The 45,748-nt window shown below is 48.7% G+C and carries 44 protein-coding genes and 4 pseudogenes; 37 read left to right on the top strand and 11 right to left on the bottom strand.

What is annotated here, in order from left to right:
- Positions 1 to 84 precede the first annotated feature (84 nt).
- The 9 genes from DI44_RS00610 to DI44_RS00640 all read left to right on the top strand — a co-directional run bounded on the left by DI44_RS00610 (position 85) and on the right by DI44_RS00640 (position 8,458).
- Positions 85 to 705 (top strand): sugar transferase, encoded by a 621-nt coding sequence (locus DI44_RS00610; protein WP_050483861.1) that lies wholly within the window; start codon positions 85 to 87, stop codon positions 703 to 705.
- Positions 706 to 718: 13 nt separating this feature from the next.
- Complete coding sequence (locus DI44_RS00615) at positions 719 to 1,381, top strand: acetyltransferase (protein ID WP_033026552.1); 663 nt, start codon at positions 719 to 721, stop codon at positions 1,379 to 1,381.
- Positions 1,382 to 1,421: 40 nt separating this feature from the next.
- Positions 1,422 to 2,576 (top strand): aminotransferase class I/II-fold pyridoxal phosphate-dependent enzyme, encoded by a 1,155-nt coding sequence (locus DI44_RS00620; RefSeq protein WP_033026550.1) that lies wholly within the window; start codon positions 1,422 to 1,424, stop codon positions 2,574 to 2,576.
- A gap of 77 nt (positions 2,577 to 2,653) precedes the next feature.
- Positions 2,654 to 2,815, top strand: a complete 162-nt coding sequence (locus DI44_RS19265) for a hypothetical protein (protein ID WP_198527204.1) — start codon at positions 2,654 to 2,656, stop codon at positions 2,813 to 2,815.
- A gap of 101 nt (positions 2,816 to 2,916) precedes the next feature.
- The gene (locus tag DI44_RS18465; protein ID WP_241766404.1) at positions 2,917 to 3,249 is read left to right on the top strand and encodes a hypothetical protein; all 333 of its coding nucleotides are present in this window, start codon (positions 2,917 to 2,919) and stop codon (positions 3,247 to 3,249) included.
- Between the two features lie 172 nt (positions 3,250 to 3,421).
- The gene (locus DI44_RS00625; protein WP_033026547.1) at positions 3,422 to 5,044 is read left to right on the top strand and encodes a DUF262 domain-containing protein; all 1,623 of its coding nucleotides are present in this window, start codon (positions 3,422 to 3,424) and stop codon (positions 5,042 to 5,044) included.
- 211 nt (positions 5,045 to 5,255) lie between these two features.
- Positions 5,256 to 6,689: a caspase family protein gene (locus DI44_RS00630; RefSeq protein WP_011232763.1), complete on the top strand. Its 1,434-nt coding sequence runs from the start codon at positions 5,256 to 5,258 to the stop codon at positions 6,687 to 6,689.
- A 148-nt stretch (positions 6,690 to 6,837) separates the two neighbouring features.
- Positions 6,838 to 7,710, top strand: a complete 873-nt coding sequence (locus DI44_RS00635; RefSeq protein ID WP_014196909.1) for a HipA domain-containing protein — start codon at positions 6,838 to 6,840, stop codon at positions 7,708 to 7,710.
- Between the two features lies 1 nt (position 7,711).
- Positions 7,712 to 8,458, top strand: a complete 747-nt coding sequence (locus DI44_RS00640; RefSeq protein ID WP_011232761.1) for an HIRAN domain-containing protein — start codon at positions 7,712 to 7,714, stop codon at positions 8,456 to 8,458.
- A gap of 383 nt (positions 8,459 to 8,841) precedes the next feature.
- Here the strand turns inward: DI44_RS00640 and DI44_RS18460 are convergent, their stop codons facing one another.
- Positions 8,842 to 9,252 carry a nucleotide pyrophosphatase gene (locus tag DI44_RS18460; RefSeq protein WP_223812556.1) on the bottom strand — a complete coding sequence of 137 codons (411 nt, stop codon included), beginning with the start codon at positions 9,250 to 9,252 and terminating at the stop codon, positions 8,842 to 8,844.
- Positions 9,253 to 9,401: 149 nt separating this feature from the next.
- Here DI44_RS18460 and DI44_RS00645 point away from each other — a divergent pair, with 149 nt between their 5' ends.
- The 5 genes from DI44_RS00645 to DI44_RS00665 all read left to right on the top strand — a co-directional run bounded on the left by DI44_RS00645 (position 9,402) and on the right by DI44_RS00665 (position 12,592).
- Complete coding sequence (locus tag DI44_RS00645) at positions 9,402 to 10,928, top strand: YifB family Mg chelatase-like AAA ATPase (RefSeq protein ID WP_033026545.1); 1,527 nt, start codon at positions 9,402 to 9,404, stop codon at positions 10,926 to 10,928.
- Positions 10,929 to 10,933: 5 nt separating this feature from the next.
- Entirely contained in the window at positions 10,934 to 11,410 is a 477-nt protein-coding gene (locus tag DI44_RS00650) for a transposase (protein ID WP_033026542.1), read from the top strand.
- Positions 11,411 to 11,680: 270 nt separating this feature from the next.
- Complete coding sequence (locus DI44_RS00655; RefSeq protein ID WP_020755204.1) at positions 11,681 to 11,971, top strand: DUF3467 domain-containing protein; 291 nt, start codon at positions 11,681 to 11,683, stop codon at positions 11,969 to 11,971.
- Complete coding sequence (locus tag DI44_RS00660; protein WP_033026539.1) at positions 11,971 to 12,366, top strand: hypothetical protein; 396 nt, start codon at positions 11,971 to 11,973, stop codon at positions 12,364 to 12,366. The genes DI44_RS00655 and DI44_RS00660 overlap by 1 nt, the downstream gene beginning before the upstream one ends.
- A complete protein-coding gene (locus tag DI44_RS00665) occupies positions 12,335 to 12,592 on the top strand; it encodes a DUF2283 domain-containing protein (RefSeq protein ID WP_011232755.1) in 258 nt (85 codons plus the stop codon). Before DI44_RS00660 ends, DI44_RS00665 begins: the two co-directional genes overlap by 32 nt.
- Before the next feature lie 349 nt (positions 12,593 to 12,941).
- Here DI44_RS00665 and DI44_RS00670 read toward each other — a convergent pair whose 3' ends face one another.
- On the bottom strand, positions 12,942 to 13,394 hold the full coding sequence (locus tag DI44_RS00670) for an N-acetyltransferase (protein ID WP_023634264.1): 453 nt from the start codon (positions 13,392 to 13,394) through the stop codon (positions 12,942 to 12,944).
- A 253-nt stretch (positions 13,395 to 13,647) separates the two neighbouring features.
- On the opposite strand from DI44_RS00670, the gene DI44_RS00675 reads away from it, so the two are divergent.
- On the top strand, positions 13,648 to 15,414 hold the full coding sequence (locus DI44_RS00675) for a DUF262 domain-containing protein (protein ID WP_023634265.1): 1,767 nt from the start codon (positions 13,648 to 13,650) through the stop codon (positions 15,412 to 15,414).
- Positions 15,415 to 15,706: 292 nt separating this feature from the next.
- On the top strand, positions 15,707 to 16,087 hold the full coding sequence (locus DI44_RS19550; protein ID WP_225995682.1) for a hypothetical protein: 381 nt from the start codon (positions 15,707 to 15,709) through the stop codon (positions 16,085 to 16,087).
- A gap of 143 nt (positions 16,088 to 16,230) precedes the next feature.
- On the opposite strand, the gene DI44_RS00685 is transcribed toward DI44_RS19550, so the two are convergent.
- Together DI44_RS00685 and DI44_RS00690 are read right to left on the bottom strand one after the other, a co-directional pair.
- The gene (locus tag DI44_RS00685; RefSeq protein WP_033026536.1) at positions 16,231 to 17,202 is read right to left on the bottom strand and encodes a hypothetical protein; all 972 of its coding nucleotides are present in this window, start codon (positions 17,200 to 17,202) and stop codon (positions 16,231 to 16,233) included.
- 170 nt (positions 17,203 to 17,372) lie between these two features.
- Complete coding sequence (locus DI44_RS00690) at positions 17,373 to 17,870, bottom strand: L,D-transpeptidase family protein (protein WP_011232750.1); 498 nt, start codon at positions 17,868 to 17,870, stop codon at positions 17,373 to 17,375.
- Between the two features lie 233 nt (positions 17,871 to 18,103).
- Here DI44_RS00690 and DI44_RS00695 point away from each other — a divergent pair, with 233 nt between their 5' ends.
- Positions 18,104 to 18,304 (top strand): hypothetical protein, encoded by a 201-nt coding sequence (locus DI44_RS00695; RefSeq protein ID WP_011232749.1) that lies wholly within the window; start codon positions 18,104 to 18,106, stop codon positions 18,302 to 18,304.
- Between the two features lie 43 nt (positions 18,305 to 18,347).
- Here DI44_RS00695 and DI44_RS00700 read toward each other — a convergent pair whose 3' ends face one another.
- Positions 18,348 to 18,821: a hypothetical protein gene (locus DI44_RS00700; protein WP_011232748.1), complete on the bottom strand. Its 474-nt coding sequence runs from the start codon at positions 18,819 to 18,821 to the stop codon at positions 18,348 to 18,350.
- A 294-nt stretch (positions 18,822 to 19,115) separates the two neighbouring features.
- Between DI44_RS00700 and DI44_RS00705 the strand changes: the two genes are divergently transcribed.
- Both DI44_RS00705 and DI44_RS00710 read left to right on the top strand, forming a co-directional pair.
- Positions 19,116 to 20,048 carry a DMT family transporter gene (locus DI44_RS00705; protein WP_011232747.1) on the top strand — a complete coding sequence of 311 codons (933 nt, stop codon included), beginning with the start codon at positions 19,116 to 19,118 and terminating at the stop codon, positions 20,046 to 20,048.
- Between the two features lie 201 nt (positions 20,049 to 20,249).
- Complete coding sequence (locus tag DI44_RS00710) at positions 20,250 to 21,143, top strand: Rpn family recombination-promoting nuclease/putative transposase (RefSeq protein WP_033026534.1); 894 nt, start codon at positions 20,250 to 20,252, stop codon at positions 21,141 to 21,143.
- A 39-nt stretch (positions 21,144 to 21,182) separates the two neighbouring features.
- Here the strand turns inward: DI44_RS00710 and DI44_RS00715 are convergent.
- Positions 21,183 to 21,599, bottom strand: a pseudogene (locus DI44_RS00715) (substrate-binding domain-containing protein); the annotation flags it as partial.
- 153 nt (positions 21,600 to 21,752) lie between these two features.
- Here DI44_RS00715 and DI44_RS00720 point away from each other — a divergent pair.
- Positions 21,753 to 22,871 carry an RNA-guided endonuclease TnpB family protein gene (locus DI44_RS00720; RefSeq protein ID WP_033026532.1) on the top strand — a complete coding sequence of 373 codons (1,119 nt, stop codon included), beginning with the start codon at positions 21,753 to 21,755 and terminating at the stop codon, positions 22,869 to 22,871.
- 128 nt (positions 22,872 to 22,999) lie between these two features.
- On the opposite strand, the pseudogene DI44_RS19545 reads toward DI44_RS00720, so the two are convergent.
- A pseudogene (locus DI44_RS19545) lies at positions 23,000 to 23,128 on the bottom strand (LacI family transcriptional regulator); the annotation flags it as partial.
- 3 nt (positions 23,129 to 23,131) lie between these two features.
- Between DI44_RS19545 and DI44_RS00725 the strand changes: the two are divergent.
- The 11 genes and pseudogenes from DI44_RS00725 to DI44_RS00765 all read left to right on the top strand — a co-directional run.
- Positions 23,132 to 23,584, top strand: a pseudogene (locus DI44_RS00725) (sugar ABC transporter permease); the annotation flags it as partial.
- Positions 23,571 to 24,401, top strand: a complete 831-nt coding sequence (locus DI44_RS00730) for a carbohydrate ABC transporter permease (RefSeq protein ID WP_011232742.1) — start codon at positions 23,571 to 23,573, stop codon at positions 24,399 to 24,401. The pseudogene DI44_RS00725 and the gene DI44_RS00730, both read left to right, overlap by 14 nt.
- Positions 24,402 to 24,442: 41 nt before the next feature.
- Positions 24,443 to 25,390 (top strand): DUF1861 family protein, encoded by a 948-nt coding sequence (locus DI44_RS00735; protein WP_013146551.1) that lies wholly within the window; start codon positions 24,443 to 24,445, stop codon positions 25,388 to 25,390.
- A gap of 2 nt (positions 25,391 to 25,392) precedes the next feature.
- Positions 25,393 to 26,451 (top strand): glycoside hydrolase family 130 protein, encoded by a 1,059-nt coding sequence (locus DI44_RS00740; protein WP_011232740.1) that lies wholly within the window; start codon positions 25,393 to 25,395, stop codon positions 26,449 to 26,451.
- A 281-nt stretch (positions 26,452 to 26,732) separates the two neighbouring features.
- On the top strand, positions 26,733 to 27,620 hold the full coding sequence (gene galU / locus DI44_RS00745) for a UTP--glucose-1-phosphate uridylyltransferase GalU (protein ID WP_011232739.1): 888 nt from the start codon (positions 26,733 to 26,735) through the stop codon (positions 27,618 to 27,620).
- 42 nt (positions 27,621 to 27,662) lie between these two features.
- Positions 27,663 to 28,976, top strand: coding sequence for an AAA family ATPase (locus DI44_RS00750; RefSeq protein WP_011232738.1), 1,314 nt, complete (start codon positions 27,663 to 27,665; stop codon positions 28,974 to 28,976).
- 2 nt (positions 28,977 to 28,978) lie between these two features.
- A complete protein-coding gene (locus tag DI44_RS00755) occupies positions 28,979 to 29,410 on the top strand; it encodes a hypothetical protein (protein WP_033026530.1) in 432 nt (143 codons plus the stop codon).
- A 22-nt stretch (positions 29,411 to 29,432) separates the two neighbouring features.
- Entirely contained in the window at positions 29,433 to 29,618 is a 186-nt protein-coding gene (locus DI44_RS19765; RefSeq protein ID WP_347229981.1) for a DUF488 family protein, read from the top strand.
- The gene (locus tag DI44_RS19540; RefSeq protein WP_122983788.1) at positions 29,615 to 29,776 is read left to right on the top strand and encodes a DUF488 family protein; all 162 of its coding nucleotides are present in this window, start codon (positions 29,615 to 29,617) and stop codon (positions 29,774 to 29,776) included. Before DI44_RS19765 ends, DI44_RS19540 begins: the two co-directional genes overlap by 4 nt.
- Positions 29,773 to 30,258, top strand: coding sequence for a macro domain-containing protein (locus DI44_RS00760; protein WP_033026527.1), 486 nt, complete (start codon positions 29,773 to 29,775; stop codon positions 30,256 to 30,258). The genes DI44_RS19540 and DI44_RS00760 overlap by 4 nt, the downstream gene beginning before the upstream one ends.
- Before the next feature lie 280 nt (positions 30,259 to 30,538).
- The gene (locus tag DI44_RS00765) at positions 30,539 to 31,510 is read left to right on the top strand and encodes a DUF1861 family protein (protein WP_011232734.1); all 972 of its coding nucleotides are present in this window, start codon (positions 30,539 to 30,541) and stop codon (positions 31,508 to 31,510) included.
- A gap of 613 nt (positions 31,511 to 32,123) precedes the next feature.
- Here the strand turns inward: DI44_RS00765 and DI44_RS00770 are convergent.
- A complete protein-coding gene (locus tag DI44_RS00770) occupies positions 32,124 to 34,883 on the bottom strand; it encodes a DEAD/DEAH box helicase (protein WP_033026526.1) in 2,760 nt (919 codons plus the stop codon).
- A complete protein-coding gene (locus tag DI44_RS00775) occupies positions 34,880 to 36,523 on the bottom strand; it encodes a hypothetical protein (RefSeq protein WP_033012657.1) in 1,644 nt (547 codons plus the stop codon). Before DI44_RS00775 ends, DI44_RS00770 begins: the two co-directional genes overlap by 4 nt.
- Positions 36,524 to 36,739: 216 nt before the next feature.
- On the opposite strand from DI44_RS00775, the gene DI44_RS00780 reads away from it, so the two are divergent.
- From DI44_RS00780 to DI44_RS00790, 3 genes are all read left to right on the top strand, one after another.
- Positions 36,740 to 38,056, top strand: coding sequence for an SEC-C domain-containing protein (locus DI44_RS00780; protein ID WP_050483859.1), 1,317 nt, complete (start codon positions 36,740 to 36,742; stop codon positions 38,054 to 38,056).
- A 362-nt stretch (positions 38,057 to 38,418) separates the two neighbouring features.
- Positions 38,419 to 40,614: an SEC-C domain-containing protein gene (locus DI44_RS00785; protein ID WP_033026521.1), complete on the top strand. Its 2,196-nt coding sequence runs from the start codon at positions 38,419 to 38,421 to the stop codon at positions 40,612 to 40,614.
- Positions 40,615 to 41,139: 525 nt separating this feature from the next.
- A complete protein-coding gene (locus tag DI44_RS00790; RefSeq protein ID WP_031205715.1) occupies positions 41,140 to 42,474 on the top strand; it encodes an SEC-C domain-containing protein in 1,335 nt (444 codons plus the stop codon).
- A gap of 86 nt (positions 42,475 to 42,560) precedes the next feature.
- Here the strand turns inward: DI44_RS00790 and DI44_RS00795 are convergent, their stop codons facing one another.
- Positions 42,561 to 43,271 carry a plasmid pRiA4b ORF-3 family protein gene (locus DI44_RS00795; protein WP_021321451.1) on the bottom strand — a complete coding sequence of 237 codons (711 nt, stop codon included), beginning with the start codon at positions 43,269 to 43,271 and terminating at the stop codon, positions 42,561 to 42,563.
- A 120-nt stretch (positions 43,272 to 43,391) separates the two neighbouring features.
- Here DI44_RS00795 and DI44_RS19760 point away from each other — a divergent pair.
- The 3 genes and pseudogenes from DI44_RS19760 to DI44_RS00800 form a co-directional block, all read left to right on the top strand.
- Positions 43,392 to 43,436: pseudogene (locus DI44_RS19760) on the top strand (SEC-C metal-binding domain-containing protein); the annotation flags it as partial.
- 18 nt (positions 43,437 to 43,454) lie between these two features.
- Positions 43,455 to 43,631: a hypothetical protein gene (locus DI44_RS0117430; RefSeq protein ID WP_014195142.1), complete on the top strand. Its 177-nt coding sequence runs from the start codon at positions 43,455 to 43,457 to the stop codon at positions 43,629 to 43,631.
- Between the two features lie 409 nt (positions 43,632 to 44,040).
- Positions 44,041 to 45,381: an N-acetylmuramoyl-L-alanine amidase gene (locus DI44_RS00800; RefSeq protein WP_021321450.1), complete on the top strand. Its 1,341-nt coding sequence runs from the start codon at positions 44,041 to 44,043 to the stop codon at positions 45,379 to 45,381.
- A 134-nt stretch (positions 45,382 to 45,515) separates the two neighbouring features.
- On the opposite strand, the gene DI44_RS19320 is transcribed toward DI44_RS00800, so the two are convergent.
- The coding region (locus DI44_RS19320) for a hypothetical protein (RefSeq protein WP_206741754.1) at positions 45,516 to 45,748 on the bottom strand (233 nt) is incomplete at its 5' end.

Raw genomic sequence — 45,748 nt, 5'->3', positions numbered from 1 at the left:
TGTGGCTGAATAGTTACAGTGAAAGAGCTTTTATAGTTTGGCTTGTTTGTCAGGTTTAATTTTTAATTTCAAAGAAACGAGGTGATAACTATATTAAAACGGAGTTTTGATTTTGTCGTTTCTCTCATCGCTTTAATCATCTTATCGCCTGTCGTGTTGGTAACTGCAATACTTGTTCGCTATAAACTAGGATCTCCCGTTATCTTTAAACAACAACGTCCTGGGTTGCATGGCAAACCTTTTTACTTGTATAAATTTCGCACGATGACAGACGAACGAGATGAAAACGGAGAGCTATTACCTGATCATCTAAGACTGACACCGTTTGGGCAGTTTCTTAGGAAATTTAGTTTGGATGAGTTACCGCAGTTATTTAATGTGTTGAAAGGGGATATTAGTCTCGTAGGACCTAGACCGTTACTGATGGAATATTTAGAACTGTATACACCAGAGCAAGCTCGTCGTCATGAAGTAAAACCAGGCATTACTGGTTGGGCGCAAGTGAATGGACGTAATGCGATTTCATGGGAAGAAAAATTTAAACTGGATGTTTGGTATGTCGATAATCGCACTTTTTGGTTGGACATAAAAATATTGTTTCTTACCGTGATTAAAGTCTTAAAAAAGGAAGGTATTAATCAATCGGAATATGTTACAATGGAAAAGTTTGCAGGAAATGTATCTCAAAAACATCAAGTAAAGTGAGGTAGATTACTTTATGCAAGATATTGTTATCTATGGAGCAGGTGGTTTTGCTCGAGAGGTTGCATATTTAATTGAAATAATTAATGAGAAGAAAGTCACATGGAATTTAAAAGGATATATAGATGACAACCCTGAAAATACAGGCAAAATTCTAAACGGATATCCCGTATTAGGAACAATTGAATGGTTATTATCTCTTAATCAAGAAATTAATGTAGTTATTGGAATTGGTTCTCCTCGAGTAAAAAAATTAATTTATAATAAACTTAAAGATTATTCTCATATAAAATTTCCTAATATTATTCATCCTGGTGTTAGGATATCTAATACGAATAAGATAGGGATGGGGAATATTATATGTGAAGGAAACATATTAACTTGCAATATCGAAATTGGAAATTTTGTAATTGTTAACCTTAATTGTACTATTGGTCATGATACTGTTATTGAAGACTATACTACTATCCTTCCTAATTCATCTATTTCCGGTAATGTACGTCTTAAAGAAGGGGTCGACTTTGGTACGAACGCAACAATTATTCAAGGAGTCAGTGTGGGAGAGTACGCTATTATCGGTGCGGGAGCAGTCATTGTAAAGGACATTCCTCCACATTGTACAGCGGTTGGTGTACCTGCGAAACCTATTAAATTTCATGATGAAGCCAATCAGGCCTAAATCGTTTAGTAATTTTTAATAACTACCGAAGGTGTTTAATATGACAAACAAACAACAAAACAGAATTTACTTGTCCCCTCCCCACATGAGCGGGAATGAACAAAAGTATATTCAAGAAGCGTTTGAAACAAACTGGATTGCGCCGCTTGGCCCGAATGTCGATGCGTTTGAAAAAGAGTTGGCGGAATATGTAGGTTCGAAGGGTGCGGCCGCAGTTAGTTCGGGGACAGCGGCGATTCATCTTGCGTTGCGATTGTTGGATGTTCAACAAGGGGATAAAGTTTTTTGTTCCTCATTGACGTTTATCGCGAGTGCCAATCCGATTTTGTATCAAGGAGCAGAGCCTGTTTTTATCGATTCGGAGCCTGATACGTGGAATATGTCTCCGTTGGCGTTAGAAAGAGCGATGGAAGAGGCGAAGAAGGAAAGCAAGCTTCCGAAAGCGGTGGTTGTTGTTGATTTATACGGCCAAAGTGCGAAGATGGATGAAATTTTAGCGATTTGCAATCACTATCAAGTGCCAGTGGTCGAAGATGCGGCGGAGTCGCTTGGTTCTACATATAAAGGGAAGAAAAGTGGCACGTTTGGCAAGTTCGGCATTTATTCGTTTAACGGAAACAAAATTATTACCACATCTGGCGGAGGAATGTTGGTTTCCGATGATGTCGAAGCGTTGCAAAAAGCCCGCTTCTTGGCGACTCAGGCGCGCGATCCGGCTCCGCATTATCAACATAGCCAAGTAGGTTATAACTACCGCATGAGCAATATCGTCGCTGGAATCGGTCGGGCGCAGTTGGAAGTGTTGGACGAGCGAGTGAAGGCGAGACGGGCGATTTTTGATCGTTACGTGCAAGCGTTAGGGGATATCGAAGGCATTCACTTTATGCCTGAACTCGAAGGTACGATGTCCAACCGCTGGCTGACGACGTTGACGATCGACCAGCAAGCGCTTGGCGTGACGCCAATGGATATTATCAACGTGCTTGCGGAGGAAAATATTGAAGCACGTCCTGTATGGAAGCCGCTTCATCTGCAGCCTCTGTTTAACGGGGTAACGTATTACCCGCATCAGGAAGGTTGGAGCGTTTCGGATGAATTGTTTGCCAATGGCATTTGTTTGCCGTCTGGTTCCAGCATGACCATCGACGAACAAAAACGGGTTATTGATGTCTTTATCAAAGCGATTAAAAAATAACTGTTTGCGAGCCTCCTGTTGCAGCTGTTCGGCGGGAGGCTGCATTTATTTTTTTCGATTTGGAGGTGACTTTTGTCATGGAGAAAAAGCCGTTGCGGTTGGAAACCGAGCGTTTCAAACATATATTAATCGAAGCGTATCAACGCGGGGAATTGTCCGCCAATATTACCGCAAAAGACATGGTTCAGGAGCTTGCTCATCAGTTAAAACAAATTTTTAAAGGGGATAATTATAAGTAGTATTGGGAGGTATGTATGCTATCCTTTCAATAGTTGCCAAAGTCCGTGAAAAAGACGATTTGCTACATTCTTCAAGATGTCCAGTCGCTGGAGGAGTTGGAGTGGATGGAAAAATGATTTATATTCAAAAACGGAAGAAGGAACTGAATCGTTTCAACCGGGGAGGATGGCGCTTTTGGCGAATGTGGTTATTGACGCATGTGGGGGATTGCTTTATTCGTTTGTGCGAATTTATTTACGACGGATATGTTCTGAAATGTAAAATTACGAATTCCCTCTATGTTTTGCATCATGGTTATAGAGATCCTCTGCTTTCTCCTTCTAGCTATATCCGCTGCATCCATTTCATTGGTGAACTTCTCCATAACTACCCCATAGATGCTTCAAGATTGCTTTTTGTTATCTTCGCTTACGAGGAATCCTTTTTTACATAAAATTTCTTCCTCAATCATTACAAAACTATGATATGGATTGGTTTTTGAGAAGAAATCATTAATACGGTTGGGGTCAACATGTGTGAATAAGGGGAGAGTTGTAAAAACGTAAAATCTGTATTATAGATGTATGTGTAAAAGTAAATCTGGCTACTGGGGGAGATGATGCTAAATGGAGGCAAGTGAAAAAAAGATCAACGAGATACTGACGGAAAACAAAATTTATGAAATTCCTCCTTATCAACGGCCGTATTCTTGGGAGAAAAGCCATGCGCGCGAGTTGATAGAAGATATTTGCCAAGCTTATCAGCGTAATGACCCTGAATACTTTATCGGATCGATTATTACGATTGAAAAAGAACGCAACCGCCGTTATGAAGTCGTAGACGGCCAGCAGCGGTTAACGACTTTAAATATTATTTTTGCGGTTATGAAGCAGTTGATCACGCATCCTTCTAGTGTAGAGGATATTCAAAAACGAATTATGCCGGTAAACCCTTATACGGATGAACCGGAGCAGCCTCGCCTGATAGTCAGAAAGCAAGATCAAGCATTTTTTCAAAAGTATATCCTCATGGGGGAAGATATAAGCTCTGCACAAGAAATGAGTGAAACTCAAGCGAAGTTTTATGACAATATGCTTGAAATCAAACAAGTAGTTTCAGAATTCAGCGAAGTCGAGTTGCGGCGGTTGGTCAATTATATTTTAGAACATGTATATGTTGTCTTTGTGGTCACCGATAACTTTACCTCCGCCTACCGGCTTTTTAATGTCTTAAATGCGAGAGGAATGTCTCTTTCCAACGGGGATTTATTAAAAAACCGGCTGTTTGAATATTGTGAAAACAAGCCTCTTGAGAGAAGCCGAGTGGAAGAATGTTGGAATGAACTGGAGAATATCGTTGGCATTCGGCAGTTAGATAATTTCTTAAGCCATTTGCGGACTTCGATCAAAGGGAACAAGCAGCAGGAAATTCTTTATCAAGAGTTTGATGAGATCCTTGAAGAATATAAAGAAGCTCCCGCTCGTTTCGCTGAATTTCTCCTACGATCGGCTCATCATTATGAAAAAATTATGGAAAACGATTTCGATAATCATCTTAAGACGCAAAAACTCATCTCTTCCCTCCATCGGGTTGCTCATGATGAGTGGATACCTCCTGTGCTTGCGTTTCTAAATAAACCGGTGCCGGATATGGAATTCGCTGATTTTGTTGAATTAATGGAAAAAATCACGTACCAAAACTGGGTTCGCCGGCTTGGCAAAACAAAACGAAATACGGTTTATTATCAAGTGATTAATTTGATCAATAAAGGATGTTCAGCGGATGAACTGATTGAAACGGTTAAAAAATATGCGGATAATAAAGAATTTGAACAATTGATACGTGCGGATATTTACCATTCTCCTGCTGTAAAAGCAATACTCCTTCGCTTGGAACAAGAAAGCCAAGATCAGAGCGTGGTAAAACAATTCCATGGACGAATTACGGTGGAGCACATCCTTCCGCAAAAGCTAAAAGATGAATATTGGATCCAAGGTTTCACGCCTGATGTTCATCAAGAATTGGTTCATAAGCTTGGAAATTTGACTTTATTGAGCGGTGTGAAAAATTCTGCTGCACAATACTATTCATTTGACCGTAAAAAGGAAATTTACGAAAAACGAAACAAAAAAGTATCGTTTGATCTTACGAAAGAAATATTAGAGGAAAAGGAATGGACAAAGAATCAGATTCTCTCAAGACAAGAAAAACTGGTGAAAAAGGCGATGGAAATTTGGGGAATTCAATAGGGATTATGCCTGTTGTTTCTTGAATGTAGCTACTGTTGTCTATGAAGTTCCGACTGTTAATTGGTTGTCGTAAATACAAATTTTTATAATCGATTCTGAATATAAAGTGATGGTGTTGGGTTACAGTTCCAATTTGTAGATTGTTCGTAATCATATCTCTATTGCCATACAAAAATCAAATTCAGATGTTGATACGATAGGGTGATCAACAATGGTTTATAAAGCTTTGCTTATAGCAGTAGACCAATATTTAAATACTTCCCCTCTTCCTAATACAGTTAATGATGTTAGTGAAATAAAAAGATTGTTGTTAGAACCTCCGTCGTTTTTTAAAAAAGAAAATGTAGAGGTGTTTCAAGGGAACATTGCAAAGCGGAATATATTACACTCCGCTTTAACGTCCTTTTTTGAAGATGCTTCTCCAAATGATATATTATTTCTTTTTTGGGCAGGTCATGGCTTTTTGCATAATAATGAAGGTTATTTTGTTCCTTTCGATGGCGATGCTTATAATCCAGAAGATTCCATGATTAAAATGACAGATGTAAGAGATTTGATTGATCATACTATTGCTAGTACTGTACTGGCGTTTTTTGATACTTGTCATAGTGGTGCCATTGCAAGAAATATACAACATGAAATGGTAAGAGGCCTAGAGGTAAAAGGGTCGGGGAAAGTATTGATCGCTGCATGTACGTCAAATCAATGGGCGTGGGACAGAAATGGCCACGGTGCTTTTACGGATTATCTCATTAGAGGGTTGGAAGGCGAAGCTGCTGATGCAAACGGTGAGATTGATGTATATAATTTGTACTCCTATGTAAGCAAAAAAGTTGCTGAAGAGTTTAAGGATCAAACACCTGTAATGAAAAGCACCCTCACAGGGAAACCGTTATTATTAAAAAGAGTAGTGAAAAGAGAAGGTCAAAGTTTCGGAACGAGTCCAGCTATTGAAACGAAAATCGTAAATTCTTCAGGAGCGTATTTTTGGTTAGGTGATTTAACTTGCGAATATGACGAATACCGTGAACCAAAAGCAGGCACATATGAATTGGTATTGAAGAATCCTGATAGCAAAACGGAAAGAACGTTAAAATTGATGCAACAAAATAGCGGTCAATATGCTCTTTCAGTCCGAAATTTTGCTGATATGGTTACGATTGAAAATATTCGTGTTGAATCCCAAAAGGAGGATACAACAGTTACTATAACCCTAGTAAGTTTGGGGGACTATAGTTCATTTACCTTTCCTGAAATGTCTATCAATTTGATGGGAAAAAGATTATCAGCGGATGATATTGCTATGTTGCGAGTAAGGAGAATATTATTTGGTGAAGAATTACCTCGGTATGATCATTCTTCCGTATTGTTAGAAAGTATGATTATAAACCCCTCTAATGCAAAGATACAAGTGATTTCAAACCTTTTGCGTATCTTGAAAGAAAAAGGTTACACTATGGAACAGATCCGAGGAAAAGTGGTAGAACAACTCATTTTAACTGGGACACTACAGGAAATTGAGGATTTAACATTTGTTGTTGAGAATGGGGTAATCAAAAAAGTGTGCCTCCAAGGTTATCGTCCAAAATATTACGCAAATGTGGAACCAACAAAAATAGAAATCAATGAATCAGTAAATATTTAAAAAATAGTTTCCAATCATATTGTCCTTTTTTGGTTTTTGATGACCGAAATTTTAAATCGTTACGCCGTAATTTTATGATGAATGATAAATTTGCATCATTTAGTGTTAAAATACATAGTAAGATTGTACGAAAAAGGAACGATTAGCATTGTTGAGAGATGTCAGTAAGTGGGAACGAGTCGGGTATGGTAGAAAAAGTACACTGGAGAAAGAGGAATTGATATCTCCAGAGAAAATACATTATCTTATAAAATACCCGCGGCAGTTTAAAGAAGGAGTTTCTTGGGAGGATATTACAGAACTAATTGCCGCTGAAATTGGAGCTATATTTGGTTTAGAAATGATGAGTGTTGAGATTGTAACCAGAAACGGTAGAAGAGGATGTCTTCTACGAAATTTTGTAAAGGAATATGATGCAAAAATGACTGAAGAAGGTGGAGTTTTATTATCAGCGCTAGTCGACGATTATAAGGAGCTCCAAGAATCCTCGTTGAAGGACATGGAACTCATTGATGCTGGATTCAAAATAATGAAGAAATTTGTGTATTGGGAGACCATAAAATCAGAGTTTATAGATATGCAATTGTTTGATATTCTTATTGGCAATCAAGATAGGCACCCATTTAATTGGCAATTGCTATTTCTTGAAACAGGAGCAAAATTCTCTCCCATTTATGATAACGGTGCTTCTTTAGGGTTTCGATTTGAAGATGAAAAGCTGATACAAATGGTCTCGAATCCCCAAGAAATGAACAAATATACGGAAAAAACAAGGGTTAAGGCGGGTATATTTGAAAAGAAAAAGGTCAAAGCTAAAGACTTGTTAACATATATTAGTAAAAACTTTACAGATGAGTTTAATCAAAGTATCCAAAAGTTAGTTGAATTTGATTTAATAAGGTATTCTGATTTTATTCAATCATTAGATATTTTAAGCGAGGCACAAAAAGACTGGTTATTGAATATAGTGCCTTTTCGAAGAAAGAAAATATTGGAGTGGATTGGAAGGGATGATCAATAACATGAAAAAAGTTCATACACTTTTAGTGGTTTGGCAAAATCCTAAAACCCGTTCTTTTTATCATATAGGAACTCTTTCTCATTATGATGGCTATTATGAGTTCACTTACACCTATAATGCCTCTGGTCACGGAAAACTGAAAGATGCATTGAATAACGGGTATATGTTGCATCCGGCTTTCCCAGACCCAACTAAAATATATCGATCAAAGGAGCTGTTTCCGGCGTTTGAACGCCGATTGCCGTCACCAGATCGTGCGGATTTTAAAGCCATTTTGTCCGATTTAGGTCTGGATGAGAATTCCACTAAGATGGACTTGCTTCAACAAACACGTGGGCGGTTAGCCAGCGACACTTATTCTTTTGAGCAACCGCTGCGTCTTGAAGACGATGGAAAGCTGTGTGTCAGCTTTTTTGTTCATGGCATGCGCTATCAAAATCTTCCTCAAAATTGGGCAACATGGCTAGCCATTAACGAAACGTTGAAATTAGTACAAGAACCAACAAACACTTATGATCCCCATGCTGTTGCTATCTATACTCACGGAGGGAAGAAGCTTGGATATGTTCCAGCCTTTTATAGTAAGGCCGTCTTTTCCTTGTTAGAAAATGGAGCGAACCCTTCTGTTCGTGTTGTGTATATGAATGAAAAATCAACTCCTCATTGGTGGCTGAAAGTAGCCTTTGAGTGCGAGATTCCTTCTTTCCAAGGTGCAACATTGGATGAATTAGCCCCTGTTATGGGATAATACCTGCCGTGCTTCGAAGTTTGTCAAAGATTTAACATTAGCAGGGATGGCTTGATCCATTGCCATGGCTATTTATAACCCTCGGCAACGGCTTAGGCTATTCCGCCAACGAAGTCGTTGAAACAGATGAAAAAGGGACCAGTCGCAAAGCCGTCATGGAATCCAACGACTGACTGAGCGCTCCGACGTGCTTTGTCGCCTCATCGGAGAAGATGGATAAGGAAACTGGACTGAGAAGCGGAATATTCGCTTGAAGAAATTATTGCAAGCGCATAGAAATGGCATAGTGGAAAGGTGAAGGAAATACAAAGGCCTCCTGCTGAATGAGTGTTGTCAGCGGGAGGCTGAATTGCCCGTCTTCATCAATCAATCATTGTTAAAATCTAATCTTTTAGATCAATAATGCGCAAATGTTTTGGGGACGAATCGGTGCCAGTTATAATCATCGGCACTAGCGAATCTTGTTTATGAAGCCCCCCGTGGCTTGCTCCTCCAACATGAGTTGGAGAGCCTTCACCGATAAATTCAAATCCCGGTTTAGCACTTGCAACAAGATAATTTCCTCCATGAGAAGTCAGCGAGCTGTACAATCGGGCCAGTGCATCCGGATATTCATCATAAAAAATCTTATTGTTCTTTACCGTAAGATTCAAAACGCCTGCATCTCCTGCTAGATCCCACGATTGTTCATACTCATCCACCAATGGCCCATTCGGTTTAAAAATGAGTCTTCCCGGCCGAACTCCAGATATGACGTGCACGGATTCTTTTTCCATCCAGGCAATGACATCCACTCTGTCGTCTTTTTGCAGCGTTTTCGCGATATCCGGAAGTGGCGCTCACCACCCGAAATTTGTCGAAATATTGGTAATTGAAAGATAAAGGGGAGGGTATTACAATGATGGGTGAGAACTAATGTTCTGTGATTGGGAGGGATGGATGAGTGACGGTGAAGATTTTAAGCATTGGGTTGAGGGGGTTAGAAGGGTATCGGGTGCAGGTGGAGGTGCAGGAGGTGCCTGGGATTGCGGCGATGGTGATTGTTGGGTTGCCGGATGCGTCGGTGAAAGAGGCAAAGGAACGTGTTCTTGCTTCGCTTTATGCTTTCGGATGCGACTTTTTTGATAAAAGGCTCGTTGTTCATTTGTCTCCGCCGGAGCGGAAAAAGCATAGCCCGATGTTTGATTTGGCGATGGCGATTGGGATTTTGAAGGCAATGGGCAAGCTGACAGCGCCGGTTTCCCCGGATGCAGCGTTTTTAGGTTCGTTATCGTTGGATGGAGCGATTCAGCCGGTGGATGGCATGCTTCCAGCGATATTGGCGGCAAAGAAGCTCGGTTTTCAAAAAGTATACCTTCCGTATGATCCCACACTTCCGCTTCATCATTTGAAAGATCTCGATTGTATCTTTGTTCAGACATTGGAAGAAACGGTGCAATATCTGCAAGGACAACGTGTTCTTTCGTTATTCCCAGCTTTTCGCACTCCTGAAATCATAGACTCCCCGCGAAAGCATCATCGGGATTTTCAATCGATTATTGGCCATCATCAAGCAAAGCGAGCATTGGAGATCGCAGCGGCAGGCGGACATCACGTGTTAATGGTTGGACCGCCTGGGTGCGGGAAAAGTTTGTTGGCGGAAACGTTTCCGACGATTTTGCCGAGCCTTACTCATGATGCGCAGTTAGAGGTGATCAGTTTGTACCAGCTGGCAGGAGAAAAAATCGAGAACGGCCATCCGCCTTTTCGTCATCCGCATCATTCCGCTTCATCGGTTTCTTTAATTGGCGGGGGAACGCACCCAAAGCCTGGCGAGGTGTCGCTGGCACATCGCGGTGTTTTGTTTCTCGATGAAATGGCGGAATTTGCGAAAAAGACGCTGGATATGCTTCGCCAGCCGTTAGAGACGGGGAAAGTGACGATTAGCCGTATTTCGTCGACGGTGACATATCCTGCGGACTTTATTTTGCTTGGGGCGATGAATCCGTGTCCGTGTGGATATTTAGGCTCAAGAACGCGCTATTGCACATGCAGTCCGAAACAAATTCAAGCGTATCGAAATCGTGTTTCCGGGCCGATTTATGACCGGATGGATGTTTTATTGTCATTGGAAGTCATTGATTTCACCAAAGAAACGAGGGTTTCGGAATCTTCGGAAACCATAAGGAAAAGAGTAGAAGAAGCAAGAAGAAAGCAATATGAACGTTACGGAAAAGAAATAACGAATGGGCGTGTTCCTTTTGAGTTATTAATGGAAAAAAGCCCGCTTGCCAAAAGGCAGCAACTTCTGTTGCAGCAATGGGCATCCCAGCATCAATGGAGCAATCGTGTACAAACGAAAATCATTCGGCTGGCAAGGACCATTTCCGATTTAAAGGGAACCGAAGAGATAGCGGATGAATCGCTTTGGGAAGCGATGACGCTAAGATGGCTGAAAACATATACGAAGCAACAGGCAACAGCGAGGTAAAAAGAATGGGACGGCAAAAGCGGATCTGGGTGCCCCATCGGTTTTATCATATCGTTTGCCGCGGCAATCGGCGTGATCCCCTATTCAAGGAAACAAATGATTTTCTCGCTTTTCTTCATATCCTCCACCAGCTTCACGAAAAAATCCCATTTGAAGTAGCCGCATATTGCCTTATGACGAATCACTTTCACCTGCAGCTGCGCTCAAAACAGGAGCCGATTTCGAAAGTCATGGCGCTCATGAACAAACGGTATGCGAATTATTATAATACTCGCTATCGTTTGACGGGACATGTATTTGAAAAACGTTATTATGGTAAATGGATTGACAATGACAGTGGAATGTTGGAAGTGAGTCGATATATTCATCTCAATCCTGTAGAAGCTCATATGGTGCATGCGCCGGAACTTTACCGATGGAGAGTTTATTTGTATATGCATCCCAAATCGCTGCCCCCGAAATTTATGAATATGGATGCATGATTAGATTACTTTTCAGGAACAAAAACAGAGCGGAAGAAAAAATATGCTGAATTTGTGAGGGGGTGAGGCTGCCTGTCACTTGTCAGCCATCGAAAGCGCGTGGAAATGGCATCAGCGGAAAGGACGATGATTAGGCCGCCCCTTGGTGGGGCGGTTTATTTATAGGCATTTTCTATATACAGCGGTTTCCCTAATGAAATGAGTGCAAGAAAATTCTTTAAGGTGTAAAATATAATTACAATACCGTTTTAAAGGGGAGAGGAAAGGTATATGGAAGGGAATATGGAAAAGAGACCCTTCAATGTTTATTGTAATTCCATTAGTTTAAGTATGAGTCTTCATGATATTATCCTTAATCTTCAACAGCAATCGCCCGATGGAAATATATACCTCGGAAAGGTTACTATGAGCCCACAACACGCCAAACAATTTGCCTATTTGTTATTGAATTACATTAAGCAGTATGAAGAGATATTCGGTGAAATCCCTTCCCCACCAAGCGAGGAAAAGATTCAGGAACTTTCGCAATTAGGTATTATTGGTGTGAAGAGTGAGCAATAATGGAAGGTAACAAGATCAATACAGACTACATATTTATAACTGAGGACCCTCTAGGCAGAGAGGTGCGGCTCAAAAGCACAACATGGAATTATCATATTGTTGGTGGGGATCATACAAGGGAAGAGTTTATAGGCCAAGAAGATATGGTCAAGAGCGTCATTCAAGATCCTTGTTTTATATTGCCAAATACCCCGGACGATCAGCATGATACAAGACAAAAATATATAGATCTTGTGCAATTGCCTAAGTTTAAGTCGCTAAAGGCATTGGTCGTTATTGTCGACCATGAAGATGAAGCGTATGGTGACGTTGTTACCGTCATCGCCAAAAGCAGGTTAAACCAAGAGACAGGAGGTGCGATTTATGTTCGTCCAAAATTTACAGGAAAACGTTAAATACTCCTATGACTATGATCACGATGTTCTTTATATTTATTTGGGCGAACCAAAAGTGTCGTACGATGACGAAGCAGCTCCTGGTGTGTTTATCCGGTTTTCTGAAGAGGATGAGGTCATTACTGGCATTGTGATTATGGACTACAAGAAGCGGGATATTGAGAGTATAAAGAAGTTTATACCGGTGAATATTAATTTTCATATGATTAACGAACAAATCCATTAGTTTTGGCCGATTTTGCCTCTGGCATGGACTCAACTATATCATCCTTCGCTACTTTAATGCGGATGGGGCGCACGAGCCGGGGGCAAAGCGGTTTTATTTTCTAGAGGGCTGGTGAAAAACGACCGATTTCGCCGAACCCGTTGCTTTCGGCTGAAAGAGAAGCGTTGATTTTACAGGACTTCTCAATTTGAGAAGAGATTCCGTTTTCCGCGATTTTTCACGAAATCACCAGCCTTCCAGTTTCGAACATACTCGTTTTTAGTTAAGGGTATAGAGAGCGAAACAGCGGAGGAAAAAAGGTTTTTCCAAGGGCTCTCCCTCCTTTCCCGCCATGCGGGTGGGAGGAGGGTCAAATGTATTTGATCATGGCTGTTTCATCGCAACAGTCGAGTTTCGGGCAATTGACACAGTCAATCCACACTTTTTCCGGCAGTGTTGATTTATCTACGATCTCAAACCCGCATTTTCGAAAAAACTCCACTTGGTACGTGAAGGAGATTAACCGCTTCACCCCGAGTCTGGCCGCTTCGTTCGCAATATGTTCAACGAGCAGGCGGCCGATTCCTTTCCCCATATGCTCAGGAGATACGACGAGCGAACGCACTTCCCCGAGATCGTGCCCTAGGATATGCAGCCCAGCGGTGCCGACGATTTGACCGTTTTCCCTGGCGACATACATGCATTGCAAGTGCTGGTAGATGGACAGCAGCGAGCGGGGCAACACCAATCCTTTTTCCGCATAGTGTTGGATGAGCGCGTGCATGTCTTTGACATCGCTCGTGACGGCATGGTCGATTTGCATTTGGATCCCTCGCGATCAATCGTCATTGTATATTTATAAATATACAATATTTTGTTTTTATATTCAACCACAGATTTTCGTTGGCTGGGGGATGTTTCTGTCAAACGCTGCGCGGCAGGAGGAAAAAGAATGCCATTGTCGAAAGAATAAAGTGTTTTTTGGAAAGCAACAGGAATATGCATTGGATGATGGCATATTGGTCGATTGAATCGTATGGAAGTGTAGGGTTTTTCATGAAACGAGGGGGAAGGATATGAGCACGATTACCACGTTTGACAGTACGGTCGAAAGTTTGCTTGATTTGCTTGAAAGCATTCAGGAATGTCGAACACAGCTTCCTGATTTTCAGAGAGGCTGGGTTTGGGATGACGAGCGGATTCGGAATTTGTTGATCAGTGTTTCTCTCTCTTATCCGATCGGTGCGGTGATGATGCTCCAGACGGGAAATCCGAATGTCCGTTTTGCCTCAAGGCCGATCGAAGGGGTCGATAACGTGAACCAAGTGGAACCGGAACGGCTGATTCTTGACGGTCAACAGCGGCTGACGGCGTTGTTTCAATCATTGAAATTGAAAGCGCCTGTAGCGACAAGAGACAAGAGAGACAAGGCAATCAAACGGTTCTACTATATTGACATTGACAAAATGTTAGATCCGAACGTCGACCGAGAAGAGACGATCGTCAGTGTTCCGGAAGACCGGATCATTCGCGGACCGGGAGGGAGGGTTGTTCTTGATTGTTCTGACTTGGAGAAAGAATGCGAAGCGGGAATGCTTCCGGTGAATTTGCTTTTCGATCCTGCGGGGTTGTTGGCGTGGCAGACGCGCTATTTTTCGGATTCAACGAAAATTGCGGAACGGTCATTGAAGTGGCAAAAGTTGATGACGGACGTATTTCCCCGTTTTCAGCAATATCAAGTGCCTGTTATTATGCTTCGGAAGCCGACTCCGAAAGAGGCGGTTTGCCAAGTTTTTGAGAATGTAAACACGGGGGGCGTCTCTCTGACCGTCTTCGAGCTTCTTACCGCCACATTTGCGGCGGAAGATTTCAAGCTGAGGGATGATTGGGAAGAGAAGGAAGCAAAATTAAAGAGATCTGGAGAAATTTACAACAAAGTGTTGGCCGATATCAGCAGCACCGACTTCCTGCAGGCAGTTGCGTTGTTGGCCACGTACAATCGACGAAAAGCGGGGGACGGCGTGGCGGTCAGCTGCAAGCGGCGCGACATCTTGCAGTTGACGTTGGCGGATTACCAAAGATGGGCGGATCGGGTGACGGAAGGGTTTATTCAGGCGGCTCAATTTTTGCATGAGCAACATGTGTTTTCCGCGCGCGACTTGCCGTACGGCACCCAGTTGATCCCGCTGGCGGCCATTTTTGTCGAGCTGGGAAAAGAGGCGCACAATGTTTGTGTCCGTGACCGAATCGCCCGTTGGTATTGGTGCGGTGTATTGGGTGAATTGTATGGAGGAGCGACGGAGACGCGGATTGCCCGTGACGTGGTGGAAGTCGTCGAATGGATTCGCGGCGGTGCGGAGCCGACGACGGTGCGGGATGCCCATTTCGCCGCTGATCGCCTCTTCACGCTGCGCACGCGAAACAGCGCCGCTTATAAAGGGTTGCACGCATTGCTCATGAGGGAAGGGGCGCGGGATTTCTTATCTGGGGTGCCGATCGATATTCAGACGTATTACGGCGAATCGATTGATATTCACCATATTTTCCCTCGTGACTATTGCGAAAAACGGGGGATTGAGAAAGCGAAGTACGATTGCATTATGAATAAAACCCCATTGTCCTATAAAACGAATCGGATGATTGGCCGTGATGCTCCAAGTGTATATTTGAAGAAACTAGAGGAGAGGAAAGGCGTTTCGGCAGCGGTGTTGGATGACATCCTGCAAACGCATGTCATTGATGTGGCATCGATAAGAGCGGATGATTTTGACCAGTTTTTTGAAAAAAGAAGGCTGGCTCTGCTTGCGATGATCGAGCGGGTGATGGGTAAGAAAGTGGAGTGAGCGGGACGGGAGGATGTTGTAGGGGAGAGGTTTTGGTTTATATTTCAAGTTTCAAGGAAAAGGAACAAATGCCTTGGAACGACGTATTCGCAGGGAGATCAAAGGGGGAAAACTTGGTGGAAAAACAGGAACAGATACATTGGCTGCTGGACAGCAGACAAATGGAAATAGAATATTTATGAATTGGAAAAACTGGCGGTGCAACTGGCCGATATGCGAAGTTCGTTTGGATCGGAAGCTGTGCAGGGGTAGGGGGACGGAAAAAGGCACTTGTTATCGTTGGGGAGAGGGCATGAACCAACGGCTGTTTGCGGAGGAAATGTGGAAGTCGTTGCTGGATAAGCTGTACGAAGGAAAAATGGTATCGACGTTCAAAGGGAAGGAAGCGTTTCGCGTTGTTTCGTTTTCCGATGAGGGGGTTATTGTGCGATTGAGTTCGAAGGAGAAGGATGTGTTTCTAAGCAAGAAGGCGATGGTCAATGTGATTGAGAAGCTCATCGCCCATGAAGATGGCGTGCGGAAAAAAATGGTGGACCCGGAATTCCGTCTAAAGTTAGGGCTGTTTTTGCTTCACCCGTGGACGGAGAAAGTGGTGCGCCAGGAGGAGGGGAAACGCCGTCCGTATTTGTTGTTAACGGATGAAGCCCGTCAGCGATTGGCAAGCGGCGAGTAGAGGGATTGACACACTGGGAAGTGCGCTCGCTTTGGCGGCCAAAGGCCAAGGGAAAAGTCCGACTGTTGCTTGTTCCACACGCCAAGAGCCATAGGGAAAAGACCAGTGATAAGAGCCGCGCGGTTGCGGCTCTTTTGTGCTGCCTATTTGTCCATTTCCTTTGCAAGGTCGGCGACTTCGGCGACGGTCAGGCCGGTTCGTTTGGCGATCTCGTGAATGGGAAGAACATCAAGCAAATTTTTGGCGATTTCGATGGCCTTCCGTTTTTCCGTTTGCTTGATCGCCTGCTCCTTTTCTTGCATGACTCTTTGCACTGCTTGTTCTTTTTCTTGTATCGCTCTTTGCACTGCTTGTTCTTTTTCCTGCATCACTTTCTTCAACATTTCTTCTTTTTCTTGTTCAAGTTCTTCGACTAACAGGCGAAACACTTTGTTCATTTTGATCCACTCCTTTACTTTTTCGGCGTATGACCGGTCGATGAATTTGTCTGTAGCGGTCAGAACGCCAGCGATGATGTGCAGCTGTTTCGGTTCGTCGCCGATCGCTTTCGCCAGCTCGATCGTTTTTTCGATCATCGTTTGCCGGTCGAAGCGGGTGTGCATGAGCGGCACGAGGATGAGTTTCATCGTTTCTTCCGGAGTGAGCGGTTCGCCGTTGTGGACTTTTTCTTCAATGGCATGGAAAATCGCATCGCCGTTGAATTCGCCAAGCAACACCGCTTTGGATGAAAGAAACACATCGCCGGCGTCAAGCTGTTCGCGGGCGCTCGTGACATCGCTTGTGTAGATCACAACGATGCGAATCGGGCGTATTCGTTTTTCCTGTTGATAGTATGTGTGAAGGATGCGGCAGGCATAATCAAGATACTTTAAATGGTTGTCGAGAAATCGTTCATTGCTTTCGTACTCCAGAAGCAAAATGGAATCGTCTTCGAGAAGAAACACGGTGTCGGCGCGCCGTTCATCCGCCCGTACAGACGGAAATTCGTTTGGAAGCAGTGCTTTGATCCGTGGGAGTCCGTGAAGTCCGTATACATCGAGGGCTTGGTTTTGGTACAATGCGCTCAGCGACTTGAACAAAATGTCTTTGGCGTGATGCGAGATCCCGCCTGGCATCGTCTTCACTCCATTCGCTTTTGACCTAATTATACTACTTGCCCGATCGATTGTCAGCTGCCATCGTGAGCGGAAACACGGTGTTCGTTCGGTGGGAGTGAATGACATCTTCTTGAAAAATAAAACGGGTTGTGACTCAGAACAGACGGATGAATGACGCTGTTTTGCCCTCACGGCCGGATAAACACTTCCGTTCCGTTCGGAACGATGGAGGCGAGTTCGAGCACGTCTTTGTTGTGCATGCGGATGCAGCCTTTGGATACGTATTTGCCGATCGAGGACGGGTCGTTCGTGCCGTGGATGCCGTAATGGACTTTGGATAAGCTGAGCCACATGGCGCCGAACGGACCGCCCGGGTTCGGCTGGCGGTTGACGATGACAAAATCGCCGACAGGCGTGGCGGTGACCATTTTGCCGACGCCGATCGGATACGTGCGGATCGTTCGTCCCCGGTGTTTTAACGTCAGCTGGCGGCGGCTGATCGAGATGTGGATCGTGTAGGGAATCGATCCTTTCGGCGGAAGGTGGGGGATGACGATCTCCTGCCCGGGAAAGATGACGGACGCGGCGGTCAACCCATTGGCGCGAAGGAGCGCCTCAACAGATGTGCGGTAGTCGCGGGCGATGGAGGCGATCGTTTCCCCGTGTTTGACGATATGTTTGTACATGGCATTTCGCTCCTTTTTTTCGCTGGATGGAGAAAATAGCTCCGATTGATGATACATTAGTGTATGAGAAGATTCGAATAAGGTTGCTCAAATGGGAAGAGAGTCTCATGCGCATGGCATGCGGCCGCCAATGCCGTATGAACGCGCTGTGCGTTAGTCTATACTTGATAGGGAGCGTTGCCTAACGGGTGTTTCTTGTCAAAACGTGTAGGTGAAAAAGGAGGATGGCGCGAATGAGAACGTTTGTCCTAAAACCGGAAGGACAGAAGGTTGATTACGAGCTGTATGCCGAGCTCTCCCCTGTCCCGCTTGAGATCATTGACGGCGATCTCTTTTTTACGAAAGAGGAGCGGGAAAACTTGCTTAAGCTGTTGATATACAATGTCGGCATTAATCGGACGCTTGAGATCATCGAGGAATGGAAGGAGCGGTGAAAGCGGCGCCCGGTCGATATCGGGGCCGCATCGATGTTGGGGGTTACGGGCGGTAAGGGAACAAAATGTTCTTTTCCCCTTTTTCTTTGGCGACGAAGACGTCTTGATGGATTTCGAACACGCCAAAAGCGCTATGGAACGTCTGAATGACGCGGACGCGATACACGTCGTGAAGCGGTTTGTTCTCATCAGACATCGACCATGACGACAGTTTTTCCACCTCATCGATGCGGTAGTCGAACGTCTCGACGCCGAAGTCTTGCATAAAGACGTGGGCGCGGCGCTGGATGTAGACGTCTTTTGGGAATTTCTTTTTCATAAGCGGGTGAAACAGCTCCCAAGAGCTGCCAAAATCCCCTGCCTGCTCGTAGCGGTAAAACGTGTCAACGATTTCCTTTGCCTCGTTCCGTTCGTTCGAAAGAAACAGAGACAAGATCGCCACCAACACGGCGACGGCAGTGAGAACCGCCACCCCAGTCCTGGCTCGGATCGTCTTTTGGCGGTAGCGTGGGAACATGGGGTCTCCTCTCCTCTCTGTTATACCATATGCACGATGGGCGGCGGATATGGGCAGGGAAAGGGCGGAAGCGCCGTGGCATGTGTCACAGGATAGACATACGGCCGCATTTTTTAGTCAAAAAATTCATCAGAGTGTAGTAAAATGGATGGCAGAAGTTGTTGGAAATGATGCACTAGCGTGAGAAACGGTGGTTTGTCCTATTTGGAGGCGGGTGAAAAGGCGGAGCGTTTAGGGCTCCGTTTTTCCTTTGCCGTTCCGCTGAAAACAGAGATGCAGGAGAGGTAGAGAGCGATGCGGAAATCATTTATTTATGCGCTGTTGGTCGCCATTATGGTTGCTTGGGGCTTGAACGTGACGGCGTTGAAAATTCTTGTGGAGCATTTTTCGCCCGTCGCGTTGACGGCGCTGCGCATTCTAACGGCCGGGTTGGTCGTGCTTTTGTTTTTATGGGGGATCGGCAAGCTTCAAAAAGTCAGTTGGAATGAGGCGAAACAGATTGGTTTGGCCGCATTGTTCAGCGTGGTGGCCCATCACTTCTTTTTAGCTTTGGGGCTCGCGAGGACGACGGCGGTGAACGCGGGCCTTGTTTTAGGGATGGTGCCGCTTGTGACGGCGCTGTTGGCGATCGTGTTTTTGGGACAGCGGCCGACGTTGTTTCGTTTGCTTGGCATCGCGCTCGGGTTTTTTGGCGTCGTGTTTGTCGTCGCGAACGGCGATGGCGGCCTCGGCCATTTGTCAATCGGGGATGTGTACATCTTTTTGGCCGTCTTGGCGCAAGGGATCAGCTTCATTATGATCAAAAAGGCGACGGTCGAGGCGCGGGTGATGACAGGGTGGATGCTCGTCTTCGGGTCGCTTTGGCTGTTTGTCTTAAGCCTCGTGCTCGAGCCGAGCGGCCTATCGAGTTTGAAAGAGGGTACGTTGCCGCTTTGGCTCATTTTCCTTGCTTCGGCTGTCGTGGCGACGGCGCTTGGCCATATGTTTTATAACCAGGCTGTTCAACATCTTGGCCCCGCTGAGTCGGCGGTGTTCATCAACCTCAATCCGCTCTTTTCGTTGCTTGGGGCGCACTGGTTGCTTGGTGAGCCGATTTCATGGATGCAGTTGGCTGGTTTTCTCTTCATCGTCGCGGGCGTGATGTTCGGCAGCGGGGGGATGGATGACGTGATCGCCCGTTTCCGCCGGGCGAAGGCGGTGGAGGGCGGAAGGAAGGCGGGGATGTAGCCGCCTTGGAATCCCCTGCTTTTCGGCCTTGCGTGCAAGTGGCGAAACATTCATATCCAGGAATGGAGGGGGCTTCACATTGCGGTCGGCGTCTTGGCTGTCTCTTCTCGAAAAGGGACAGCCATTTTTGTGCCATCGGCAGGATTTTGCTTGATGATGTCGAAAAAGAGAATACGAAACGTATTCGTGTGAGGTGAATGTATGGCGATCGATCACGACCGGTTGTTCAAGGAGTTGTTGCAGACGTTTTTTGAGGAATTTGTGCTTCTCTTCTTTCCGGATATGCACGAGCATATTGATTTCAACCATTTGTCGTTTTTGTCCGAAGAGCTGTTTACGGACGTAACGGCTGGGGAGAAGTACCACGTTGACCTGCTCGTCGAGACGAAGTTCAAAGGAAAAGACGGATTGATCATTGTTCACGTAGAAAACCAAGCGTACATCCAATCGTCATTTCCAGAAAGAATGTTTCTTTACTTCAGCCGCTTGTTTGAAAAATACCGCACTCCGATCATTCCGATTGCTGTATTCAGCTATGATGCCATCCGAGACGAACCCTCCTCGTTTACGCTTTCCTTTCCGTTCGGTGATGTGCTTGACTTTCACTTTTTCCCTGTCGAGTTGCGTAAGCAAAACTGGCGCCAATTCATCCGCACCGACAACCCGGTGGCGGCTGCGCTGCTTAGCAAAATGGGTTATACTGAAAGTGAACGAGTGGAACTGAAAAAGCAATTTTTGCGCATGTTGGTGCGTCTTGAGCTAGACGAGGCAAGACAGCGTTTGTTGATGGGCTTTTTTGAAACGTATGTGAAGCTGTCCGATGAAGAAGAACAACAGCTTCGAAGCGAGGTGGAACAAATGGAGACGAAAGAAAAAGAACGCGTGCTGGAATTGATCATTTCGTACGAGCAAAAGGGAAAAATTCAAGGCCGAAAGGAAGGACGGGAGGAAGGGCGCAAAGAGGGAGCGGAACAAGAAAAACGGCACATTGCGAAACGGATGTTGATGAAAGGGTTTGATGCGCAGACGATTCACGAACTGACCGGATTGCCTGTGACGGAGATTGAGGAAATGAAACAAAGCGGCTTCAAGTGAATGGAAATCAAACAGGCGGGGCAAAAGGCCAGCCCCGCCCTAGCGCGTTGGTTTTGCTGCTGTGGATTCCCGTTTGATCAGTTTCGTAGACAATAGCACTTCCTGAAAAGGTTCGTTCGGGTTGTCCCACCGCCATCGCAACAATTCCACCGCTCGTTTGCCGTAGCGCTTCAGGTCGATGTCGACGGTCGTGATTTTCGGCGTCGCGATTTGCGACAGCTGCCCGTTGTCAAAGCTGCAGACGGAAACGTCATCGGGCACTTTTAGCCCGTACTGCTGCAGGCCGGTGCTGACGAAAAAGCCAAGCCCGTCATTGACGCAAAACCAGGCGGTCGGCTGCCGCTTCAGCTCGCGGATGTAGCCTGCGATGACCGTTTCGTCCTCTTGCGCCTGGCAGAACATCCACTCCTCGTTCGGTTTCACTCCATAGTCTTTCAGCGCCAATAAGTACCCTTCATCGTCTTTGGCGAGGAGACCCCCACTTCAACGACCAAAGGGAGTAAGTGGGGGAGGAATCGCTTTTTTTGTTTTTGTATCACTAAAAAAATATGATATAATATATGATATAATATATTATATAATATATTTAGTGAAAGAGAGGTGAGACAAATGGACATGACGTTAACAGCCAAAATCAAAATTTACCCAACAGCGGAACAAGCAGAAGTATTGAAAGCCACCCTTTCCGCTTATCGACAAGCGTGCAACGCTGTATCTGTTGTGATTTTCGACACAAAAGTGCTTGCACAAGCCAAGTTACACGACATGACCTATCGTCTACTTCGATCAAACTACGCTTTGCGTTCACAAATGGCGCAATCTGTGATTAAAACGGTTATCGCTAGATACCGTTCCCTAAAAAGCAATGGTCATGAATGGACATTGGTTCGCTTTAAAAAGCCTGAATATGATCTCGTTTGGAATCGAGATTACTCCATTGTTCAAGGGTTATTTTCTGTCAATACACTAGAAGGACGAATCAAAGTACCGTTCGAACCAAAAGGCATGGAACAATATTTTGATGGCTCATGGACGTTTGGCACAGCCAAACTCGTCTACAAGCATAACAAATTCTTTTTGCACATTCCCATGACCAAAACGATTCCAACCGTGGATGAACACAACATTCGCCAAGTGGTCGGTGTCGATGTAGGGGTTAACTTTCTTGCAGTAGCTTATGATTCGCAAGGGAAAACTATCTTTTTTAACGGACGAAAAATCAAGCATATGCGTGCCAAGTACAAACGAATGCGAAAAACCCTCCAGCAAAAAGGGACGGCTTCTGCGCGTCGGAAGTTGAAAACAATCGGACAACGAGAAAACCGTTGGATGACGGATGTGAACCATGCTGTCACGAAGGCACTCGTTCGTCAATATGGAGAACGTACCCTTTTTGTATTAGAAGATTTAACAGGCATTCGTGAAAAAACAGAACGTGTACGTATCCATGACCGATATGAAACCGTATCGTGGGCTTTCTATCAGTTCCGTCAACTGTTAGAGTATAAGGCACGTTTGCATGGGTCAAAAGTGATTGTGGTTGCTCCGCATTACACCTCTTTGACATGTCCAAAGTGTGGTCATACGGAAAAAGCCAATCGAAAGAAGCGTACACACACCTTTTGTTGCCGAACATGCGGATACACCTCAAACGATGACCGCATTGGTGCTATGAACCTTCAACGAAAAGGAATAGAGTACATCGTTGAAGGAACGACACAGGCATGACCTGCGTCGTTGGGCAGTTGTCAACCTGCCCCCTGATGCAACCCCAAGTCAAGGAAGGAGGACGAAGGCCGTTTGAACTTCTGGGGAGTTGCAAGCCCCCACTTCACGCGTTAGCGAAGTGGGGGTAGTTGACACCGCTCTTGATAGCTCGGCGAATAGTGGACGTCGCCGACAAACGCGATGTCGGTATGGTGGAGCTCCAACAAATGTTGGACGGCCACATACGCCCCGAACCGATTGTTGGTCAGCACCGCATCGGTATTGACTGGCTCGGCTCGCCCATCTTAGCCCCGCTCGTCATTGCGCTCATGATGGCGTGGAAGTTTGTCGGCTATTATGCGCTGCTGTTTTTGTCCGGCTTGGAAAGCATCCCGAAAGAAGTGTATGAAGCGGCGGAAATTGACGGAGCGATTGGCTGGAAGCGGGTTTGGCACGTGACGATTCCAATGCTGTACCCTTCGTTTTATACGGTGACGATTTTGGCGGTCGGTTTGATGTTTGGCATTTTCACGGAGCCATATGTGTTGACGGGCGGCGGGCCGGAGTATGCGACCCATACGTGGCAGCTAGAGATTTACAACCAGGCGTTTGAAAAATTAAATGCGGGGTATGGAACCGCGGTCGCGATTATCAATTCGATCGTCACCTTTGCGTCGATTTTCGTCTTTCGCAAGGTGTTGGAAAAATGGGGTGGCAAACATGGCTGGGAGTAAAACATGGAAGGTCGGACTGCTTTATGTTTTGGCGTTTGCCGTTTTGTTCGTCATGGTGTTTCCGTATTGGTATATGGTGTTAGGCTCTCTTGCCCCATGGAATGAGGTCGACCGAAAGCTCATTCCGTCGTCATTGACGCTTCGCTCGTATGAATGGCTGTTTCAAGGCGGCGAAGATGTCGTGCCGCGTCCGTGGCTTCGGGCATTTTTCAACAGTTTGCTCGTCACGTCGGCGTCAACGCTGCTCATGCTTGTGACGGCCGTGATGGTTGGATATGCGTTGTCGAAAGTGAAATTTAAAGGGAGACAATGGGTCAACAACGCGATTTTGTTTCAAATGTTTTATCCGTCGATCATTTTGCTTATTCCACTGTTTCTGATCGTCCGGTATTTCGGCTGGTACAACACGTATTGGGCGATGATCTTGCCGAAGGCCGTCAACTTGTGGGCCATCTTTATGTACACGAACTTTTTCCGCAGCATTCCCGATGAATTGATCGAAGCGGCAAAGATGGATGGAGCGGGCCATTTCACCATCATTCGCCGCATTGTCTGGCCGATGTCGCGCTCGATTACGACGATCATTTTCTTGTTCCTTTTTATGGAACGATGGGTGGAACTGCTTTGGGATATGCTTGTTGTGAATAACGAAAAGATGTTGACGTTAAACGTGTTGTTGGCGCAAATGTTTGGACCATACGGCGGATATCCGGGGCCGATGTACGCCGCCTCAGTGCTTCTCACGCTGCCGATTTTGATTTTGTTCCTTTTGTTTAGCAAGAATTTTAAAGAAGGCATGCAGTTCATATTAAAATAATAAAAACATCATGATAGGAAGAGGGAGCAGGGAGAGACGTTATGCAGACAAGGACGCCGACGATGAAAACATGCCAGACACTGCTTGAGGAATTTCAGCGTGCTCCTCAGCCGCTTCGGGTGGAGAAGCTCGTGTTTGCCGGCGTTGGGGGGCGGGATGTGTACAACATTTCCGCGCCGTTTGAAGACGATGGCGAGTGGGTCATTGCCGGACGGGTGGAGGCAAGAGACAGCGAGCAATCAGAAGTATACTTTTTCGTCGAGCGTGAAGGGACATGGGTGCCGCGGGAAGGGGCGCCGGTGTTTGCCTTGCAGGATCCGTTTGTTTCGCGGGTGCACGGGCATCTCGTGTTTGGCGGCGTGGAGACGTTTCCGCATCCCGTGCTTCACGGGAAGCTGTATTGGCGGACGGTGTTTTACCGCGGAAAAACGATCAATGAATTGGCGCATTTTTTCACCGGTCCCGACGGGATGAAAGACATTCGTCTTGTCGAGCTGCGGGATGGGTCGGTTGGGGTCTTCACCCGTCCGCAAGGGGAAAAAGGCGGACGCGGAAAAATCGGCTTCACCCGCATCGGTGCGCTCGATGAGTTGACGGTGGAGGCGATTGAGAATGCCCCATTGATTGACGGCCAATTTGCCGATGAAGAATGGGGAGGCGCCAACGAAGTGCATTTGCTTGGCAATGGGCTCGTCGGCGTCTTGGGCCATATCGCTTGTTTCGATCAGGAGCGGAACCGTCATTATTATCCGATGGTGTTTGCGTTCAATCCAGATACGGGGGAAGCGTCGGACATGGAGTTGATCGCCACAAGAGCCCATTTCCTCGATGGCCCGGCGAAGCGTCCGGATTTGGCGGATGTCGTGTTTAGCGGCGGACTGATTCGCAAAGGGGACGGCACGGCCGATTTTTACGCTGGAACAAGTGACGCAGAAGCGCAAAAACTAACAATCGTTGATCCATTTACGAAATACGAAAGGCAGGGGTGACGATGCACCTTTACCGCTACGAAGAAAACCCGCTGATTACACCGAACGATGTGCCGCCGCACCACGACGGGTTTGAAGTGATCGGGGCGTTTAACGCTGGGGTGGCGAAATTTCAAGGGGAAGTGTTGCTGCTTCTTCGGGTGGCGGAGCGGCCGATGTCGGATGACCCGAACATCGTGAAAGCACCGGTATGGAACCCAGAGACGGGGAAGGTCGATGTTTACGAATTTCGCAAAGACGATCCGCGCTATGATTTTTCCGATCCTCGGGTGATCAAAGAGGCGGGGGCGGAGCGGTTTTTGTATTTGACGTCGCTCTCCTATTTGCGCCTCGCCCGGAGTCAAGACGGGCGGCGGTTTACGATCGACGACCGCCCGTTCGTCTATCCATCGAATGAGCTCGAGACATTTGGTATTGAAGATCCGCGCATTACGTACATTGACGGCACGTATTACATTTATTTCAGCGCCGTCTCACCAAAAGGAGTCGGCGAGGCGATGGTGTCCACAACGGATTTCCGGACGGTGACGCACCACGGCATGATTTTCGCTCCGGAAAATAAAGATGTGCTCATTTTTCCGGAGAAGATCAACGGCAAATATTACGCTCTCCATCGCCCAGTGCCGCGAAGCAACGGCCGCCCCGAGGTGTGGATCGCGGAGTCGGAGAATCTGCTTCATTGGGGGAATCACCGCTTTTTGTTCGGTCTGCGCGAAGGAAAGTGGGACAGCGCCCGCATCGGCGGCGGGGCGGTGCCGATCAAAACGGAGCACGGCTGGCTCGAGTTGTACCATGGGGCGTCGGATGACCACCGCTATTGCATGGGGGCGGTGCTGCTCGATTTGAACGACCCGGCAAAAGTTATCGCCCGCTCGGAGCGGCCGCTTGTTGAGCCGGAAGCGGATTATGAGGTGAACGGCTTTTTCGGCCGCGTCGTGTTCTCATGCGGGGCGCTTGTTGACGGCGATGTTGTGAAAATGTATTACGGCGCCGCCGATACGTCGATGGCGTGCGTCGAGCTGAAGCTGGACGAGATTTTGGATTCGCTTGTGAAAGTATGAAAGCGAAGTTGCCCGCACGTTGCGGTGTAAGAACGGAAACGCCTGGATGGCCGGGCGTTTCTTTTTTGGTTTGCCGCGAACATACCGTGAGCGCAGGTGGGAGAGCGTTCAACGCTCATTGCGTCGTTTCGTTTCTTTTCCGTTCAACAGGATTTGGTATAATAAAAACAACGCCGATTCATCGGTCAGGTCGGCAGAGCGGTTTGCGGCTGGGCAATGAAAGACACTGGCCATGACTCGAAAGAACAGATGATCATCGGATAGAGGAGGAACCATCGGAGATGAAAAAAGTACGCAAAGCGATCATTCCGGCGGCCGGGCTTGGGACGCGGTTTCTGCCGGCGACGAAGGCAATGCCGAAGGAGATGCTTCCGATCGTTGATAAGCCGACGATTCAATATATTGTCGAAGAAGCCATCGCCTCAGGCATTGAGGACATTATTATCGTCACCGGGAAAGGGAAGCGGGCGATTGAGGATCATTTTGACTACGCGTTTGAGCTGGAACAGATGCTCAAGCAAAAAGGGAAGCTGGATCTGCTTGAGAAAGTGAAAGAGCCGTCGAAGGTGGACATCCACTACATTCGCCAAAAAGAGCCGAAAGGGCTCGGGCATGCGGTTTGGTGCGCGCGCAATTTCATTGGAGACGAGCCGTTTGCGGTGTTGTTGGGCGATGATATCGTCCAGGCGGAAAAGCCTTGTTTAAAACAGCTCATTGAGCAGTATGAACAAACGTTCAGCTCGGTGATTGGTGTCAAGCGCGTGCCGGAGGAAGAAACGCATCGCTACGGGATCATCGACCCGCTCGAGCAGCAAGGCCGGCGCTACCAAGTGCGCCGCTTCGTGGAAAAACCAGCTCCGGGCACAGCGCCGTCGAACTTGGCGATCGTCGGCCGCTACGTGTTGACGCCGGAAATTTTCTTGTTTTTAGAGAAACAGGAAGCCGGCGCAGGCGGGGAGATTCAGCTCACCGATGCGATCGGGCGGTTGAATGAAATTCAGCGCGTGTTTGCCTATGAATTTGAAGGAAAGCGGTACGATGTCGGCGAAAAGCTCGGCTTTATCGAAACGACGATTGAGTTTGCCTTGCAAAACGAGGAGCTGCGGGATGACTTGCTTTCGTTTTTGGAGCGGGTGGTGGCAGAGGCGAAGGGATCGAAGAACAACTAATCAAATTTTTCAGAAGATGAAGACAAAAAAGGAGGGTAGGATGTGGCGCGCATACGGATTGAACATTTTGGTCCTGTGAAGCTGTTTGATGAGGAGATCACGGATGTTACCGTTTTGATTGGCCCCCAAGCGAGCGGAAAAAGTACGATCAGCAAATTGATTTTTTTCTTTCAATCGATTCCTGATGAATGGGTAAACTATTTGCTTTCAGTACGTCAAACGGAAGAAAACAACCCATTTTTTGAGTTCAATAAACGTCTTCGGAGAAAATTTGTTGGGTACTTTGGCACAACCAAACATATGAAACCGTTTCATATTCGTTATGAGTATGATGTTGAAAAGTTTGTCCGTCTTGATTTAAAGGACGGTTATGTACAAATCCATTTCAGCGATCCGCTAAAACGGGAGATTCAGGAAAATTTTAAACATGTTGTGCAGATGAAAAAGGAAATGCAATATGAAGAACAACAGTTGGATGATTTTTGGAATGTCTCCTCGTGGAAAGTGCGTCAACAAAATGTGTTAGAAAAGGTCAAAGCAGCGATCACTGAGGTATTCGGCGATTCCAAAACACCCATTTTTATCCCTGCAGGGAGGAGTTTAGTTGCCACATTGTCGGATCAGCTTCAGGATATTAACCCGCAGCAACTCGATGTGTTGACAGAACAGTTTATCGAGCGAATTAATCTACTAAAGAAGATGTTTTCGCATTCGTTTGAGGAAATCATCGAAGATCGAAAAAAATTCTCGACAGAAAAAATTGACTTTGAGGCAATCCGACTGGCCATCAAGATGATCGAAGGCGTGATGAAAGGGAAATACATGTTCTCTGATTATGGGGAAAGGATTTTTTTTAATGAAAGAGAGTATACAAAACTGAAATTTTCATCTTCTGGACAACAGGAAGTCGTTTGGATTTTGCTGCTGATATTTACAATCATTCTGGAACGGCAGCGAGTGTTTATGGTGATTGAAGAACCCGAGGCACACTTATATCCGAACGCACAAAAAGAAATGGTTGCCTTATTTGCGTTGTTGCTGAATGTGACGAATAGTACGCTCGTGATTACGACTCATAGCCCGTACATTTTGTCTGCTTTTAATATTTATTTGTACGCTGCCAAAATCGGAAACAAACTGGATCAACGTGTGCATCCAATTGTGGACCGAAAGCTGCGCCTTTCTCCAGAGCGGTTAAAGGCCTACATGCTAGAGAGTGAAGGAGGGAAATTCCATTATCGAAGCATTATTGATAATGAATTACAGTTCATACAGGCCGAAGCGATCGATGAAGCATCATCTGCGATCAACCGCGTACTTGATGAACTCATGGAGGCAGAGGAAGCGGGGGAGTAAACATGGCGGTTGTAGGTTGGGAAAGTTGTTTACACTATTGCGACCGTCGAAAATTAGCGGTTGTTAAGGAAAAAGGGAGAGAGATTCGTTTTGTCAACAAAGGGGAAAAGAGGGTGGCCCTGTACCGTGTAGACGGTTGTTTGATTCAAGAGGGGGTAAAATGCGACTTTTTATTTTTGGTGATCGAAGGGGAGCAGGCATTTTTCATCGAATTAAAAGGGTCTGATCTCGTGGAAGCGGTGCGGCAAATCATGCGGACAGTTGAACAATTAGGCAAGAAGTTGTCTGGATACCGGTTTGAAGGACGAATTATCATGACGCGAGTGAGAACACCTAATGTAAAATCGACCGATAGGATCAAGCTGGAAAAAATGTTGAGGAGAACGGGCGGTTCGTTAGCGGTGAAAGTGAACTGGGACGAGGTAGAGGTGTAAAGGAAAGTAGAGAAACGGACCTGTGTTCCAAACAAAGCAAATTGATATTCCAGCGGAACGGGATGACGGCATCCGCATTCTCGTCGACCGCCTTTGGCCGCGGTGTCAAAGGTCGAAGCGTGCCGTGACCGCTGGTGAAAGAGACTGCCCTCCAGCAATGGTTTGGCCATCGGCCAGAGCGGTTTGCCGAGTTTGCGAGAACGTATGAACAGGAGGACTGATACGACGAAGCAAGCGCTCGTTACGGAGCTGCTTTCGCTTTCCGGAACGGTGATGTTGCTTTATGCCGCCAAAGACGAGCAGCATAACCATGCCGTTGTTCTTAGGGAGTTTTTGCGCAACATCGCTAAGGAGGGGTTCGGATGATTCGCGCCATGGTCGGCGATCTGACCAAAGTGGAAGGAGTCGAGTACATTTGCAATGCCGCCAACGGCATCGGACCGATGGGCGGCGGGGTGGCAGCGGCGATCTGTCGGGCAGGCGGGCGCGTGATTGAAGAGGAAGCGATCCGCGTCTGTCAAGCGCAAGATCCACAGCCGGGCGATTTGTACGTGACAGGGGCAGGCTCGTTGCCGTTTCGGGGTGTGATTCATCTTGTGACGATGAAGCAGCCGGCTGGGGCAACGTCGTATGAGATCGTCCGGTCGTGTCTTGAGCGGCTTGTCGCGCACTGTCGGGAGCACGGGATCAAGAAGGTGGCGCTGCCGGCCTTGGGAACCGGAGTCGGCCGGCTTGACAAAGCGAGAGTGGCTAGGTTATTTCGCGAGGTGCTCGCGCCGGTTGAGGATGTGGAATTTGTGGTCGTTGATATCGACGAGTCATTTATCCAAATGGTTGATTCATATTAAATAAAAATTAAGAAAAAAAGGGCCTTGACAGACGCTTGGCCCTTCTTTTTTTGGCAAAGAATAACGTGTTTCACAATCCTTCATATCATATTATAATATAACACACAAACCAGTTTCATTGACTTCCTTGCCTAGCCTAGGAGGTGGCGCAGCCATCCATGTCCGATTGATTGGACTGGCATGAAAGGAAGTTGGAGAGCGTTTCCTGTTCGAACCTGTTCAGGGAAAATGGCCAAAAGCGATGCATACGGCGTTTTTGGCAACGCCTGGGGGGATGATCATGTTATTCCAATCGCCAACATTGAAGACATGTCAAGTATTAGTCGATGAATTCCGCCTGGCCCCACAGCCGTTTGAGCCGGAAAAACTCCGCTTTGCGGGTGTTGGGGACCGAGACGTTTATAATATTTCCGCACCGTTTGTGGATGAAGGAGAATGGGTGATCGCTGGGCGCGTCGAGGCGCGCGACAGCGAGCAGTCGGAAGTGTACTTTTTCGTCGAGCGTGACGGCGTTTGGGTCCCTCGTGAAGGGGCGCCGGTGTTCGCCTTGCAAGACCCGTTCGTGTCGCGCATTCACGGTCAGCTTGTGTTTGGCGGCGTGGAGACGTTTCCGCATCCGGTGTTTGTTGGCGAGCATAGCTGGCGGACGGTCTTTTACCGTGGACCGAACATTCGCCGCTTAGAAAAGTTCGCCGAAGGGCCGGATGGGATGAAAGACATTCGCCTCGTCGAGTTGAAAGATGGCTCGATCGGCGTGTTTACCCGACCGCAAGGGGAAAAAGGCGGCCGCGGGAAAATCGGTTTCACCCGCATTTTCTCGCTCGATGAGTTGACGCCGGACGTGATCGAGGCTGCGCCGATTCTTGATGCCCAATTTACGGATGAAGAATGGGGCGGCGTGAACGAGGCGCATTTGCTTGCAAACGGGCTTGTTGGGGCGCTCGGCCATATCGCTTGCTTTGACGAGCAAGGCAACCGCCATTACTACCCGATGGTGTTCGTGTTGAACCCCGAGACGATGGAGCGTTCGGAGCTGGAATTGCTTGCGCTTCGCTCCCACTTTTTAGACGGGCCGGCGAAACGGCCGGATTTGGCGAACGTTGTCTTCAGCGGCGGGCTCATCCGCAAAGGCGACGGCACCGCCGAGCTGTACGCCGGCGTCGGCGATGCGGAAGCGCAAAAAATTTCGCTCATCGACCCGTTTGCGAAATACGAAGCGCAAGAGCTCGATCGGATGTATGCTTCCGTTTAGCGAAAGGATCGGTGCGACAGACCTTCTCTTGATGAGGAAGGTTGGCGGCCGGTCCTTTTTTGCATTTGGCCGGTTTCTTGCCTTGTGCGAAGGACTTCGGTTTGACATAAACGTGACTTGTTCGGTGACGGTGTATGTGCTCAATGAGGAACGGCTATATGAGCAGGCGGATGTTCAACCTTGTTTGTTTGCATTATCGTGATGAAAGAGGAAATGTTGCTTCCTCACAGCGTTTCTTCAGTTCAAAACTTTGCAACACCGTCGCGTGACCCCTTTCGGCTTCTCCCAAATCGAACAAATCCGTCGTTTTTCAACGGTCTTCGAAAGGACTGCTTAAAAGCGAACAGCGTGGGATTCTTCCCACGCTGTTTCCGTGAAAATGCACGCGTCTTGATGGGGCATTTTCATGCCCAGGTGAAGGGCAAAGGTTGCTCATGGATCTTTTCTGTGTCCAACGGGATCGGGGCGACGTTCATCGCCCGCGTGATGCTCCTTTACGGTTGCTTTTGCCGCTTTTCCCGCTCTTTCACTTTCTCCTCCATTCGCTTCAGCAGCTTTTCCCACGGGTTTTCCGCCGTTTTTTTCTTGCGCTTTGGCTTTTCTCCCGCCATGCTTAAGCGCCTCCTTTCGCCGCGGCTGATAAGGCGAGCAAGTCTCGCAGTTCGTCATCGGACAGTTCGGTGATCCACGCCTCGCCTTCGGTGATCACATCAGCGAGCGCTTGCTTTTGTTCGAGCATCTCGTCAATTTTTTCTTCAATCGTCCCGGTTGTGATCAGCTTATGGACGTGGACGAATTTCGTTTGCCCGATGCGGTAGGCGCGGTCGGTCGCCTGGTTCTCGACGGCCGGGTTCCACCAGCGGTCGAAATGGATGACGTGGTTGGCCGCTGTTAAGTTGAGCCCGGTGCCGCCGGCTTTGAGCGATAAAAGGAAAATCGGCGCTTTTTTCGCTTGGAACTCATCCACCATCCGGTCGCGCGTTTGTTTTGGGACGCCTCCGTGCAAAAACAACACCCGCTCATCAAACAAGTCGGAAAGCAGTTCTTGGATCATCTCGCCCATTCGCACATATTGCGTGAAGATGAGGCACGATTCGTCGTTGGCGCGAATTTGCTCGATCAGTTCGATGAGCTTTTCGAGTTTGTGCGACCGTTCGACGAGCTGGCGGGGTCGGCGTTCTTTCAAATACAGCGCCGGATGGTCGCAAATTTGCTTCACACCGTTTAGCATTTGCAAAATCAAGCCGCGCCGCGCAAACGGACTGGCTTCCTTTGCCCGTTCGAGTGTGTCGTTGACGAGCTGCTCGTACAAGGCAGCCTGTTCGGCCGTGAGCGGGCAATATTCTTTTTGTTCAAGCTTATCCGGCAAGTTGAGCGCAACCGCTTCATCCGTTTTCGTCCGCCGCAAGAGAAATGGGCGGATGAGCGCCTGCAGCGCCGCTTTTTTGCGGGCATCTCCTTCTTTTTCAATCGGCCCGGCAAAGCGCCGCTCAAACTCCGCACGGCTGCCGAGATAGCCGGGGTTGAGGAAATGGAAGATGCTCCAAAGTTCGCCGAGACGGTTTTCAACCGGCGTGCCGGATAAGGCGATTTTATGTTTTCCGCTCAAGCGGCGGATGGCGCGCGCTTGTTTTGTTTGCGCGTTTTTAATGTTTTGCGCTTCATCAAGGCAAATCGCATGCCAATGAATCTGTTTTAAATCGTCTTGGTCCAAATGAGCAAGGTTGTAAGACGTAATGACGAGATCGGCCTCGCCTGCCGTTTGCACGAACGCATCGTTTTTCGCCCGGTTCGGTCCATGGTGCACGTAGACGCGCAAGTCTGGGGTGAAGCGGGCGCATTCCTTTTGCCAGTTGCCGATCACGCTTGTCGGGCAGATGAGCAACGCCGGCGTGTCCGGGCGTTCGATTTCTTTGACGTGCGCCAAATAAGCAAGCAGCTGCACCGTTTTGCCTAGCCCCATGTCATCGGCCAAGCAGGCGCCAAAGCCGAATCGGCGCAAAAAGACGAGCCAGTCGACGCCGCGCTGCTGGTACGGGCGGAGCGTGCCGCGAAACGACGGCGGCACATTCGCTTTCGGCAATCCATCCAGCTGCTGGAGCTGGCGGATGAACGCGCGGAACTGATCATGGACGTCAATGTGGATCGGGATCGATTCGTCCGTTGCCTCTTCGCGCTCCTCTGCTTCTGAAAGCAGCGTTTGCGCCACGATATCGTGGATCGGCACGCCTTCTTTTTTCGCCTTTTCCATGAGCGCCTGGGCGCGGCGGACAAGGGCGGGGTCAAGGATGAGCCATTGGCCGCGCAGGCGAATGAGGCGCCGCTTTTGTTCCGCCAAAGCGGCAAACTCCTCTTCCGTCAGCTCAATCCCGTTGGTCGCGACGCGCCAATCGAAATCAGCGAGCCGCTCAAGGCCGAACAGTGATTCGGCGTTGACGGAAGGCGACAGTTTCGCTTTGATCGACAGCTGCGCCTGGCGGATGTCGTGCCACCAGTCGGGAAGCAAGAGGCGTACGCCCGCTTCGGTGAGCTTTAAGCTGTCTTCGGACAAAAAACGCCACGCTTCTTCATTAGACAGTTCCGTCCGCAGACCCTCCCCGGCGTCAAGCCACGGCACGATCGCGCAAATGCGGCGAATGGCGCGCTGGATCGATGATTCATATGGGCGCCAGGCGCGCGGAATATCACGGGCAGAGGCGATGACGCTGTCGTCGATGGCGATGAACACCGCTTCCAGCGTCCATGCGTCGCCGTCCTCAGGCGGCTCGACGAGGCGAAGCCCGACCGTAAACGGCGGCCGGTCGCCGAGCCAGCCGATTTGTTCCAGCCAATCGTCTTCCGTTCCGGTCCATTGGCCGCTGGGGGAGGCGATCAATGGATAAGTGCGAACGATTTCGCCCCAAATGCCGCGAAGTTCCGGGTCGCGTGAGAGCCAGTCGGCGACCGCAAGCGACCGCCATGTGGCGACGAACGGATCGGGATCGTCATCCGCGCCGCGCCAGCGGGTGCGTCCTGCTTCGCTCCATGCGCCGCCTGTGCTTTTCCACAAGGAAGCATCTGGAAGGAAGCGGCGTTCCCCCAACCCATTCCAAATGTGTCTCGCCCACTCTTCCAATCGGGCGGTGAATTCATCCGCCCATTCGATGACGGAAAAGCGCGAGTGCGGACGCAACGCGAACAGAGTGAGCGCTTGCCACGGCGACAGCCGCACGATGTCGTCTTCGATATCAATCATGGTCCCGTAAAAGGTTTCTTCGTGCCAAGCCAATAAAGGCGAAACCCATGATGAGGGATGGGTGGAACCAGAGAGCTCGAAACATCGAATCTCTTCATTCCATCTGCAGGAAATCTGAATCGTCTCCAATGCCTTCATGGAAGCAGTTTTCCTTTCTTTAATTCTTCATGAAACGCGCGCAGGCGCGCCGTTTTGGCGAGCAGCTGTTCAAGATACGCTTCCCATTGATCGAATCGCTTCATCGAGCGGTAATGAGCCCGCATCGTTTTCAAGTGGCGGACCGCCCTTTGGTAGCTTGACCGGTTTTTCTCGTTGAGCAGCTTGATCACGGTCCGATGATATAACGGCATGACAAGATCCGTCCCGCGCGCTTGCAATGTTTTGAGCAGCTGCGGATGCAGCTCATCAGCGGTGATGTTCGCCCATAAGAATAGGTCCACGACTTCCCGGTAGCGTCCTTGCCGATACAAAAAGTTGGTGTACTCGTTGACGCTGTACGGAAGGCTTCGCTGCAAAAAATCTTCCCATGCGTCCGAGCGGTTTCGTTGCCGGGCGTACATTTCAAACCAGTGCGCCGCTTCGTCCAAAAAACGGCTTCGGATGGGAGCGGGTATATGCGAAAGATAAAGCGGCCAATCGTCCTTCGCTTTTTCCCAAACGGATTCAAACCGCTTGACGAGGCCGTTGGTGATGAATCGCCCGATCCATTCAATCAAAAACAAGCCTGCCTGATCGGGGAACGCGCGGTAAAGCGCCATCGCTTCGTCGTCTTCGCCAAGCAAAAAGGAAAGATGAGCCGCCGCCATAGCGGCGCGGATGTCGTCTCGGTCTTTGGCGAGCCGAAGGAGTTCGGCTCGTTCCTCTTGCCGCCATGTGGGCTTGGTGAACAGCGATTCCCACGCGGTTGTGTAAAAGTCATAGCCGAATGATGACAGCCCTCCGTCCAAAAACAGTACATCACGAACATACGGAATCGTCTGTTCAATCAACGCGTTGAGCGACCGCGGCAGCGATTGAGTAGACAATTTTTCCAAGGCGTCAAAGGCGCGGTCGGCGACATAGTTGACGTCCTGCTGCCAGGAAAACTGTCCGTAAGAGGCGAATACGACGTCGTTCCACCCTTGCGCCTCCCCGTACTGCCGAAGCTTTTCCAACAAAAAGAGGGCGGCATGAAGCTCCCGCAACGGACGGGCGCCAGCTTGCTTCCCTTCGTTTTTGCCAAGTTTCGGGAGCAGCTGGAAGGCTAAACGGTACGGCCAGTTTTGGCCGTTTTGATGGCGGGAGAAAAAGTCTTCATACTGTTTCTCGAACTGGCCCCGCCAATCTTCAACCGTTTCATTGGCTGTGATCGAAAGGCCTGCCGTTTTCCCCGCGCGTTTTGGAGCAGGCGTTTTTGGTTCATGGACAGCGGATTCTTTCCACAACGCGCCGATTTGCCCTTTTTTCCAAAGGCGGAACAGCTCGCCAACGTCGAACACGTTGCCGTATATATAAAAGAACAGCGCCAAAACGTGTGGACACAGCCCTTCCGTCCCGCACGGGCAGCGATGGCGGCGGGTGACGTTGGACAAATCAAGCATGACATCATGGGGGGTGATGTCGGAAACGACCCCTTCCACTTCGTGGCTGTTGATCACCATGACGTTATAGACCAACCCGTTTCTTGATAAGTCGCGCCCTTTTTGAATGAGATTGTGGAAAATAGGAAACGGCAATTCTTTCACCAATTCTTCTGCCGCTTGCCGCAAAAGCGGTTTGGAGATCGTGGTCTGCAACATGTCGGTCCGTCCTTTCCGATCCATTCCTTATCATCCTATTATAGCATGTGACAGCGTGTCGAAAAAAGAGGGGCAATGTGACAAAACGCGTCTGTTCTCGAGCCGGCATGAAAGGACATTGCGAGCTTTTGAACGTGTACGCGTTTTGATAGAAAGAAAGCTGGTGATGGTTGAACGTCTATCGATGATGGTATAATAGGAATAGAAAAAGTCCAAATGGAAAAGAAAGCAGGTGCATCGAATATGGCGGAAACGCCGCGGAACGCGTTATGCCCGTGCGGAAGCGGGAAAAAGTACAAGCATTGTTGCGGAAAAAAAGAGGCGGTTTCGATTTCGTCATTGATTGACCGCGAGTTGATCGAATGCATGAATGATATGCGTCAGTTTGTTTTGCAGCGGTATGAGAGGGAGGCGGAAGAGCTTTTAGACCAGTTCCCGCTTGATGAGATGCCGGAGGAACTCGAGCTTGGCGTGCAGATCATGGCGGTGAACTGGATGTTGTTTTGTTGGCCGGTTGATGAAACAGGACAAACGATCTTTTCTGCTTACCGGAAAAGCCGTCATTGGGAGCGGTGGCGCCCGTCCGTTCAGGCGCACATCGAGAGGTGGGAAGGAGCCGTTCCGTCGCTTGGCGAGTTCATCGGCTATGATGACGACAATCGCCCCGTTGTCCGGGATTTGTTGACGGGAGGGGAAAAGATCGTTCATTTATTGGCTTCCCATCAATGGCCGAGCGTGATCGAAACAGGAGATGTGGTGTTCGGCTTCCTTGTGCCGTACCAAGACGTGTTCACGTGTTTCACAGCGGTGTTTCCGCTCCCGGCGTCAGGGAAAGATCGATTGCTTCGGGCGATTCAACAAGAAGGGGAGTGGAGCGGTCAGCCATCGGCTTTATGGATGCGCGATCGGTTCGTCGCTGTGCTTTCCGATGTGCTCTTGGAGTGGCTTTGGCAGTTCGCCAAACAGTTCAAATGGGATGATCCGAAACAAGCGGCCGTCATTCGCGAGCTCGATGAAAACGAGCCGGAGGCGCCAGCGGCGCTGCTCAATCAAGCGTTCGCCATATGGGCGATCTATTGCGGAAAAACATCCCGCCTCCCTTATTCGGTCCCCGTCTACGCGGCGGCGCTCCGCTATGTGGCTGGGCATTTGATGAAGGCGGAAGGATCGGAGGTGGAAGACATCGCCGATCGGTATGACGTGATGCCAGAAGATGTGCGATCGGCGGCGTTGGATTTTTTCCTGATGGCTGTTGATGATGAAGACGACGAGGAATGGCTCGATGACTGGGAGGAAGACTGGTTCGAAGAGGAAGGGGATGAGCTTGATGCGCGCATCAATGAATGGATCGATGACATCGATCTGATGTTGATGCGTGAAGGATGGGACGAGAAGCGAGTCAACCGTCATATTGACCGCGCCATCCGTTCGTGGAGGAATGAAGGCCTGCTTGAGGAAGTGAATGAAAAAGAATTGCGTAAAGAACTCCGCGATGTAGCGTGGGAGATCTTCACCGATCGGGGGTTCATCTAAAAGCTGGCGGAAAAACGGCAACATCTTCCTTGGCCGATCTCAGTACGTCACGCGATTCATCTAGAAGCTGGCAGAAAAACGGGCGCTGCGCGCAAGTCAGCGGCATTTCGTCAGAAAGGAAAGCCGGTTCCACAAGGGCTCTGTCATTCAAACATCATTGGGCTCAACCCAAGCCCTCTATAAGCAAAAACAGGGAATGGGATGCGCTCCATTGGTGAAACTCCGAAAAAGGCGGCGGAGAACGATCGTTTTGGCCGAATCCATGAAGGCTTGGGAAAAAACGGCTTTGTGCGCGATTCCGCCAGTTTTTTAACATCTTGGTCGACGTTTTGAAAAGGAAAGATTAGAAGGGAGGATCTTGCATGGCAATCGGCCGGAATGACCCGTGCCCGTGCGGAAGCGGGAAAAAGTATAAGAAGTGTTGCATGAACAAACAGCAGGAGCATGAAATCAAGCGGGTGCGGCAGCGCCGCTTTTTTGACCAAAAATATGAGCTGTCGCAAATGGTGCAGCGGTTTTTGGATGAAGCGCTGTCTTATGATGAACGCGAAGCGGTCAACCGTATATTTCGCCAAATGATCGAACAAAAGGATCATCGTGAAGAGTTGAAGGTGTTTGAGACGCTTTGGCGTTTTTTCCTCCATCGTTATCCGAATGGATTGCGCGGCGTTGAATGGTTTCAACAGGAAAAAGGGCGCCGTCTGTCTCCGGAGCTCAAAGAAATGTTGGACCGCTGGGTTCGGCTTGTGCCGCGCCTTGTGCAATTTGTCGATTTGCATGATGAAGGAGGAGTGGCGGTCGACCGGCTGACGGGTGAGAAACTTCTCATGCCGTATTGCGAGACATTGAAGGTTGTGCGCCCATGGGGCGGCATGTTTGCCTTTTTGGAGCCATTTGACGGCGGCTATTATGTTTGCGGTGTATCATCGATTGTTGATCCGAAGGGCGTGGAACGGGCGGAAGAGAACATTCGCGCCTTGTTGACGCAAACCGATTGGCCGTATGACAAGGTAGCCGTTGAACATTTTCTCGATATCGTCGATGCAGGCTATCCTCCGAGAGCGGACGATGTGCAAGAGGAGCGAACGCGGTGGACGTATGAATACGAATGTAAGGAAGCCGCTGAGGCAATGAGGAAGCTCGCTTCGATCGGACGGGCTCAGATTGATCATGACGATGGGGAGAAAGTGGAAGGTTCATGGTGCACCAATGTGTACCATTATGTCGGAGTGATTTCCCCCAAGCCGATTCATGTGTTTGAATTAGGCGGGTCATTATCCGCTCATCGGTCGCGTCTAGTGTTGTCTACCGAGGAGGAAGGGACGGCCGAACAGCTCGTGTCGCTGCTGCAGGCGTTTGGGTATTCCCCAAAAGAACGAAAACGGCGGACAGAAGCCATTTTGCGCCGCAAAGGGATAGAAAACGTTTCGTTTCATATTGATTCAGATCCAGACTCTCCCCCTTGGATGGGGACGCTGGCCGGATTGGATGTTCAAATGGAAAAAGCCCTTCACACTCCGCTTGAGAAATGGAATGGAAAAACCCCTCACGAAATGGCGCGCGAGGGGCGTGTGCAGGAAGTGGATGAGTGGCTGAAAGAGTATGAATTCCATTTGTTTAACATGCAAGAACGGGCAAATTTGCCGGTGCTCATCGGAGTGAATCACATTCGCTCCCGTTATGGATTGCCCCCATCTCCGTTTGGCACATCACATCGTCTTTCGGACTTATGGAAAATGAAGTGGATTGGTCCGGAAAGAACCGAGACATTGTTGATCCGCACGGAATGGGACGGGATGTTTTTCACCGATGACGTATTGGCGTTTTATAACGAAGTGGTCGTGAGCGGAGAAAAAGAAGTCAAAGAGGCGTGTTTGGTCGTTGTTTTGCTCATGTGTGAATATATGGCCGGGCGGCTGTTTTCATCGTGGGAGGACGTAGGAGAAGAAGACTGGAAGCAATGCATCGTCGAGCAAATCCCTGCAAGATGGAGTTCGCTTCCATGGGAAGCGGTGAGCCAAGCGCTCGATATGCTGCTTGAGTTGGCCGATTGGCTGGACCGCCGTTATAGAACGAAGCATCGAACCGTCGTTTGCACCGTGTTGGAAGATGTTAGAAGCGAATTGGAACATTGCTTCGCTTTGCTGGATGAATGGGGGGGCGAGAGAGGAAAGGCGAATGAGGAACTGATGGCTTGGCAGCTTGCTCATTTGTTTGGCTTGCCTATTCCCCTTTCTGTCGATTTCTCCTTTTTCCGCGTCAAGCGTGTGGAACGGGGGAAGGCGGTGCTTGATTGGCTTGTCCATAACCGAACGGTGACATGGGACGTTCCGGAGCGAGCAGAGCCGCATCTTTTGCAGGGGATGTATATCGTCGCCGTGGTGGATCGCAACGGCAAGATGAGCGATCTTGCCCGCGTGTACCCGCCCTCTTTCTCTCCGTACTTGGAGCCGTGGCTTCAGGCGCTGAAAGAGTGGCCGGACAAGGTGGAGAAAGAACGGGCTGCGCTTCAAGAGCGCATGCTTGCCTCGTTGTCCCGTTTGATTCGCCGTCCGTAGGCGTCCCGACGAATGACGGGGCGCTTTTTTCTCTCGGCTCGGCCTCTATGATTCTCCATTATGCAGGCAAGACCAATGGTAAGAGCCAGTCATATTCTTAGGATTTTGGTCCATCACCACAACGTGTGCTTGATAAGCAGGGTTTTTCTCGTTTTACCCAGAAACGGATGAGGACGCGAACGATCCAAGAATCCCACGCCTTTAGGAGTGCGGAGTGTCAACCGGCATGAAAATCATGGATTGGCTGATTTCTCCTTGGAGAAGGAACGATGACATGTTTTGAAATAGTCAAGGGCACCTTTTGGTGAAGAACCAGGATTTTGGTTAGGCATAAAAAATGGAATGCGAATCGATGTTCTCGACATGAGCGGCGGAAGTCCCAAAGTGCTTGCGATATGTATTGCTGAAAGCAGTTCCATCACACGTTGATCGTTAATGTCTCCCCAAAGTGTTTGGCTGGCCCGAGCGTTAGCGTAGATGGGGAGAACGTTCAATGACTATGATACAAAGAAAGTAGGTAGCTATATGGCGAAGGCATCGCGAAACAATCTTTGTCCATGCGGCAGTGGGAAAACGTACAAGCATTGTTGTGGGAAGAAAGAAGCAGTACCGATAGAGTCTCTAATTGACCGTGAAGTGGCCAAATGTATGGAAGATGTGTTTTCGTTTGCGTTAGAGCGATATGAGGAAGAGCTTGCATTCATGATGTCTGGTTCTCCATTTCAAGGGCTTCCTAACGAGCTGGAGACCAGCGCCAATTTATTGCTGACGAACTGGGCGATTTTTCACAGACACGTTGATGACAAAGGGATGACAATTTTTTCAGCCTATATGAGAAGCCGGCGCCGCACGCGGTGGCGTCCAGCAGTGCAAACTCATTTGAAGCGATGGGACGAGGCGGTTCCGTCGTTTGACGAGATCATTCATATCGAGGATGAGCGGCGTTTCCTTGTACGCGATCTGTTGACCAGAAAAGAAAAGTACGTCCGTTTTTTGACGCCGGAGGAGCTTCCGTCTGCTAGGGAGGGGGACGTGTTAGTAGGATGCCTCGTTCCACATGGGGACGAGTGGGCGTACTTCATGAAGGTGCTGCCGATTCCAAAGAGCGGGAAGGATCGGCTTGCGCGGGCGCTTCAAGCGGAATGGAATCCGGATATGAAAACGTGTGAAGTGTTTTTGCGCGAGTCGTTTCCGGAATTGCTTGAAATAGCGGTCCATGAGCTGTTGTGGCAGCTGCTGAGCGAAAAGGACTGGGGGGATCGAGATCAAGATGATGTTTTTCGCGAATTAAAGAAAAAGGAAGAAACAACCTCCTCCCTAGTGCTCAGCGAGGCTGCGTTCCTTTGGCGCGCATATTGCGAAATGGATGAACCGGTCATCAAGAATCCTGCTGTGTATGCGGCTGCACTCCGTTATTTGGCGAGTGAAATGGCTGGAAGAGAATTTGTCAATATGGAAAAGGTTGCGGAACACTACGGCGTTCCTGTAGAGGAAGTGGAAGCCGCTGTGATGGAATTGTTTTTATTTCGCACAGAGTTGCTCGATGATGGAGATGATGAGGGCGAGAATGATGATGAGTGGCTCTTTGACGATGGGGATGACGGTGATGAGATCTGGTTCGACGACGGTGGGATGGAGGATGGCGATGAGCTGGACCGTGCGATTGAGGAATGGCTTGACCAAGTTGAGGAGTTGTTTGATTGCGAGGGCTGGGACGTTGATCAAGTCCATCGCTTGATCGACAAAGCGATCCGAACATGGAAAAAGGACGGGTTGCTTGAAGGAGTCGATGCAGCTGAGTTGCGCAAGGAGCTCGAGGAGCTCGTCTGGGAGACGTTTGCCGAACGGGGATTTTTGTAAGGCGATGGACAAAGCAGGCAACAAAGGACAGATGGGTGCGAAAGAAGGTGCCCTTGAGAGATGACGGATACCTTCTTTCGCATGCGTTACAATCGGATATAGGCCAGCCGCTCGTTCGCTTCCTCGACGTCAAAGGCATCAGGGTCAAAATCTTCGCCTTTCATGTCGTACATCCAGTCTACCAGCTCGCGCAATTCGGGATCGGCAAGAGAGTCTTTTTGCGCCGCCGCTTCCAGCAGCTCCAGGTAGCCATAGACGCCGCCGCAATCCTCGGGAGGGCACGCCCGTTTTCCTTTCAGGCAAGCGGCGCGTTCCAACGGTTTTGGGAGTGTTTCAATCTTTTCAACAGTGACGGTATGGCGCCAGTAGTCGCCAAAATCGTAAATATATAGAAACTTTTGTTTTTCTTCCGTCAGCCATTGCTGTAATGGGATGCGGCGGGCGTCCATCAGTTCTTTTTCCAGCTGAAACGAATCCCAGCCGTCAGGGATGCCGATGAGAACGCTTCCGAAATCGAATTCGTATAAATGGGCTTGTTCCCATCCCATCGCTTCTTGGATGATGAGATGAAGCTCGTGAAATGTCGCATGTCCGGGAACAAGGACGCGCCGCCAAATCGGCGGGCGGATGCCGTTTAATGTGATTTTCAGCTGGTAGGCTGTTTTGGACCGCCGCCGTTTGGAGGGGGGTGTGCTCTTTGGCGCCTTAACCCATCTGCCGTGTGGACGGTCCCGCTCTGTCGGATGGAACATGGCAGACAATTCGTCGATCAGTTTAGCAAGATTGTCGGGGTTCATAGCCCTCGTCTCCTTTCGGATAAACGTTTTGTATAATAGTAGTTTATCCTGTCCATAGTAGAATTTAAACATTATTGATGGAAATATTGAAAAAAGAAAGATGGGAGAGGAGGATGACGCATGTCGATCGGCTGGAATGACCCATGCCCGTGTGGAAGTAGGAAAAAGTATAAGAAGTGCTGCATGAACAAACAGCAGAATCATGAAATCAAACGGGTGCGCCAGCGCCGCTTTTTTGGCCAAAAATATGAGCTGTCGCAAATGGTGCAGCGATTTTTGGATGAATCGCTGTCTTACAACGAACAAGCAGTGGCGAGACGGACGTTTTACCAAAAAATAGAGGGTATGAAGTATTTATAATATTTTGGATTTTTTGAAACACTTTGGTGCTTGTTCATTCACCGTTTTCCCAATGGAATGCGCGTCATTGAATGGTTCCAGCGCGACAAAGGACACCGTCTCCCGTTGGAGCACGGAGCGCTTTTGGCGCTTCTGCGTGTTTCTTCATGGGGACGGCTTATCCATTCGGACATCGGTTAGAGAAGCGATGGTGGTATGTCGGCCGTAGCTGGATGGTTCGACTGGGTTGCGCGTTGTGGCTGCTGTCGTGTGAAGAGGCATCATGCAGAAAAAGGAGAGCTATTGTCGGTTGATGGATGCCGCCCCGCTAGTTTTGTCGAGCGGTTTTCCCAAGTGACAGACAGGAAATTCCCCGTTGTGCGCGAACGATATAGTAGACAAATTGGAGACAACGGGGGAGGGAATGCGCATGAGGCGAGGAATATGGCTCGCCCTGTTGTTTTGTTTGCTATGGCTGGCTGCGGCTGCTTGGCCGGTGGGGGCGAAAGGGGAGAGTGGGAAAACCGCTCAGTTGGCGGTGGTGACGGCGGATCAGGTGAACGTCCGCCAAGGGCCGGGGGTGCCATACCGTCCATTGGCGAACGTTCACCGCGGCGAGGCGTATCGGCTGATCGAGGTCAAGGATGGATGGGTGAACATCGAGTGGAAACCGAATCGAACCGGGTGGATCGCCGCGCGGTACGTCGCGTTGGCAAAAGAGACGGCCATCGTGCAAGAAAACCGACTCCGCCTTCGACAAGAGCCGAGCCGAGATGGGCGAATTATCGGGCATTTGGCGCGGGGAGAAACGGTATGGGTCATCAAGGAAGATGGGGAATGGACGGAAGTGATCGCAGACGGTGCGATCGGCTGGGTGTCTTCAGCATACCTCACTGCAGCTCGGGAGTCATCGATTTCGCATCAAACCGGAATCGTCAACGCCAGTTCGCTCAACGTTCGGGCTGAGCCGTCATTGAAGGCAGCGCGCGTCGGCCGCCTTGTCTGGGGCGAAGAGGTCGAGATTGTGGAAAAGAAACCGGGATGGTACAAAATTGCCTCCCAAACAGGGCTTGATGGGTGGGTGTCATCCGCATATGTGCAGGTAAAGGGTGGACAAGCCAATGAAAAGGAAGCGGAAGCGCCCCAGTCGGCTGACCGCTCGCTGCTTTCAGCCATCGCGCCTAGCGACTCCCGCCTTTATGTAGACAGCTGGACGCGCGGTCCTGTTCAGGCGCTGGCCGGAAAAACGATCGTTCTTGACGCTGGCCACGGAGGCAAAGACGGCGGGGCCCAAAGTGTCGATGGCATCAAGGAAAAGGAGTTGACGTTGGAAACCGCCAAGCTTTTGAAAAACAAGCTGCAATCTTACGGCGCCCGCGTCGTGCTGACGCGCTCTAGCGATGAGTATGTGCCGCTGTCGGCGCGTGTTGCCGCCGCCCGCCTGTATCAGGCGGACGCGTTTATTAGCTTGCATTACGACAGCGCCGCTGATCCAGATGCGTCCGGCATCACCATTTACTATTACGATCGGTTTGCGGACTACGAATTGGCGCAATCGTTCCAAGGGCTGTTCAGGCAACTTTCCGCATTGCCGTTTCGCGGCATCGCCTTTGGCGACTATTACGTGTTGCGAGAAAACGAGAAGCCGTCCGTGTTGCTTGAGCTCGGCTATTTAAGCAATCGGTCGGACGCTGCGGTTGTGGCGACAAACGGTTATCAAGAAGCGGTGACGACGGCCATCGTGAACGCCGTGCGCCATTATTTTCAATAGTACGCCCCTTTTCTAAAAAGTGGATAACGGATCTACTGCGGCATGACAAAAAGCGCCCCGGATTTTCGGGGCGCTTTTTGTCGCCTCGCCTTGTTTGGATCACCGCTGGCTGACTATAGAGGGCCATTAGCTTTTCAAGGCGTTTTCCTGAGGGCTGCAAGGGCGAAAGGGTGGAAGTTGGTTGACACAATAGTTAAAAAAGTATAATATTTACCCGTGGTGCTAGATAAACTTGAGCAAGCATAAAAATAGCCCTTGCTGGCGGATCTCCTGTAGAATGAAAGTGCGACCTGCCATTCGAAAGGAGAATCCCCATGCAAGAGCACTTTCATTTTACTACAGATCGAGCCAAGATTCAAAAGCAATA

It is taken from the genome of Geobacillus sp. CAMR5420, from assembly GCF_000691465.1.
GTDB lineage: Bacteria > Bacillota > Bacilli > Bacillales > Anoxybacillaceae > Geobacillus > Geobacillus thermoleovorans.
This window is presented reverse-complemented; position numbering and strand designations above follow the sequence as displayed.

What these genes read in the sequence shown, in the direction of transcription:
- DI44_RS00720 (WP_033026532.1), top strand. Translation starts at nt 21,753, where the DNA reads ATGGACATGACGTTAACAGCCAAAATCAAAATTTACCCAACAGCGGAA.
- DI44_RS00670 (WP_023634264.1), bottom strand. Translation starts at nt 13,394, where the DNA reads ATGCAAATCGACCATGCCGTCACGAGCGATGTCAAAGACATGCACGCG.
- DI44_RS19540 (WP_122983788.1), top strand. Translation starts at nt 29,615, where the DNA reads ATGAACAGGAGGACTGATACGACGAAGCAAGCGCTCGTTACGGAGCTG.
- DI44_RS00755 (WP_033026530.1), top strand. Translation starts at nt 28,979, where the DNA reads ATGGCGGTTGTAGGTTGGGAAAGTTGTTTACACTATTGCGACCGTCGA.
- DI44_RS00685 (WP_033026536.1), bottom strand. Translation starts at nt 17,202, where the DNA reads ATGCCAGGCGGGATCTCGCATCACGCCAAAGACATTTTGTTCAAGTCG.
- DI44_RS00630 (WP_011232763.1), top strand. Translation starts at nt 5,256, where the DNA reads ATGGTTTATAAAGCTTTGCTTATAGCAGTAGACCAATATTTAAATACT.
- DI44_RS00625 (WP_033026547.1), top strand. Translation starts at nt 3,422, where the DNA reads ATGGAGGCAAGTGAAAAAAAGATCAACGAGATACTGACGGAAAACAAA.
- DI44_RS00615 (WP_033026552.1), top strand. Translation starts at nt 719, where the DNA reads ATGCAAGATATTGTTATCTATGGAGCAGGTGGTTTTGCTCGAGAGGTT.
- DI44_RS00740 (WP_011232740.1), top strand. Translation starts at nt 25,393, where the DNA reads ATGCACCTTTACCGCTACGAAGAAAACCCGCTGATTACACCGAACGAT.
- DI44_RS00695 (WP_011232749.1), top strand. Translation starts at nt 18,104, where the DNA reads ATGAGAACGTTTGTCCTAAAACCGGAAGGACAGAAGGTTGATTACGAG.
- DI44_RS00675 (WP_023634265.1), top strand. Translation starts at nt 13,648, where the DNA reads ATGAGCACGATTACCACGTTTGACAGTACGGTCGAAAGTTTGCTTGAT.
- DI44_RS00770 (WP_033026526.1), bottom strand. Translation starts at nt 34,883, where the DNA reads ATGAAGGCATTGGAGACGATTCAGATTTCCTGCAGATGGAATGAAGAG.
- DI44_RS00655 (WP_020755204.1), top strand. Translation starts at nt 11,681, where the DNA reads ATGGAAGGGAATATGGAAAAGAGACCCTTCAATGTTTATTGTAATTCC.
- DI44_RS00775 (WP_033012657.1), bottom strand. Translation starts at nt 36,523, where the DNA reads ATGTTGCAGACCACGATCTCCAAACCGCTTTTGCGGCAAGCGGCAGAA.
- DI44_RS00640 (WP_011232761.1), top strand. Translation starts at nt 7,712, where the DNA reads ATGAAAAAAGTTCATACACTTTTAGTGGTTTGGCAAAATCCTAAAACC.
- DI44_RS00705 (WP_011232747.1), top strand. Translation starts at nt 19,116, where the DNA reads ATGCGGAAATCATTTATTTATGCGCTGTTGGTCGCCATTATGGTTGCT.
- DI44_RS00620 (WP_033026550.1), top strand. Translation starts at nt 1,422, where the DNA reads ATGACAAACAAACAACAAAACAGAATTTACTTGTCCCCTCCCCACATG.
- DI44_RS00660 (WP_033026539.1), top strand. Translation starts at nt 11,971, where the DNA reads ATGGAAGGTAACAAGATCAATACAGACTACATATTTATAACTGAGGAC.
- DI44_RS00665 (WP_011232755.1), top strand. Translation starts at nt 12,335, where the DNA reads ATGTTCGTCCAAAATTTACAGGAAAACGTTAAATACTCCTATGACTAT.
- DI44_RS00735 (WP_013146551.1), top strand. Translation starts at nt 24,443, where the DNA reads ATGCAGACAAGGACGCCGACGATGAAAACATGCCAGACACTGCTTGAG.
- DI44_RS19265 (WP_198527204.1), top strand. Translation starts at nt 2,654, where the DNA reads ATGGAGAAAAAGCCGTTGCGGTTGGAAACCGAGCGTTTCAAACATATA.
- DI44_RS00800 (WP_021321450.1), top strand. Translation starts at nt 44,041, where the DNA reads ATGAGGCGAGGAATATGGCTCGCCCTGTTGTTTTGTTTGCTATGGCTG.
- DI44_RS00650 (WP_033026542.1), top strand. Translation starts at nt 10,934, where the DNA reads ATGGGACGGCAAAAGCGGATCTGGGTGCCCCATCGGTTTTATCATATC.
- DI44_RS00700 (WP_011232748.1), bottom strand. Translation starts at nt 18,821, where the DNA reads ATGTTCCCACGCTACCGCCAAAAGACGATCCGAGCCAGGACTGGGGTG.
- galU (WP_011232739.1), top strand. Translation starts at nt 26,733, where the DNA reads ATGAAAAAAGTACGCAAAGCGATCATTCCGGCGGCCGGGCTTGGGACG.
- DI44_RS00785 (WP_033026521.1), top strand. Translation starts at nt 38,419, where the DNA reads ATGGCAATCGGCCGGAATGACCCGTGCCCGTGCGGAAGCGGGAAAAAG.
- DI44_RS00760 (WP_033026527.1), top strand. Translation starts at nt 29,773, where the DNA reads ATGATTCGCGCCATGGTCGGCGATCTGACCAAAGTGGAAGGAGTCGAG.
- DI44_RS00690 (WP_011232750.1), bottom strand. Translation starts at nt 17,870, where the DNA reads ATGTACAAACATATCGTCAAACACGGGGAAACGATCGCCTCCATCGCC.
- DI44_RS0117430 (WP_014195142.1), top strand. Translation starts at nt 43,455, where the DNA reads ATGAACAAACAGCAGAATCATGAAATCAAACGGGTGCGCCAGCGCCGC.
- DI44_RS00795 (WP_021321451.1), bottom strand. Translation starts at nt 43,271, where the DNA reads ATGAACCCCGACAATCTTGCTAAACTGATCGACGAATTGTCTGCCATG.
- DI44_RS00730 (WP_011232742.1), top strand. Translation starts at nt 23,571, where the DNA reads ATGGCTGGGAGTAAAACATGGAAGGTCGGACTGCTTTATGTTTTGGCG.
- DI44_RS00780 (WP_050483859.1), top strand. Translation starts at nt 36,740, where the DNA reads ATGGAAAAGAAAGCAGGTGCATCGAATATGGCGGAAACGCCGCGGAAC.
- DI44_RS00710 (WP_033026534.1), top strand. Translation starts at nt 20,250, where the DNA reads ATGGCGATCGATCACGACCGGTTGTTCAAGGAGTTGTTGCAGACGTTT.
- DI44_RS19550 (WP_225995682.1), top strand. Translation starts at nt 15,707, where the DNA reads ATGAACCAACGGCTGTTTGCGGAGGAAATGTGGAAGTCGTTGCTGGAT.
- DI44_RS00790 (WP_031205715.1), top strand. Translation starts at nt 41,140, where the DNA reads ATGGCGAAGGCATCGCGAAACAATCTTTGTCCATGCGGCAGTGGGAAA.
- DI44_RS00765 (WP_011232734.1), top strand. Translation starts at nt 30,539, where the DNA reads ATGTTATTCCAATCGCCAACATTGAAGACATGTCAAGTATTAGTCGAT.